Here is a 43,669-nt window from a genome sequence, read left to right as displayed (position 1 = left end):
TTGTGAAGCACCTCAAATTTCAGCGCAGTCTGGTGAATAAAACATCCGCTTTATTCTTATATATATGATTTCCTTATATTTAATTTAGCTAAAGGCCTTTCCTATAAACAGAAGTTAAACGGGTCATTTTTTCTTGTGATCGCCAAAAGCCATCCAGATGGCTAAGAAATTGATTGTTTTTTGTGCTATTACGTAAGAATTGCTTTAAGCGCAATAAGAATGGGGTTATTTTTTTGTCGCCAGATGTTTCGTGGAAACAAAACGTAACAGGTAGAGGTTATTGCGGGGTTGTGGTTTAAAGATGCTTACTTTTGACTGACGAAAACTGACGTTGCAGGATAAAATAATGGCCAGCAAGTGCTGGCCATTATTGATGTGGACGGTTAGAAGCTTGCGTTACGCGGCGTGCGTGGGAATGGAATCACATCACGTACGTTCTGAACGCCTGTCACGTAGGCAATCAGACGCTCGAAGCCCAGGCCAAAGCCGGAGTGCGGCACGGTGCCGTAGCGGCGCAGGTCGCGATACCAGCTGTAGTCCGCCGGGTTCAGACCCATCTCCTGCATACGCGCGTCCAGCACGTCCAGACGCTCTTCACGCTGGGAACCACCGATGATTTCGCCGATGCCCGGTGCCAGTACGTCCATCGCAGCAACGGTTTTACCGTCTTCGTTAAGGCGCATATAGAACGCCTTAATGTCTTTCGGATAGTTTTTCACCACAACCGGTGCTTTGAAGTGCTTCTCTGCCAGATAACGTTCGTGCTCCGAGGAGAGATCCACGCCCCAGTAAACCGGGTTCTCGAATTTCTCACCGCATTTTTCCAGGATAGCGACCGCATCGGTGTAGTCCACCTGCGCGAAGTCTGCGGAAACGAAGCGCTCAAGACGGGCGATGGCGTCGTTATCGACACGCTCAGCGAAGAATTTCATGTCGTCTGCGCGCTCTTCGAGAACCGCTTTGAACACGTATTTCAGCATCGCTTCTGCCAGGCCTGCCACGTCATTCAGATCGGCAAAGGCCACTTCCGGCTCCAGCATCCAGAATTCCGCCAGGTGACGGCTGGTGTTGGAGTTTTCCGCACGGAAGGTTGGGCCGAAGGTGTAGATCTTAGACAGCGCACAGGCGTAGGTTTCGCCGTTCAGCTGGCCGGAAACCGTCAGGAAGGCTTCTTTACCAAAGAAGTCTTTGTCGTAATCGACTTTACCTTCCGGCGTACGCGGCAGGTTTTCCATATCCAGCGTTGAAACGCGGAACATTTCACCTGCACCTTCGGTATCAGAGGCCGTGATCAGCGGGGTAGAAACCCAGAAATAACCCTGCTCGTCAAAGAAGCGATGCAGCGCCTGCGCCAGCGTATGACGCACGCGCGCAACCGCACCAATCAGGTTGGTGCGCGGACGCAGGTGCGCGACTTCACGCAGATATTCAATGCTGTGACGCTTTGCAGCCATCGGATAGGTGTCCGGATCTTCAACCCAGCCGGTCACTTCCACCGAGGTCGCCTGAATTTCGTAGCTCTGACCCTGGCCCGGAGAGGCCACCACAACACCGGTGACGATCACGGAACAGCCTGTTGTCAGGTGCAGAACGTCATCATTGTAATTGGGCAGAGAATTATTAATGACGGCCTGTACAGGATCAAAGCAGGAACCGTCATAGACGGCGAGGAAGGAGATGCCAGCTTTAGAATCTCGGCGAGTACGCACCCATCCGCGCACGGTGACCTCCTGGTCAACGGCGACACGGCCCTGGAGTACGTCGGCTACAGGCACAACGCTCATAATATTCTCTCTGTTAATAGTCGGAAAAAATAAACACTTGTCCGCCCTTATTGGGGGGATATCTATGTTACCTGCCATCCGCTATCAGACAAGTAAATTTCACCGTCTTGAGGGAAGAAATAAGAAATAAATAAGAGAAGGGGAGCCATGAAGGCTCCCCGAAGCGGTTAACTGGCTTTTTTGACCTGAGGTAGATCGAAGGCTTTGCGTAATGCGCGAACAAACGCTTTGTCATGGCAGATGGTTTTGCCCGGGCTGTCGGAGAGCTTCGCGACCGGCTTACCGTTACATTCCACCAGTTTTATAACGATGTTCAGCGGTTTCACCTGAGGAATATCGCAGGTTAACCGCGTACCAATCCCAAAACTCAGGTTCACCCGGGAAGAGAAGTGACGATAAAGGTCGATGGCTTTCGCCAGGTCAAGGTTATCGGAGAAGACCAGCACCTTACTCATTGGGTCGATACCCAGCTTTTCGTAATGGGCAATGGCTTTCTCACCCCATTCAACCGGATCCCCGGAATCATGGCGTAACCCCTGGTAGCGTTCGGCAAACTCAGGACCAAAGTCGCGCAGGAACGCGTCCATGGTAATGCAGTCGGTAAGGGCAATACCCAGCCGATCCGGGTATTCATCAAGCCACGCGGCGAGGGCGGCGCGCTGGCTGTTGGCGAGGTCTGGGCTGATCTGCTGGTGCGCCTGGAACCATTCGTGCGCCTGGGTGCCCATCGGCGTTAAATCAAGACGACGCGCCAGATCGTAGTTACTGGTGCCAACGAACCACGGCTCCTGTTGCAGGCGTCTGACGATGGCTTCCTGGACCTCGCGAGAGAAGCGGCGGCGCGTGCCAAAGTCCATCAGACGGAAGCGGGACATATCCAGCCCTTCGGTCAGCTGGTTAAACTCAACGAGTTTATTTTCCAGAGCGGCAACGGCCTGCGTCACACCGGTTTCAGGGGAGCGATAGCGGTGGGCCAGCTCGCTGATCACTGCCAGAAGCGGCACTTCCCACATGATCACTTCGCGCCACGGACCGGTCAGGCGAATGTCGAGCTTGCCGTTATCATTCGTGACGGTGACCTGTTCCGGCTTATAGCGGAAGTCGCGCAGCCAGTTCAGATAGTCCGCTTTAAAGAAAGGCAGGCCAGAAAGCCATTGATATTCGTCATCGGTGAGCGCCAGATGCTGCATGGCATCGACCTGTTCACGAATGGAATCTGCGTAGATACCCAGCAAGTCGTCACCCCGGCAGCGAAATTCCGCCGCAACATGAACATCATGATAGTGGTGAAACACGGCTTGCTGCATATGCAGCTTGTACGCATCGGTATCCAGCAACGTATGCAGAACCGGAGAAGCGAATTGAGTCATAGGTGCGCTGTAGCATCCTCTCACGGGAGCGTTTAGTACAATAAACAACTCCGGAGTATACCCTGTTTAGTGATTTATTGAACCCCGATCACAACATAAGCACACTTTATGGTCGAGAGCATTTCGTGCCCTGTGTTACAAAAATGTAGCTAAAAAGGGCGTTGTGCCTGAAAAGATGAACATTCTGCATAGCGCGTTTTACACAACAGGAATATATTGAATCGTTACTCGACAAACGATGCATAAGGTTTTCTATGACACAACAGCCACAAGCTAAATACCGCCACGACTACCGTGCGCCGGAATACCTGATAAGCGATATCGATCTGACCTTCGACCTGGATGCCACAAAAACCGTCGTGACGGCGGTAAGCCAGGTGACGCGCCAGAGCGCGACAGCCGTGCCGCTGCGTCTGGATGGTGAAGACCTGACGCTGGTTTCCCTGCATATTAATGATGAAGCCTGGTCAGACTATAAAGAAGAAGGCAACCAGCTGGTCATCGACAACCTGCCGGAACGCTTTACGCTGCGCATCGTGAATGAAATCAGCCCCGCCGCCAATACCGCGCTGGAAGGGCTTTACCAGTCAGGCGTGGCCCTGTGCACCCAGTGTGAAGCCGAAGGTTTCCGCCACATTACCTGGTATCTGGATCGTCCGGACGTGCTGGCGCGTTTTACCACTAAAATTATTGCCGACAAAACGCTGTACCCGTACCTGCTCTCCAACGGCAACCGTATTGGCGAAGGGGAACTTGAGAACGGCCGTCACTGGGTGCAGTGGCAGGATCCGTTCCCGAAACCATGCTATCTGTTTGCGCTGGTGGCGGGAGATTTCGATGTTCTGCGCGACACCTTCAAAACGCGTTCTGGCCGTGAAGTCGCGCTGGAGCTGTTCGTCGATCGTGGCAATCTCGACCGCGCGCCATGGGCAATGACCTCCCTCATCAACTCCATGAAGTGGGATGAAACGCGCTTTGGCCTCGAATATGACCTCGACATTTATATGATCGTGGCTGTCGATTTCTTCAACATGGGCGCGATGGAGAATAAAGGTCTTAACATCTTTAACTCCAAATACGTGCTGGCGCGCACCGATACCGCAACGGATAAAGATTACCTCGATATTGAACGCGTTATCGGCCACGAGTATTTCCACAACTGGACCGGAAACCGCGTCACCTGCCGCGACTGGTTCCAGCTGAGTCTGAAAGAGGGCTTAACCGTTTTCCGCGATCAGGAGTTCAGCTCCGATCTGGGATCGCGGGCGGTGAACCGCATCAATAACGTGCGTACCATGCGTGGCCTCCAGTTCGCAGAAGACGCCAGCCCAATGGCGCACCCGATCCGCCCGGATAAAGTCATCGAGATGAATAACTTCTACACCCTGACGGTGTATGAAAAAGGCGCTGAAATTATCCGCATGATCCACACCCTGCTGGGTGAAGAGAACTTCCAGAAAGGGATGCAGCTCTACTTTGAACGCCACGACGGCAGTGCGGCCACCTGCGATGATTTCGTCCAGGCGATGGAAGACGCGTCCAACGTGGATCTCTCGCACTTCCGCCGCTGGTACAGCCAGGCCGGCACGCCGATTGTGACCGTCAAAGACGACTATAATCCGGAAACCGAGCAGTACACGCTGACCATCAGCCAGCGCACGCCGCCTACGGCCGAGCAGGAAGAGAAATACCCGCTTCACATTCCGTTCAGCGTGGAGCTGTACGACAACGAAGGCAACGTGATCCCGTTACAGAAGGGCGGTCATCCGGTACACAACGTACTGAATGTGACCCAGGCAGAGCAGACCTTTATCTTCGATAACGTCTACTTCCAGCCCGTGCCTGCACTGCTGTGCGAGTTTTCCGCGCCGGTTAAACTCGAGTACAAGTGGAGCGATCAGCAGCTGACGTTCCTGATGCGTCACGCGCGCAACGATTTCTCGCGCTGGGATGCGGCACAAAGCCTGCTGGCGACCTACATCAAGCTGAACGTGAACCGTTACCAGCAGGGCCAGCCGTTGACGCTGCCGGTTCATGTGGCAGACGCCTTCCGTGCCATCCTGCTGGATGAGAAAATTGACCCGGCGCTGGCGGCTGAAATTTTGACGCTGCCGTCCGCGACTGAAATCGCCGAGCTGTTTGACATCATCGATCCGATTGCGATCGTGGCGGTGCGCGAAGCGCTGACCCGCACGCTGGCGACCGAGCTGGCGGACGAGTTCCTGGCGATTTACAACGCCAACAAGCTGGACGCGTACCGCGTGGAGCATGCGGATATTGGCAAGCGTACCCTGCGCAATACCTGCCTGCGCTATCTGGCGTTTGGTGAGGCAGAGCTGGCGAACACGCTGGTGAGCAAGCAGTACCACGAGGCCGATAACATGACGGATGCGCTGGCCGCACTGGCTGCAAGCGTTGCCGCCGAGCTGCCGTGCCGCGATGCGCTGATGCAGGAGTACGACGACAGGTGGCATCAGGATGGTCTGGTAATGGACAAGTGGTTCATCCTTCAGGCCACCAGCCCGGCAGCCGATGTGCTCAGCAACGTACGCAGCCTGCTGAAGCACCGTTCGTTCACCATGAGCAACCCGAACCGCGTCCGCTCGCTGATTGGCGCGTTTGCCAGCAGCAACCCGGCCGCGTTCCACGCCGAAGACGGCAGCGGATATCAGTTCATGGTTGAAATGCTGACCGAGCTGAACAGCCGTAATCCGCAGGTGGCGTCTCGTCTGATTGAGCCTCTGATCCGCCTGAAACGCTACGATGCACAGCGCCAGGCGAAAATGCGCGCCGCGCTTGAGCAGCTGAAAGGGCTGGAAAACCTGTCTGGCGATCTGTACGAGAAGATTGCGAAGGCGCTGGCCTGATGTAAAAAAAGCCCGGTGGCGCTACGCTTACCGGGCCTGCGTGGAGTAGCGGGGCATCGGTTTTCTCCCTCTCCCTGTGGGCTGAGGGAGCCCCAGTAATTTCAAAGCAGAAGCGATAACGCTAACTTCAGAATAACTGAGGGCTTTCAGCGATGCTCTGGTCCGGCTGTAAATCGCTGAGGCGTTTCCTGAAGGCCGGGGCGAGGCGCAGGGATGCGCCGAGAGGGCGGGCTTTACAGGGACGTTACCTCCGCCCGTACCCGATAAGCCGGAAGGAATAAGCCGAAGGGACCGCGAAGCGGCGATTTACCGCCGGGAGCCCGGGTCGCCAGGGTGGTGGCGACTGAGCCACCCTGGCACGTTCACCGGTCATGTCGCTACAGAGTAGCAGGGAACATAAAGTGAACGGAATGACCACCCCAGCCGTATGTTCCCCTCACCCTACCCCTCTCCCCAAGGGGCGAGGGGACTGTTCAGTGCATACATTATTTTGTGGGGAACCCTCAGCCCTGTGGGAGAGGGCCGGGGAGAGGGCATCAGGCATTAGCCTTAATCAATGCCCGTTCACTCACTCCACGTTTCATCACTCTATCCAGCACTTCCGCCTCCAGCTCCGCCAGTCTCGCTGACCCCACCCGGCGAGGGCGTGGAATATCCACCATCAGATCCAGCCCGATTTTTCCCTCTTCTATTAACAGCACCCGGTCGGCCATCGCCACGGCTTCGCTGACGTCATGCGTCACCAGCAGCACCGTAAAGCCGTGCGCCTTCCACAGCGATTCAATCAAATCCTGCATCTCGATCCGCGTCAGGGCGTCGAGGGCGCCGAGCGGTTCATCAAGCAGCAGCAGGCCCGGACGATGAATCAGCGCGCGCGCCAGCGCCACGCGCTGCTTCTGTCCTCCCGACAGTGCGGCGGGCCACTCTCCCGCACGATTCTCCAGCCCGACCGCGGCGAGTGCCTGTCGGGCTTCCTCCTGCCAGCTGCCCTTCAGGCCCAGTCCGACGTTATCCATCACCTTTTTCCACGGCAGCAGACGCGCGTCCTGAAACATCATGCGCGTATCATCCTGAATAGTGGCCAGCGGCGTGGTGCCCGCCAGAATGTCGCCGCCGTTGGGGGCTTCCAGCCCGGCTAAAAGACGCAGCAAGGTACTTTTACCGCCACCGCTGCGTCCGACAACGGCCACAAACTGTCCGGCAGGAATATGCAGATCCAGTGCATTCAGTATGGTATTTTCGCCGTAGCGTTTGGTCACGCCGTTCAGCAGTAACGGTGTCCCCTGGTTCAGTCGTGCAGTATTCATGCTTTCGCCTCCTGAGCGGTATAGGCCGGGTTCCAGCGCAGCCAGCTACGTTCCAGCCACTGGGCGCTGACGTCCGCCAGCTTGCCGAGCAGGGCATAAAGGATAATGGCAACCACCACCACGTCCGTTTGCAGGAACTCGCGGGCGTTCATCGCCAGATAACCAATGCCGGAGTTTGCCGAAATGGTTTCCGCCACGATCAGGGTGAGCCACATCAGGCCGAGCGCAAAACGTACGCCGACCATAATGGAGGGCAGGGCGCCCGGCAGGATCACATGGATAAACAGAGCAAAACCCGACAGGCCATAGCTGCGGGCCATCTCAACCAGCCCGCGATCGATATTGCGGATCCCATGCCAGGTATTGATATAAATCGGGAACAACGTCCCCAGCGCCACGAGGAAGATTTTGGCGCTCTCATCAATGCCAAACCACAGGATAACCAGCGGGATCAGCGCCAGATGCGGCACGTTACGCAGCATCTGAACGGAGGTATCCAGCAGCCGCTCGCCCCAGCGGGACAGGCCGCTGATGAGCCCCAGGGTCAGGCCGATGCTGCCGCCAATCGAAAAGCCGATTACGGCGCGCCAGGAGCTGATAGCCAGATGCTGCCACAGCTCACCGCTGGCGCTGAGCGACCAGAACGCTTCCACAACGCCTTCCGGCGAGGGCAAAATGCGGCTCGACAGCCAGCCGGTTGACGACGCCAGCTGCCAGACGAGGACAATGCCGACGGGCAGAAACCACGGCGCGGCGCGCAGCAGCCATTTTTGTGCGATTGCAGACATGGCGGCTCCTTAGCTTTGCGCAACTTTTCTCGGGATAAACGCGTTTGCCACGGCTTCACCCTGCAACTGAAGCTGACGCGGCTGCGGAATTTCCGGGATAGCGACATCCAGATGCGGGAACAGCAGTTCACCCACCTTATACGCCTCTTCCAGATGCGGATAGCCGGAGAGGATAAAGCTGTCGATTCCCAGCTCCGCATATTCATTAATGCGTGCCGCCACGGTTGGACCGTCGCCCACCAGCGCCGTACCGGCGCCGCCGCGCACCAGTCCCACACCGGCCCACAGGTTTGGGCTAATCTCCAGATTCTCGCGCTTGCCGTTGTGCAGGGAGGCCATTCGGTGCTGGCCTACGGAGTCGGTTTTGGCAAAGGCGGCCTGTGCTTTGGCGATGGTGTCGTCGTCCAGATGAGCGATCAGACGGTCTGCGGCTTGCCAGGCCTCGTCGTTGGTTTCGCGTACAATCACATGCAGGCGAATACCGAAGCGTACCTTACGACCGTGTTCTGCGGCTTTAGCGCGTACCTGGGCAATTTTCTCTTTGACCAGCTCCGGCGGCTCGCCCCAGGTCAGATAGAGATCGACCTGCTCGGCCGCCAGCGCCTGCGCCACGTCAGACGATCCGCCGAAATAGAGGGGAGGGCGCGGCTGCTGTACCGGCGGGAAGTAGAGCTTCGCATCGCGAACGTGGATATGTTTTCCTTCGAAGGTAACGGTTTCCCCTTCCAGCAGACGCCGCCAGACGCGGGTGAACTCTGCGGAAGCTTCATAACGCTCGGTATGATCGAGGAAGACGCCGTCGCCCGCCAGCTCCTGCGGATCGCTGCCCGTCACCAGGTTGAACAGCGCGCGTCCGTTAGATAGCCTGTCCAGCGTTGCCGCCTGGCGCGCCGCGACGGTGGGAGACACTACGCTCGGGCGCAAGGCTACCAGGAACTTCAGGCGCTGGGTGACGGGGATCATGGATGCGGCAACCAGCCACGCATCCTCACATGAACGGCCCGTCGGGATCAGCACCCCGGTAAAACCGATGCGATCTGCCGCCTGGGCGATCTGCTGTAGATAGCCGTGTTCGACCGGGCGGGCGCCTTCTTCTGTACCAAGATAGTGTCCATCACCGTGGGTGGGTAAAAACCAGAAAAGATTCAGACTCATGATTTTTTTCCTTCAATGCCAGCGGGTTGCCAGATGCGTTCGCGAATATTCACCTGCTTTGGAACCAGGCGGTTTTGATAAAAGAGATCGGCCGTTTGCTGCTGAAGCGCGGCAACGTGGGCGTTAACCGGCGCAATGGTGGTGGGTGGACGATGGTCAAGATACGTGGCGATCACCGGTTCAGGTAAGCCCATGGTTTTTGCCAGCAACGTGATGCTCTGCTGACGCTGGCTCTGGGTCAGCGCATCGGCCTGGGTAAAGGTATCCAGCACCTGCTGAATAAAGGCGCCATTTTTTTCTGCGTACGGACGTGCCGCCAGGTAGAACGAACCGGTCTGCTTCAGGGTAGTGCCGTCTTTCAGCACCCTTACCCCGCCCTGCAACAGCGCGGCGGAGTAGTAGGGATCCCAGATTGCCCAGGCATCGACGTTCTTTTGCTGAAACGCCGCGCGCGCATCGGCAGGCGTCAGGTATACGGGCTGGATATCGGTGAATTTAAGGCCGGCTTCCTGCAACGCGCGCAGCAGCAGGTTGTGCGAGCTGGAACCTTTCTGGAAAGCAACCTTATGGCCTTTAAGATCGGCGACGCTTTTAATATCGCTGTTTTCCGGTACCAGGATCACCTCTGCCTTCGGCTTGGCGGGCTCAACGCCAACGTAAACCAGATCCGCCCCGGCAGCCTGAGCAAAGATAGGCGGGATATCGCCGGTGCTGCCTAAATCAATACTCCCGACGTTCAGCGCCTCCAGCATCTGTGGTCCGGCAGGAAACTCGACCCAGGAAAAGGTGGTTTCCGGAAAGCGCGTCTCCAGCAGCGCATGGCTTTTCGCCAGCACCATGCTGACGCTGCCTTTCTGATAACCGATACGCAGGCTCTCCGGCGCGGTCTCCGCCGCCTGAGCCAGTGATGCCACTGCCAGTAGTCCTGCCAGCCCGATACGGGTAACGGTTTTAAACATGGGCCACTCCTTGTGATTGATGACTTGCCGCTGCGTGACGATCCCGGCGGTTCAGGGCATGCCAGAAGGTTTCAAGCGCGCCGTCGAGGCGGGTTTGCAGGTTCGGCGTAAAATGCGGTTTATGCTGGTAATCAATCACCTGTGAGTCGTCAGCGAACACGCCATGCAGGATCTCCTGGGCTTTCAGCGCGTTCAGAACCGGCTTAAGGGCATAATCTACCGCCAGCAAATGGGCGACCGTGCCGCCCGTGGCCAGCGGCAGGACGACCTTGCCGTCCAGCGCGCGTTCGGGCAGCAGATCGAGCAGCGTTTTCAGCGCGCCGGAAAAAGAGGCTTTATAAATCGGTGTCGCGACGATCAGCCCGTCAGCACTCTTAAACTGTTCGATCAGGGTTTTCAGCGCCGGGCTGTCGAAACGGGCGTAGAGCAGATCTTCAGGCGCGAAATTGTGTAAATTCCAGTGACACACTTCCACATCCAGAGCATTAAGCTTTTCGCGAGCGTATTCCAGCAGAGCGCTGGAGCGTGAGGGGAAGCGTGGGCTTCCGGCCAGAGTAATGACGCGCATGGTTGCTCCTTATAACTAATTGTTTGCTTTTATCTGACATTCATAACAATTTTCAGGAGTGTGACATTGCGTGGTTATTCCACTAAATGATTTATCCTCAGGATGAATGCTGAAAAATGCATAAGAAGCGTGCCGATAAGTAAACGATTGCGTTTTAAACGGCTTTTTTTGCCACAGGTCAATTCCCTTTCCGGGCGGGATCGCACATAATCCCCTCCCGGTTTGCACACCGGGAATCCAGGAGAGTTCATGTACTACCCCTTCGTTCGTAAAGCCCTTTTCCAGCTCGATCCTGAGCGCGCTCATGAATTTACATTTCAGCAGTTACGCCGTATTACAGGAACGCCTCTGGCCGCGCTGGTGCGTCAAAACGTGCCGGAAAAACCCGTTCAGTGCATGGGCCTGACGTTCAAAAATCCACTGGGCCTGGCGGCCGGTCTGGATAAAAATGGCGAATGCATTGATGCACTCGGTGCGATGGGCTTTGGCTCGATCGAAATCGGGACGGTGACGCCGCGCCCGCAGCCGGGAAATGACAAGCCGCGTCTGTTCCGCCTGGTTGAAGCCGAGGGGCTGATCAACCGCATGGGCTTTAATAACCTTGGCGTCGATCGTCTGGTTGAGAACGTAAAAAAAGCCCATTTTGATGGCGTGCTGGGTATTAATATCGGCAAAAATAAAGACACCCCAGTCGAGCAGGGTAAAGATGACTATCTGATTTGTATGGAAAAAGTCTATGCCTATGCGGGTTATATCGCGGTGAATATATCATCGCCTAACACCCCAGGGCTGCGTTCATTACAATATGGCGAAGCGCTCGACGATCTTCTTAGCGCCATTAAAAATAAACAAACGGCGCTACAGGCGATCCACCATAAATATGTCCCGGTCGCGGTTAAGATCGCCCCGGATCTTTCGGTTGAAGAATTGATCCAGGTTGCCGACAGTTTAGTTCGCCATAATATTGACGGTGTGATTGCGACCAATACAACCCTCGACCGTTCCCTCGTTCAGGGAATGAAAAACTGTGACGAAGCGGGTGGATTAAGCGGACGTCCGGTTCAATTAAAGAGCACTGAAATTATTCGCGCACTGTCTGCGGAATTAAAAGGCCAGCTGCCGATTATTGGCGTGGGCGGCATTGATTCCGTCATTGCTGCACGTGAGAAGATGGCGGCTGGTGCATCACTGGTGCAAATTTATTCCGGCTTTATTTTCAAAGGGCCGCCGTTGATTAAAGAAATCGTCACGCATATCTAATCTTTTCTCTTAATCAGACAACCAGGGCTTTATTTCCAGCCCTGGTTGTTTTATATTCCGTCATTGTTGCTTATTTAGACATTATAGTCTTTTATTACTAGTGTTATAAGCGAAGCGGCAAACAGGACATTTTTAGTACAGGACGTTTTGGGGACGGGAGAGAAACATGCGAATTAAACCTGACGATAACTGGCGCTGGTATTTTTGTGAAGAGCATGACCGCATGATGCTCGACTTAGCCAATGGCATGTTGTTTCGTTCTCGTTTTGCGCGCCGAATGTTAACCCCTGACGCGTTTGCTCCTTCAGGCTTTTGCGTTGACGACGCTGCGCTCTATTTCTCTTTCGAAGAAAAATGCCGAGACTTCGATCTCTCCAAAGAACAGCGCGCTGAACTGGTTTTAAATGCGCTGGTGGCGATCCGTTTCCTGAAACCACAAATGCCGAAAAGCTGGCATTTCCTCGCGCACGGCATGAGCTGGACCCCGGCTACCGGCGATGCGGCAAGCGTCAATCTGAGCGATACCGAAGAAGAGGTGAATTTGCTGGTGGTTGAACCCGGTGAAAACGCCGCGCTCTGCCTGCTGGCCCAACCCGGCGTGACCATTGCCGGGCGAGTGATGCAGTTAGGCGACGCCATAAAAGTAATGAATGACAGGCTGAAGCCACAGCTGCGCGTGGATGCCTTCAGCCTCGAGCAGGCGGTTTAAGCTTCGAGCTGTACGCTCGTTTTTGGCACACAGCTACAGCACAGGATCGTGCCGTCATTGCCAATCGCAGATTTCTTCAGGGCACTCACTTCACCATCGACCAGTTTAATGCGACAGCACCCGCAGATCCCCGCGCGACAGGAATACGGTACGCGGATCCCGGCCTGCTCCAGCTGCTCCAGTAGCACCTGCTGATTATTGCCACGAATGACCTTGCCTTCCCAGTGAATATCCACCGCAGCGGCGACGTTTGTCTCAGGGGCGGCCATTTCATCTTGCTGGCCTGCGCCGTACACTCGTGCAGGCCCGCGAGTCAGAATTTCGACCTCGTCGCCCACGCGGATCACGCCGCTGGAGCGGGGGATCAGGTTCTGGCCGAAGTCGACATCACCGTTATCCTGCGCGGTACGAAATGACTGCAACGTTTTCAGCGGTTCGCCGGAAGGGTGTTTCTGGCCTTTCTCCGGGCTGACGGTGGTGAAAATACAGCGGCTGCACGGCTTCACGACATCAAAAATAACGCTGCCGATGCGGATGACTTTCCAGGTATCTTCATCCCAGGCGTCCGCGCCGGTCACCACCAGATTTGGGCGGAACTGCTCCATCTGCACGCTGGCTTTGCAGCGGCGCTGTAAGTCGCGCAGCGAGGCCTCGCTGGTCAGCAGGAAGGGAAATCCATCCGCGAAGGAGAGGGGAACCGCGTCGTGGCGTTTTACGCGACGGGTCAGCGCGGGTCCAACCCAGCGCAGCTGAACGTCGCGGGAGAAAAAGCCGCTCAGCCACTGGTTTATAGCGTCCGGCGCGATGCGCGCGGTAAAATGATTCCCCCACACTTCCGTTGGCGCATCGACGGGCGCAAAATCAGCAAAGCGGACAACCACGCTTGAGCCGTCCGGCGCGGTCAAATGCAAACCGTCATGAAGCGGGGAAGGGGTAAAGCGAACCATCTGCGGGAACTGGCGCGCGGTGATGAACGTACCGTCAGGCTCGGTGACCATAAAAATGCGATCGAAGGCGAAGCCGCTCATATCGGCCAGCGCGTGGGTCACGCCGATGCCGCGCATGGATTTCACCGGATGAATAAAAAGCCTGGATAACGTCGCCACTGCACACTCCCGCTAAAGAAATAAGCCTTCAACTTTATGACATACACGCCATATTAGCTATAATGCGCGACAATTTTCTATGAGTAAAAGTGACGATATGAATTCTCTGTTTGCCAGTACGGCCCGTGGGCTGGAAGAGCTGTTAAAAACTGAACTGGAAGGCCTGGGCGCGAAAGAGTGCCAGGTGGTTCAGGGTGGTGTCCATTTTGAGGGCGACACGCGGCTTATTTACCAGAGCCTGATGTGGAGCCGTCTGGCGTCGCGCATCATGCTGCCGATGAAAGAGTGCAAGGTCTACAGCGATCTTGATCTCTACACCGGCGTACAGATGATCGACTGGACAGAGATCTTCACGCCGGATGCCACCTTTGCGGTGCATTTCAACGGCGTCAACGACGAGATCCGCAACAGCCAGTACGGTGCCCTGCGCGTCAAAGACGCCATTGTGGACTGCTTCACGCGTCGTAATAAAGAACGTCCGAACGTTGACCGTGAAAACCCGGATCTGCGCATCAACGTCTGGCTTAACGGCGACACGGCGAGCATCTCCCTGGATCTGAGCGGGGCGGGCCTGCATCTGCGAGGCTACCGCGATCGCACCGGCATGGCGCCAATCAAAGAGACCCTGGCCGCCGCGATCGTGATGCGCTCCGGCTGGCAGCCAGGTACGCCGCTGCTCGATCCGATGTGCGGTTCCGGTACGCTGCTGATTGAGGCCGCGATGCTGGCCACCGATCGTGCGCCAGGGCTGCATCGTGGACAGTGGGGCTTCAAAGGCTGGGCGCAGCACGATGAAGCCATCTGGAAAGAGGTTAAAGACGACGCGCAGACCCGCGCGCGTAAGGGGCTGGCGGAGTACACGTCTCGCTTTTACGGTTCGGACAGCGACGCGCGGGTAATTGAGCGCGCGCGCAGCAACGCCCGTCGTGCGGGTATCGGTGAGCTGGTGACCTTTGACGTTAAGGATGTGGCGAACCTGACCAATCCGCTGCCAAAAGGCCCGTACGGTACCGTTATCAGCAACCCGCCGTACGGTGAGCGTCTGGGCAGCGAGCCGGCGCTGATTGCCCTGCACAGCCTGCTGGGGCGCAACATGAAGGCGCATTTCGGCGGCTGGAATCTTTCTCTGTTTAGCGCCTCGCCGGAACTGCTGAGCTGCCTGCAACTGCGTGCAGATCGCCAGTTCAAGGCGAAAAACGGCCCGCTGGACTGCGTGCAGAAAAACTACCATCTGGCAGAGATTGCGGCGGACAGCAAACCGTCCGGCGTGGCGGAAGACTACGCCAACCGCCTGCGCAAGAATCTGAAGAAATTTGAGAAGTGGGCGAAGCAGGAAGGCATTGAATGTTATCGCCTGTACGACGCTGATCTGCCGGAATACAATGTGGCAGTTGACCGCTATGCGGACTGGGTGGTGGTTCAGGAATACGCTCCGCCGAAAACCATCGATGCGCAAAAAGCGCGTCAGCGTATGCTGGACGTGATTGCGGCCACCATCGCCGTGCTCGGCATTTCGCCAAACAAGCTGGTGCTGAAAACCCGCGAGCGTCAGAAAGGCAAAAACCAGTATCAGAAGATGGGCGAGAAGGGCGACTTCATCGAAGTGGGCGAATATAACGCTCGCCTGTGGGTAAACCTGACCGACTACCTCGATACCGGCCTGTTCCTTGACCACCGTATTGCCCGCCGTATGCTGGGCCAGATGAGCAAGGGCAAAGACTTCCTGAACCTGTTCTCCTACACCGGCAGCGCCAGCGTTCATGCGGGGCTTGGCGGGGCGCGTAGCACCACCACGGTAGATATGTCCCGTACCTATCTGGAGTGGGCAGAGCGCAACCTGCGACTTAACGGCTTAACCGGTCGGCAGCATCGTCTGCTACAGGCCGACGTGCTGGGCTGGCTGCGTGACACCGATGAGCAGTTCGATCTGATCTTCATCGATCCGCCAACCTTCTCTAACTCCAAGCGTATGGAGGATAGCTTTGATGTTCAACGCGATCACCTGCGCCTGATGACCGACCTGAAACGTCTGCTGCGTAAAGGCGGCACCATTATGTTCTCGAACAACAAGCGCGGATTCCGCATGGATCACGACGGCCTGGCCGAACTGGGACTGAAAGCACAAGAAATCAGCCAAAAAACGCTGTCTCAGGACTTTGCCCGTAACCGTCAAATTCATAACTGCTGGCTGATCTCCGCGGTCTGAAAGGAAAAATAAATGTCTTTAATTAGTATGCATGGCGCGTGGCTCTCGTTCAGCGACGCACCGCTTCTCGATAATGCAGAGCTGCATATCGAAGATAACGAGCGCGTCTGTCTGGTGGGCCGTAACGGCGCGGGTAAATCGACGCTGATGAAAATCCTCAACCGTGAGCAGGGGCTGGATGATGGCCGTATTGTTTACGAGCAGGATCTGATCGTCTCTCGCCTGCAACAGGATCCGCCGCGTAACGTTACCGGCAGCGTGTACGATTTCGTGGCCGAAGGGATTTCAGAGCAGGCGGAATACCTCAAGCGCTACCACGAGATTTCGCATCTGGTGATGACCGATCCAAGCGACAAGAATCTCAACGAGCTGGCAAAAGTGCAGGAGATGCTCGATCACCACGGCCTGTGGCAGCTGGAAAACCGCATTAACGAAGTGCTGGCTCAGCTTGGCCTGGAAGCGGATATGGAGCTGTCGGCGCTCTCCGGCGGCTGGCTGCGTAAAGCCGCGCTGGGACGTGCCCTGGTGAGCGGGCCTAAGGTGCTGCTGCTGGACGAGCCGACGAACCACCTGGATATCGAAGCGATTGACTGGCTGGAAGGGTTCCTGAAAACCTTTAACGGCACCATTATCTTCATCTCCCACGACCGTTCGTTCATCCGCAACATGGCCACGCGCATTGTCGACCTCGACCGCGGCAAGCTGGTGACCTATCCGGGCGATTACGATACCTATCTGCTGGAAAAAGAAGAGAACCTGCGCGTTGAAGAGCTGCAAAACGCCGAATTCGACCGCAAGCTGGCGCAGGAAGAGGTCTGGATCCGTCAGGGCATCAAGGCGCGTCGTACGCGTAACGAAGGCCGCGTTCGTGCCCTGAAGGCGATGCGCCGCGAACGTAGCGAACGCCGCGAAGTCATGGGCAGCGCCAAAATGCAGGTGGAAGAGGCGTCCCGCTCGGGCAAGATTGTCTTCGAAATGGAGAACGTCAACTATTCGGTTGACGGCAAAGTGCTGGTGAACGATTTCTCCGCTCAGGTTCAGCGCGGCGACAAAATTGCGCTTATCGGTCCAAACGGCTGCGGCAAAACCACGCTGTTGAAGCTGATGCTGGGCCAGTTGCAGGCCGACAGCGGTCGCATTCACTGCGGTACCAAACTGGAAGTGGCGTACTTCGACCAGCACCGCGCAGAGCTGGATCCGGACCGTACGGTGATGGATAACCTCGCAGAAGGGAAACAGGAGGTGATGGTTAACGGCAAGCCGCGTCACGTGCTGGGCTACCTTCAGGACTTCCTGTTCCATCCGAAACGCGCCCTGACGCCTGTGCGCGCGCTGTCCGGCGGTGAGCGTAACCGTCTTTTGCTGGCGCGCCTGTTCCTGAAACCCAGTAACTTACTGATTCTCGATGAACCGACGAACGATCTGGATGTCGAAACGCTGGAACTGCTGGAAGAGTTGATTGATGGTTATCAGGGAACCGTAATGCTGGTCAGCCACGATCGTCAGTTTGTCGATAACACCGTCACCGAGTGCTGGATCTTCGAAGGTGAAGGACGCATCGGACAATATGTGGGCGGCTATCATGACGCGCGTGGTCAGCAAGCGCAGTCGCTGGTGCAAAAACAGGCGAAGACTAAAAATGTCGCCGAACCTGCTGTTGCAAAAGCAGAAAGTGCCAAAAAATCTCCAGCTAAAATGAGCTATAACTTGCAGCGCGAGCTGGAAGGGCTGCCGCAGCGTCTGGAAGAACTGGAAGCGGCGCTGGAAGCACTGCAAATTCAGGTCGCGGATGCGTCATTCTTTACGCAGCCTCACGACTATACTCAGAAAGTATTGGCTGAACTCTCCCAGGCCGAGCAGGCGCTGGAAGAAGCTTTTGAGCGCTGGGAGTACCTTGAGTCTCTGAAAAACGGCGCATAACAGGGATAATCTATGTGTGACCAGCACCGTGCCGATCGGCATATATTATGCTCGCAATGCGATATGCTCGTGGCGTTGCCAGAGCTTGGTCACGGACATAAGGCTGCCTGCCCGCGCTGCGGAGCTACGCTGACGACCGAATGGGACGCGCCAAGGCAGCGTCCTACGGCTTACGCGCTGGCAGCCCTGTTCATGTTACTGCTCTCCAATCTCTTCCCTTTCATCTCTATGAAAGTGGGCGGGATGACAAGCCAGGTGGATTTACTGGAAATTCCAGGCGTGATGTTCTCGGAAGATTACGCCAGCCTTGGCACCTTCTTTCTTCTGTTCGTTCAGATAGTCCCGGCTTTTTGCCTGGTCGTCATTCTTTTGCTGGTCAACCGCGTCAGGATGCCTACCGCCCTTAAAATTAAACTCGCGCGGATCCTGTTCCAGCTGAAAAGCTGGGGGATGGCAGAAATTTTTCTGGCAGGTATCCTCGTCAGCTTCGTGAAACTGATGGCCTACGGCGACGTGGGGATTGGCAGCAGCTTTATTCCGTGGTGTCTGTATTGCGTGCTGCAACTGCGCGCGTTCCAGTGCGTGGACCGACGCTGGGCCTGGGACGATATCGCCCCGGCCCCGACGCTCTCGCGGACGGTAAAGGTGGGCGTACCGGGTATTCGTCAGGGGCTTCGCTCCTGCTCCTGCTGCACCGCCGTGCTGCCAGCGGAGGTCGAGGTGTGCCCGCGCTGTGAAACAAAAGGTCACGTCCGGCGTAAAAATAGCCTGCAATGGACCATGGCGCTGCTGGTGACCTCCATCATGCTCTATCTGCCCGCCAATATATTGCCAATCATGATCACCGATCTGCTTGGCGACAGAATGCCCTCGACCATCCTTGCCGGGGTCATTTTGCTGTGGAGCGAGGGATCATACCCTGTTGCAGGGGTCATATTTCTCGCCAGTATTATGGTCCCGACCTTGAAGATGATTGCTATTGCCTGGCTTTGCTGGGATGCGAAAGGGCACGGTAAGCGTGACAGTGAGCGTATGCATCTGATTTATGAGGTCGTGGAATTTGTTGGTCGCTGGTCGATGATTGACGTGTTCGTGATTGCGGTTCTCTCTGCGCTGGTGCGTATGGGAGGGCTGATGAGTATTTATCCCGCTATGGGAGCGCTGATGTTTGCGTTGGTCGTCATTATGACCATGTTTGCGGCCATGACCTTCGACCCTCGTTTATCGTGGGATCGTGAGCCCGATTCAAGCCATGAGGAAGAGTAAGAGCATGGAAAATAAGAGTGGAGAGGCTAAAGTGCAGAAGGTCAGAAATTGGTCGCCGGTGTGGATTTTCCCCATCGTGACCGCGCTGATCGGTGCATGGATCCTGTTTTATCATTACAGCCATCAGGGACCGGAAGTGACGCTCATCACCACCAATGCAGAGGGGATTGAGGGCGGGAAAACCACCATCAAGAGCCGCAGCGTGGATGTGGGCGTCGTCGAAAGCGCGACCCTGACGGATGATTTAACCCATGTTGAAATCAAGGCCCGCCTGAATGCCGGCATGGAAAAACTGCTTCATGAAGATTCCGTTTTTTGGGTGGTGAAACCTCAGGTCGGAAGAGAAGGCATCAGCGGTTTAGGGACGTTGCTTTCAGGGGCTTACATTGAACTCCAGCCCGGCAGCAAAGGTACCCAGCCAGCAGACTATCAGCTGCTGGATTCACCGCCGCTTGCGCCGCCGGATGCAAAAGGGATCCGCGTTATTCTGGACAGCAAAAAAGCGGGTCAGCTCTCGCCGGGCGATCCGGTGCTGTTCCGTGGGTATCGCGTCGGTTCGGTTGAAACAAGCACCTTCGATCCACAAAAACGGACCATCAGCTATCAGCTTTTTATCAATGCGCCTAATGACCGCCTGGTGACCAGCAACGTTCGCTTCTGGAAAGACAGCGGGATCGCGGTGGATCTGACCTCTGCGGGGATGCGCGTTGAAATGGGCTCGCTCACCACGCTGTTTGGCGGGGGCGTCAGTTTCGACGTGCCGGAAGGCATGGATCTCGGACAACCGGTGGCGGAGAAAACCGCCTTCAGGCTGTTTGACGATCAAAAAAGTATCCAGGATGCGCTCTATACCGATCACATTGACTACCTGATGTTCTTTAAGGACTCCGTACGCGGCTTGCAGCCAGGGGCGCCAGTCGAGTTCCGCGGTATCCGTCTGGGGACTGTCGGACAAGTGCCTTACTTTGTTCCGGGTCTTAAGCAGATGCTTGATGATGATTATCGTATTCCGGTGCTGATCCGCATTGAACCTGAGCGTTTGATTAACCAGATAGGTGAGGATCAGGATATCGGGGAGCATATCAGCGACCTGCTGAACCGCGGGCTGCGCGGCTCGCTGAAAACCGGCAACCTGGTGACAGGGGCGCTGTATGTGGATATGGACTTCTATCCTAAAGCGCCTGCTATGACGGGTATCCGTGAATTTGGCGGCTACAAAATCATTCCTACGGTCAGCAGTGGTCTGGCGCAGATCCAACAGCGTCTGATGGAAACGCTGGATAAGATTAATAATCTGCCGTTGAATCCTATGCTTGAAGCCGCGACGGGTTCACTGCATCAGAGCCAGGCGACGATGCAACGTCTGCAAACCACGCTGGATAATATCAACAAGATTACTGCTAACCAGTCCATGCAGCAGCTGCCGCAGGATATGCAGAAAACCTTGCGCGAGCTGAACCGCAGCATGCAGGGCTTCCAGCCGGGCTCGGCGGCCTACAACAAGATGGTGGCGGATATGCAACGTCTTGATCAGGTTTTACGCGAGCTACAGCCCGTTCTGAAAACGCTCAATGAAAAGAGCAACGCGCTGGTGTTTGAAGCGAAAGATAAAAAGGATCCTGAGCCTAAGAGGGCGAAACAATGAAAAAATGGCTAATCGTCGTGGGCGCACTGGTATTAACGGCCTGTAGCTCCGGAAGCGACAACAAAAGCTACTACCAGCTGCCGCTAAGCGCGCAGCCGGGTGCGCAGAGCAGCACCTCGCAGGGCAGTCGTCTGCTGTGGGTTGAACAGGTTGCCGTGCCGGATTATCTGGCGGGCAACGGGGTGGTCTACCAGACCAGCGATGTGCAGTACGTTATCGCCAACAATAACCTGTGGGCCAGCCCGCTGGATCAGCAGCTTCGCAATACGCTGGTGGCGAACCTGAGCAGCCAGCTTCCTGGTTGGGTAGTCGCCTCACAGCCTCTGGGAAGCGATCAGGACACGCTGAATGTTAACGTGACGGGGTTCCACGGCCGCTATGACGGCGCCGTGGTTATCAGCGGAGAGTGGCTGTTGAATCACCAGGGCCAGCTGATTAAGCGTCCTTTCCATCTGGAGCTTAAGCAGCAGAAAGATGGCTATGACGAAATGGTGAAAGTGCTGGCACAGGGATGGGCACAGGAGTCGGCGGCCATTGCCAGAGAGATTTCCCGTCTGCCATAAGTAAAATTCATCGACAAAAGCCGCACTCAGCGACGCGCTGATGGCGGCTTTTTTTTCGTTTTGCGTTCAGGCTGTTACTTGTGCCGCATCACATTTTTTGTACAAACGATCTTCCATGTAGCTCACAAATATGACACCCGTATGAATTTTGAACGTTGACGCTGAAGCTGATTCGGGGTATTCGTTAACTGTGCTTGCACATATTGCAACCACTGTTTTCTTTCCACCAGACAAAAGAATGAGGGAAACGAGGCATGAAGAGACAGAAACGAGATCGCCTGGAAAGGGCTCATCAACGTGGTTATCAGGCTGGCATCGCCGGACGTTCTAAAGAAATGTGTCCCTATCAGGCCCTGAATCAAAGGTCCCAATGGCTAGGGGGCTGGCGAGAAGCCATCGGAGACAGGGCAGTACTTGCCTGATACCGTCTCTTTAAAAAGAAACCTCCGCAATGCGGAGGTTTCGCCTTTCTGGGAGGCGCTAAAAGCCGTTATCAGAAAGCAGAGGTATCCTGGAACAGACCCACTTTCAGGTCGTTTGCGGTATAGATCAGACGACCATCTACCAGCACTTCGCCATCCGCCAGGCCCATGATCAGACGGCGGTTAACGATACGTTTGAAGTGGATGCGGTAGGTGACTTTCTTCGCGGTAGGCAGAACCTGACCGGTAAATTTCACTTCGCCTACGCCCAGCGCGCGGCCTTTGCCTTCACCGCCAAGCCAGCCCAGATAAAAGCCTACCAGCTGCCACATAGCATCGAGGCCGAGGCAGCCAGGCATTACCGGATCGCCAATAAAGTGGCAACCGAAGAACCACAGGTCCGGGTTGATATCGAGTTCTGCTTCTACGTAACCCTTATCAAAGTTGCCGCCGGTTTCGGTCATTTTCACGACACGGTCCATCATCAGCATATTTGGGGCTGGTAACTGCGGGCCTTTCGCGCCAAACAGTTCACCGCGACCAGAGGCAAGAAGGTCTTCTTTCGTATAGGATTCGCGTTTATCTACCATGTTCTCAGTAAGCCTTATTTTAGTGAAGCACGCAGGATAGCTAACACGTGTACGCTGAACAAGTCCGATCAGTTTGAACTAAACCAACTTAACCAGCGCAACGGCCATGGATAACGATGACGAGCATCCTGCTGTGTCGCCTGAGCTATACGTTCCTGAATGGTCTGCATCAGGGTTGTCTGGCCTTCGCCGTCCCAGACCAGGTTCGTCAGTAAGGGTAGTGCATCCTCAACGCCTTCGATGGCCCAGACGGTGAATTGTTCCTGCTCTACCGCATCCAGAATCGCCTGGCTCAGGCTCAAATGGCGAGCGTTAGGTGCCGGAATAATCACGCCCTGTTTGCCGTTTAAACCGCGCTGCTGGCAGATAGCAAAGAACCCTTCGATTTTCTCATTCAGTCCGCCCACCGGTTGGGCACGACCAAACTGATCCACGGATCCGGTAATCGCAATGTTCTGGTTAATCGGCACGTCTGCAAGCGCGCTGATCACGGCGCACAGCTCCGCCATGGAGGCGCTGTCGCCGTCGACTTCGCTGTAGGACTGCTCAAAGGTCAACGAGGCAGAGAAGGGGAGCTGCTGCTCGAGCTGGAGTTCAGACATCAGGAATGCCTGCATGATCATCATGCCTTTAGCATGAATATTTCCGCCCAGTTCCGCCTTGCGTTCAATATCGGTAAATTCGCCGTCACCAATGTGCACCACACAGCTGATGCGGGAAGGCTCGCCGAAGGCGCGCGGGTGTCCTGGGAACTCGATGACGGATAAGGCGTTAATTTGCCCGATACGTTCGCCCTCGGTCTCCACCAGAATCTGTTCCAGCAGAATTTCATCCTGCATACGGTCAGCAAGATAGCCTTCGCGCCATTCGCGCTGGGCAAGCATCTGGCTAAGCTGCTCACCGGTAAACGTACCGTTGCCGCTGATTACGCCAACTTCACGCAGCTGTTTACCGATCCAGAGCGGGCAGAGCGGCAGGGTTTCCTGATCGCCAGTGTAGCGTACGGCCTCGCGGATTAAGCCAGGCCACGCATCGCTGGCAGGCGAGGGCAGCGCAAAACGTTCCGCCACGGCCATCACCCACTGGCACCACTGCGCCATGTCATCGGCATCAGCAATCTGAATATTGTCTTCAAATTCGCTGTAGACAGCCTGCTCCGCAAGTTCTGGCTCCATTTCCTGGAAGTCCGCCAGCGATTCGCGATCGCCCGTCAGCACGACGGTCAGCGACAGCGGCATAGACGGGATGGAGACCGGCAGAGGACGTGAATCGTCGTAGCCTACCCAGTCAAAACGTTGCTGCGTCACTACCGTTTTCAGGCGCATCCACAGCAGCGGCTGCGCAAGCAGCGTACGCAGGGAAATGAGCAGCACGCCGCCGTTCGCGCGGTGTACCAGCCCGGGTTGCAGTGACACCTCGCCATTGAATTGACGAAGGCAGCCGAACAGCTGTTCGGCTTCCGCCCAGCTGGCAGTAATCACTTCGCCTTTGGCAGCGAACAGCCCGTCGGCCTGTGCGGCGGGTTCGAACGTCACGTCACGCCCGGCAATATGATACTGACCACCAAAAACGGCGTTCGTTTTTGGCTGCAACTGGCGCATGGCATCACCGAGAAGCGTCAAATACTCGGCTTCTTCCGGGGCTTTGAGCAGCATGAAGGGAGATGTGGCCCATGGGGATGACATCTGCTCCAGCGCATAATGCAAACGCGGTTGTGTCTCGCTAAGTATGTATTCGTGTTCTTTTGTGAGGTCTGGCTGTGTAAACAGTTCCTGATAGCTTTCGGTATCCGGAACAAGGTCACGCCATGCAAGTTTCGTAATGGTCAAAGTTGATGTTTTTTAGTCAGAAGTAAAACCGTGGAGTATACCGTAAGCGGCGCACTCTGCCCAATCAGGATTGGGGTTTTCATCATGCGGTTTGCCGCAGCGTTTCACAGGATATGATTTCTTTTCAGCAGATTGCCAAAAAACTGATATTCTGAACTGAGTTACACGGTAACACTGAGATCGCAATGAAATATCAACAACTGGAAAACCTCGAAAGCGGCTGGAAATGGAAGTACCTGGTCAAAAAGCACCGTGAAGGGGAGCTGATCACCTGCTACATCGAAGCCAGCGCGGCACAAGAAGCTGTGGATATGTTGCTGACCCTCGAAAACGAACCGGTACAGGTCAACGGCTGGATCGAGAAACATATTAATCCGGCCTTGTTGAACCGGATGAAGCAAACTATCCGCGCTCGTCGTAAACGGCATTTCAATGCCGAGCATCAGCACACCCGTAAGAAATCTATCGACCTGGAGTTTATGGTCTGGCAGCGTCTGGCCGGGCTTGCGCAACGGCGCGGGAAAACTTTGTCGGAAACGGTGGTGCAGCTGATTGAAGATGCCGAGCATAAAGAGAAGTATGCCAGCCAGATGTCGACGCTGAAGAACGATTTGCAGGCACTACTGGGTAAAAAATAACGTTTTTGCTTTTGTTCAGATAATAAAAAACCCCGCATGGCGGGGTTTTTTTATAAGACGATAACTTATGCCGCAGGCTGAGTTACAACGTCTTTGATACCTTTAACTTCGATCTCTACGCGACGATCTGGTGCCAGGCAGTCGATCAGTGCAGCGCGTGGTTTCACGTTGTCACAGGTAGAACCGGTAACTGGGTTAGATTCGCCCATACCACGTGGGGAGATCTTGTTAGCTGGGATACCTTTAGATACCAGGTAATCAACTACAGACTGAGCACGTTTCTCAGACAGACCCTGGTTGTAAGCGTCAGAACCGATACGGTCGGTGAAGCCCAGAACCACTACAGAACCGTCTTTAGGATCCAGGTTGCTCAGCTGGGTGTACAGCTGATCCAGTGCCTGCTGACCTTCTGGTTTCAGGGTAGCTTTGTTGAAGTTGAACAGAACGTCAGACTTCAGAGTGAAGTGCTTGGTCTGTACTTCTGGAGCTGGAGCCGGCGCTGGAGCTACGACTGGCGCATCTTCCTGCTGACCGAAACGGTAAGAAACACCAACGCTCAGCATGCCGTTGTCTGGACGAACGCCAACGGTAGCACCGTCACCGATGTTGTTAACCCACTGGTATTCCAGACGGGTAGCGATGTCGCGGGTCATTGCCCACTCAACGCCGCCAGCGAATACTGGGGAAACGCCAGTGTCGTGGTCGTCACCAGCGATGCTGTTGCTGGAGTCTGCACGCCATACCATGCCGCCCAGACGGGTGTACACGTCCAGATCGTCAGTCACTGGGTAACCCAGTTTAGCGGTCAGCTGAACGCCTTGAGCTTTGAAAGCGCCATTTACGTTGTCGCCTTTGTACGGCATACGACCTAACCAGTCGTAACCCATTTCAAAGCCAACATACGGGTTAACCTGATAGCCACCGAACGCACCTGCACCCAGCTGGCTCTCGTGAGTAGGGCCATCGTTGTTCAGGCTGCTGTTGTACCAACCGGTGTCATGGAACTGAGACCAGCCCAGTTTACCACCTGCATACCAGGTATTATCTTTCGGAGCGGCCTGCGCTACGGTAGCGAAGCCAGCCAGTGCCACTGCAATCGCGATAGCTGTCTTTTTCATTTTTTGCGCCTCGTTATCATCCAAAATTTGCCATGAATATCTCCATCGGAGAAATCACGGTTAAATCCTTCACCGGGGGGCGTGGTCAAATATAAACCTACCGATATCTTCGGCTTAGGCCGAGCACCCCTGGCGATGTAAAGTCTACAACGTAGCTGAAAACTTACAAGTGTGAAGTCCGTCAGGCATATGAAAAAAAAAGTTCCGTATACCTAATATTTAACATTTTTTGAACGATTTTTGTGCAGTAAAATTAACGAGAACCGCGTCAGACAAGCCTTGCCGCAGTTTTGGCGCATTGAACTTTTTTTGCATACTGCGGTCGAAAAAAATTCCAGGAAAACTCTTAAAATGACTCAATGGTACACATTTGAGTGAATTTTTAGCCCGGGATGTTGTCCTCTGCGATAGGAATCTTCACGAACCGGCCGCATGATGAACCCCATCGCGTTACCTTCTTCAGCAGCTTCAGTCAGACGCAAATGTTCCTCTTGCGACAGATCTTCAGGTAACCATCCAATCACGACGCTATAGTTCCCGGTACGTAATGCCCGAACCATCGACTCAACCGTATCGCAAGGGGAGAGTTGGTTGATCTGCATTACCTTCGCCAACGGCAGACCCGCCGACTGAACCCATTCACGACTTAGTTTCTGCTGTGGCGTCAGCCAGAGCTGCCAGCGAGACTGTTGGCCGAGCTGCTGCAAAAGCGGCAAGAGTAACAGTTGTGTTAACAGCGGCTGGTCTTCACGGTAAACCACTTCACTGATAAGCCCTGTCGATACACGCCCGATAGAATTCTGCGCAACATTGCCTGCGGCAGAAGTAGAAGGTGTTAAGTGATTTGCATAGCCTGAAGTGTACATGTTCATTCCAGCCCTGTAGTTACTGTATGGATATACAGTAACCCCTGTGTGCATAAAGATCAACCTCATTTTCGGAAAGCGACTCGCAAATTTCATCCATTCCCGGTGAACCTGAAAAAATCATCTTGCCCAACGGCAATAAGTTGCCTATTTTCCTGCTAACGGATCCGTTAGTAAGAAATATCGTGTTTACTGTATGATTTTAAATGGAATTATCATGAAAAAGATATCCTATGAGCGGATTTATCAATCGCAGGAATACCTCTCTCCGCTGGGTGAAATTCACCATCGAGCCCTGTTTGGCGGTTATACCCTGGCCGTGGATGAAGCGGTGTTTGCAATGGTGTCTGACGGTGAGCTTTATCTTCGCGCCTGTGAGCAGAGTGCAAAATACTGTGTAAAAAATGCCTCCTCTTTTCTGACGCTGATGAAACGAGGACGTCCTGTTCTGCTTAATTACTATCGTGTGGATGAGGGGCTTTGGCAAAACAGGGAAAAGTTGCTTCAGCTCTCCTCGTTTGCGCTCGATGCTGCCAGGAAAGAGCGCTACCAGCGCCATCAGCGTAACCGGCTAAAAGACCTGCCAAACCTGACTTTTCAGATTGAGGTCCTGCTGATGGAAGCGGGTATCACCAATGAAGAGACGCTACGACAGCTGGGTGCGAAGACGAGCTGGCTGAAAATGCGCTCCAGAAATAAGGCGCTGAGCATCCGGGTTTTGTTCGCGCTTGAAGGCGCCATCGAAGGGCTTCACGAAGCGGCACTCCCGGCGGATATTCGCCGGGAGCTTACGGAGTGGTTTAATGCGCTGCCTGAGTCGCAGGGGCATCATTCCGCCAGGTAGCAATCTGCTGTCGCAGTCGACAAATTTCCGGCAGCAAAGCGATAAGCAGGCCAATTTGCTGTAGGACCAGCGGAGCTTTGTTGTCGGTGCCCGGATCCAGGTGTGCAATACGCTGCACCAGTTCATCCAGTGCCTGGTGCACCCGCGGCTCATCCGCAGGTTGATGATGAAGCGCATCATCAACGTAGCAAACGGCATCGTCCAGCAGCGCCAGGATCCCCGGATTGGTCAGTTTCTCACGGTGGGCGCCCAGGGTAGAGATATAGCTCGTAAACGTGTGGTTCAGGCACAGCAGCCGGAAGGCCGTTTCGCGAATTTCTGCCGTGGCGCGCGGCTCTGTTGACATATTAGAGACGACTGAAGCCAGCTCTGCGTCAGTATTATGCGCATCGCGGCGGGCAATGCGATAGGCCAGACGGTTATCGCGACCCTGATGGTACTGCTCAAGAATGGCGTCCAGATAGCGGCAGTTAGCATTCATTGCTCTGTCGGAGACGCGCGGTAAATTTCGAAAACGCCAGTCAGGCCAGATGAAGCTCACCGCTGCCCAGGCAATGGCGCAGCCGATTAGCGTGTCGATCACGCGGGGGAGGGCCACTTCAAACCCTTCCCCCAGCAAATTGAAGCAGAGCAGCACCAGCAACGTGATGAACATTGTGGCGTGAGCGTACTGCACATTGCGGAAGGCGAAGAACAACACGCCGGTGATCACAATAAGGATAAGCTGTCCTTCTACGGAAGGCACAAAATAGAGCACCGGCAGCCCGATGGCGACCCCGACTAACGTCCCGACAATACGCAGCGCGAGTCGATGGCGGGTAGCGTTATAGTTCGGCTGGCAGACGAACAGGCTGGTCAGCAGGATCCAGTATCCGTGATGCAGCCCTGTTATCTGGATAAACGCATAGCCCACGCACAGCACCAGCGACATCCTCACCGCATGGCGAAAGAGTGCGGAATCCGGCGTAAAATGACGGCTCAGGCGCAGCCAGATATCGCTGAAGCCGTTCAGACTGTCATCCGCAAGCCGGTTGTCAGCATCGTTGGCCGGCATCGCCATCGCCTGTTCAGACTCAATGGTGGCCAGCTGGGCATCAATGGCTCGCAGGTTGTTGAGCAGGAATCCCAGGGCTTTGAACTGTTCCGGCGAGGTTCCGCTGGCTTGAACGCGATCGAGCGCCGCATCCAGGTGACTGAACGCGCGCTCAAAGCGAGGATCATGCTGATAGGGCGTGCGCAGCAGTATTGAGCGCGCAAGCTGCTGGCAGGCCTGAGACTGCATCGACAGCAGGCGCTGGAAGCGAAACATCACGTCGCTGTAGCGGAATTTCTCGCGCAGATCAGCGTACTGCACATGCGAGGAGCTGGCGCGCTCGTGAATATCCTGAGCGACAAAGTAGTAGTGGAGGGTGCGTCGGGTACCGCGCTGACCGCGATCGCCGCGCAGACGGGTGAGCAGAGACGCTTTGGTCTGGTTCAGCGTAGCGACCAGTTGGCCATTTGCCAGCGCCAGATCGTACAGCGGCGCCTGGCTATCCTCTTCGATATCCGGATCGAACAGCCGCGACTTCAGCTCCAGATAGTGGGCCAGCTGTTCATAGCTGCGGGCAAGGTTGTCCTGCAAGGCACGGACCGGAAAAATAAGATGCCCGGTTAAGGTCAGCAGGTTATACCAGATAGCACCCAACAGCAGCAGGAGTGGCTGCTGATACCACTGATCGTAAAGGGAAACCCCCAGCATGGTGTAAATGGCAATCAGCAGGGCGCCGAACGCGATAGTGGCGTAGCGTTGTCCAAGGCCGCCGAGCAAAATGAAGCCGCTGGTCGACACCGTCAGCCCTAAGGCAAACAGCCAGGGCCAGGGGAAAAGCAGCTCCACGGAGGCGGAGGCAATAAAGAAGCAGACCAGGGTGATGACCAGGTTACGCAAACGTCCGGCCAGGCGGTCGTCGAGATCGGCCAGCGCGCCGGCCACCACCCCAAGCGTGAGGGGAATGGTGAGCTTAACGTCATTCAGCCACCACGGCAGCGCCACGGTGCCGCAGAGAGCGATAAAGATCCTGACGTTATACAGCCAGTTACTGTTCCACGTATAGCGACGAATCAGGGGGCTTAGCATGAGAGCGGCCAGTCCTTATTACTGAAAACGACGACGGGCATTGGCTTCACGCGCGGCTTGCGCCACTTCGACCGGGACAACGCGGCGTCCAACCGGCCACAGGGCGATGGTGGCAATCTTGAAATTAGCGATGCCAACCGGAATGCCAATAATCGTAATGCACTGGGCGATACCGGCGAAGATATGCATCAGACACAGCCACCAGCCAAAGAAGATCAGCCACAGAATATTCAGCAGCGTGCCGCCGGTATTCATCAGGGCATTTTTTCTTTCCGGCTCCAGCTCATCCACGTGTACGGCTTCATTTCCATAAGGAACGAGGGACAGTTTGGTGATTTCCCAGCAGGAGCGCGTCAGCGGAAGCGTAAAGATGAGCACAATGCTCACCAGGGTGGCGAAAAGCCAGGAAAGGGTGGTGGCAAAACCGCCAAGGACAAAATTCAACACATTCAGAACGGTACGCATAAACCCTCATTTCCTTCGATATGATTAACGCCTGGTGATTGTAACGTTTTTTTGGGCTGGAGCACCTTAAAACTGGCAGTTAAACTGTCTGACAAATTATTACCTCGTGGATCCGGCAGGATATGGAACTGAAAGCTACTTCAATGGGCAAACGCCTGGCGCAGCACCCTTACGACAAGGTTGTCCTCCTCAATGCGGGAGTGAAAGTCTCCGGTGAACGCCACGAATACCTTATTCCGTTTAATCAGCTGCTCGCCATCCACTGCAAGCGTGGGCTGGTGTGGGGCGAGCTGGAGTTCGTCCTGCCGGCAGAGAAAGTGGTGCGACTCCATGGGACGGAGTGGGCTGAAACCCAGCGCTTCCATCATCATCTGAACGCGCGCTGGCAGCAGTGGAGCCAGGAGATGAGCGTGATTGCCGCACAGGTACTGCACCAGGTGCTGGACGATATCGCGTTAAGCAATACCCAGCAGAAGTGGCTGACGCGTCAGCAAACCGCCGGGCTTCAGCAAAAAATCACCCAGGCGCTGACGGCGTTGCCTTTACCCGTGGCGCGGCTGGAGGAATTTGATAACTGCCGTGACGCGTGGCGGCAGTGTCAGGCATGGCTCAGCGATATTGAGAAAAGCCGTCTGGCGCACAACCAGGCCTGGACCGATGCGATGCTTACGCAATATGCCGATTTCTTCAGCACGGTGGAATCATCGCCCCTCAATCCTGCCCAGGCGCGCGCCGTGGTGAATGGCGAGCAGTCTTTGCTGGTGCTGGCAGGGGCCGGTAGCGGCAAAACATCGGTGCTGGTGGCGCGCGCGGGCTGGCTTCTGACGACGGGCGAGGCGGTTGCCGACCAGATTTTGCTGCTGGCCTTTGGCCGCAAAGCGGCGCAGGAAATGGACGAACGCATTCAGGCGCGTTTGCATACCCAGGATATCTCGGCGCGCACGTTCCACTCTCTCGCGTTACATATCATTCAACAGGGCAGCAAAAAAGTTCCTGTGGTCAGCAAGCTGGAGAGTGATGCTCAGGCTCGCCAGGCGCTGTTTATCAAGACATGGCGTCAGCAGTGCAGCGAGAAAAAGGCGCAGGCGAAAGGCTGGCGTCAGTGGCTTGAAGAGGAGCTGAACTGGGCGGTGCCGGAGGGCAGCTTCTGGCAGGATGAAAAGCTGGCGCGCCGGCTGGGTTCCCGTCTCGACCGGTGGGTAAGCCTGATGCGGATGCACGGCGGCTCTCAGGCCGAGATGATAGAAAGCGCACCGGAAGCGATCCGCGCCGTCTTCTCTAAGCGGGTTAAGCTGATGGCGCCGATGCTCAAAGCGTGGAAAACCGCGCTGAAAGAGGAAAACGCGGTCGATTTTTCCGGGCTGATCCATCAGGCCATTATCATTCTGGAAAAAGGGCGCTTCGTCAGTCCGTGGAAACACATTCTGGTGGATGAGTTTCAGGATATCTCGCCGCAGCGCGCTGCGCTGCTTTCGGCGCTGCGGGCGCAGAATAAACACACGTCGCTGTTTGCCGTGGGCGATGACTGGCAGGCAATCTACCGTTTCAGCGGGGCGCAGCTTTCCCTCACCACGGCTTTCCACCACTATTTTGGTGAAGGCGACCGCAGCGATCTCGACACCACCTACCGCTTTAACGCGCGGATTGGTGAAATTGCCAACCGCTTTATTCAGCAGAACCCGCATCAGCTGTCGAAGCCCCTTAACAGCCTGACGCCGGGAGATAAAAAGGCCGTCACCCTGCTGGCGGAGGATCAGCTGGAGCCGTTGCTGGACAAACTGAGCGGCTATGCGAAACCCGATGAGCGGATCCTGGTGCTGGCGCGTTACCACCACCTCAAACCCGCGGCGCTGGAAAAAGCGGCGACGCGCTGGCCAAAACTACAGCTCGATTTTATGACCATTCACGCCAGTAAAGGGCAGCAGGCTGATTACGTGATTGTGGTAGGTCTAAAAGAGGGGAGCGACGGTTTCCCGGCACCCGCGCGGGAATCCGTGATGGAAGAGGCGTTACTGCCGGTTCCCGAAGATTTCCCGGATGCCGAAGAGCGGCGTTTGTTGTACGTGGCGATAACCCGCGCGCGGCATCGCGTGTGGCTATTGTTCAACAAAGAGGAGCCGTCGGTGTTTGTCGATATTTTGAAGAGTATTGATGTGCCGGTAGCGAGAAAGCCGTAACATGTCGGCCCGGTAAGCGCAGCGCCACCGGGCAAAAAACTACTTCAGCCTTTCCGCAAGATAGCGCGGGTAATCCGGGATCAAAATCTCTACCGGATCGTTAAACTGCGGTGATTCAATGATGAAATCGGCCGTTGAAAGATTTGTCGCCACCGGAATGTTCCACACTGTCGCCAGACGCAGCAGCGCCTTTACGTCCGGGTCATGCGGCACCGCGTTCAGCGGGTCCCAGAAGAAAATCAGTACGTCGATTTTGCCTTCCGAAATCTGAGCGCCGACCTGCTGGTCACCCCCCATCGGGCCGCTCAGCATGGCATTCACTTCCAGACCGGTTTCGCGGTGGATCAGATTACCGGTTGTCCCGGTGGCGGAAAGGGCATGATGCTGGAGAAGAGGCTGATGGCGACGAACCCAGTTAAGCAGCATTTGTTTACAGTGATCGTGCGCAACCAGAGCAATGTGCTTGCGCGCCGGAAGTGTGCGTGTTGTCAGTTCCATAATCTTATCCGTGAAGTTACCTCGCTACACGATGACGGGAACTGACTGATGCTGCAAGAGAAAGGACGAAAAAATGTGGCTTACGACGACGGTTGTCGTTTCACCCATTGCAGAAAACGGGCCCGCGTATCCGTATCGGCATTCTGGAACCAGAACCTGAGGCGTTGCTCGGTGAGCGTCTGCGACTGAGGGGGAAGCACATTTAGTTCCGATACGCCCGAAAGCAGGGTGCTGCCGTCTGCCATCATGGTAGCGAACTGAGGCAGGGAGGCGGGCCGGCTGGCTCTGTTATAGATCGCCGTGTCTGCTTCGTAATCCGTTCCTTTGGGCCTGTTTGTCAGCGCCAGGATATCCAGCTTTACCGGGATGGGCATGGAATCCCCGTCCACCAGTTCAATGCGTGGCGAAGCGTCAAAGGCCTGTGACTCTTTCTCTGTATCGAGACGCGGAAGCCTGAAGTTGACTTTACTGATACGCTGCGTGTTAAAGCTGACGACCAGCGGCGGAGAAATGTACATATGCTGTTCGTTGTCGGCGAGGCGAATCGTCTTTTCCACCCGAAAAACGACCTGATGCGGACCGTTATCCAGCTCGATGCTGTCTGCGCCTCGCAGCAGAGAGCTGGAGACTTTTTTCCCGTCCAGCACCAGCAAGTCAACGTCCGGTGAGAGTCTGAGGGTGGTTGCGAAAACACACACCGGCATGATTAACACAACCACAGCCGAGGCAATGCCGGTTTTCATAGCAGACTCCTGTAGACAAACTACCCATGTAAGAATGTATCAAAATTTTTCGATAATCACGTTTACTAACATATAGACATATTCTGCCGTTTTGCCCTCATACTTCTGTAGGGACAGCGTGGTTGAGATAGCTGCTTTGACGTACACTTTGAAAAAAACCAGGAGGAAGAGCATGAAAGAAAACGACATTGTCGAGATCCTGACGTCCACGCGCACTATCGCGCTGGTTGGCGCGAGCGACAAACCGGATCGCCCAAGCTATCGGGTAATGAAATACCTTCTGGATCAGGGTTATCACGTGATCCCGGTCTCGCCGAAGGTGGCGGGAAAAACGCTGCTGGGGCAGCAGGGCTATGCGACGCTCGCGGATGTGCCGGAAAAGGTGGATATGGTGGACGTGTTCCGCAATTCAGAGGCGGCCTGGGGCGTGGCGCAGGAGGCGATCGCCATTGGTGCGAAAACGCTGTGGATGCAGCTGGGCGTGATCAATGAGCAGGCGGCCGTGCTGGCACGCGATGCCGGGCTTAAGGTGGTAATGGATCGCTGTCCGGCAATCGACATCCCCCGTCTGGGGCTCGCAAAATAAAAAAAGCCCGCTTGACGGGCTTTTTTACACCTTTAATTTCGCAGTCTTGGTGCCTGTAACTGTTTGCGGATGGTCTGAGCAAGCTCGTCCATAGTGGGTTGTTCCGGATGCTCATCCTGTAATTCACCACTCAACTGCGCTTCGGCAAGATAGGTATGGACAGGCTGACCATCGTCGCCCTCCATGACCACATGATACCAGGGCGCGGCGCGAAGCTCTGCGTCAACCGCCAGCTCGTCTGCTGACGGTTCATCAAGGGAATACTCCGGGTCGATATCCACGACCACACCCAAATATCCAAGCAAGGTGTGGCGGACCTGCTGGCCGATACCGAATTTGCTGGCAATCATAGTCACCTCCCGGGAAACATCACATACACACTATGTGCGGGCAATATTTCTCTTTTCAAGTTACATGACGCGACAGGCAAACCCTTTCAGATACAGCCCTTCCGGGTAGGTGGCGATCACCGGGTGATCGGCGGCCTGACGGAACTGCTCTATAAATTGTACATCACGACCCGCATCTATTGCGGCATCGGCGATGATTTTTTGGAATAAATCTGTCGTCATCAGGCCAGAGCAGGAGAATGTCAGCAGTACGCCGCCCGGGTTCAGCAGCTGGATCGCCAGCATGTTAATGTCTTTATAGCCACGGCAGGCGCCCATCAGCTGGCTTTTGTTTTCCACAAATTTCGGCGGATCCATCACGATGACGTCAAATTTCTCGCCCTGGTCGCGGTATTTACGCAGCAGCTTAAATACGTCGTCGCGCACAAACTCCGCTTTGCTCAGATCCAGCTTGTTCAGCTCGACGTTCTGCTTTGCCACGTCCAGCGCTTCCTGGGAGGTGTCGACGCTGACAACCTGGGCACAGCCGCCCATCAGAGCAGAGACCGCAAAGCCGCCGGTATAGGAGAAGCAGTTCAGCACGCGCTTATCGGCAACGTACTGGCGCGTTGCCAGACGGCTGTCACGCTGGTCGAGGTAATAACCGGTCTTATGGCCGCCCTGGATGTCCACCAGCAGCTTCATGCCGTGCTCCTCGATAGGCAGCAGGGCAGGCGGCAATTCGCCGGTGACCGGGCCTTGCGTCAGCTCCATGCCCTCTTTTTTACGTACCGCCACGTCGCTGCGGTCGTAAATGGCGCATGACGGGAACAGCGCTTGCAGGGCGCTGATCAGCGCAGCACGCTGGTATTCCGCCCCGGCGCTCAGCAGCTGCAACACCAGGAAATTGCCGAAGCGGTCGATGGTCACGCCCGGCAGGCCGTCAGACTCACCGGCAATCAGACGATAGCTGTCGAGTCCGTCGCGCTTTGCCAGCCACTCGCGCCACTGCTGCGCCTGTTGCAGACGGCGGACAAAGAAATCGATATCGATGGTTTCATCTTTATCGAACGTCCAGACGCGCGCGCGGATCTGAGAGGCGGGCGAGTATGCGCCGCGTGCTAACCATTTCCCCTGATGGTCAACAATATCGATGGTTTCGCCGAGGCTGGCTTTGCCTTCCATGCGGGCAACCGCGCCGGAGAAGACCCAGGGATGGCGGCGCAGTAATGACTTCTCGCGCCCTTTGGCTAACACTAAACGTACGCTCATAATTTGCTATTCTGTCGATTCCAGTAAAATGGCCGCCATTTTCCCGACTTCAGTGAGGAAATGCAACGCGCCAGTCGGATAAGGAGAAGGATGATGTCAAATGTTTGCACCATTGCCTGGGTCCACGGCCTCGTACAGGGCGTCGGTTTCCGCTACAGCACCCAGCGCGAAGCCCTACAGCTCGGGCTGACCGGGTATGCGCGTAACATGGATGATGGCAGCGTGGAGGTAGTCGCCTGCGGTGATGCGGATAAGGTTGAGAAGCTGGTGGCGTGGCTAAAAGCGGGCGGACCGCGAAGCGCGCGGGTTGATAAGGTTTTAACGGAACCGCATCAACCCGGCCGGGAATACGCTGACTTCAGTATTCGCTATTAAATGCATTTTACCGGTTTTGGCAGGCCGGCAATTTTTGTCGCCTGTTTTGCCGGGCCTTTCGGAAACAGGCGATACAGATAACGGCTGTTGCCTTTCTCTTCGCCAAACTTATTCGCCATGGCTTTGACCAGCATGCGGATCGCCGGCGACGTGTTGAATTCAAGGTAAAACTCGCGCACAAAGCGCACCACTTCCCAGTGCTCCGGGGAGAGGCTAATCCCTTCGTTTTCCGCAATTTTCTCCGCCAGCGCTTCGCTCCACTGGCTGCTCTCTTTCAGATAACCGTCGTTATCGGTTTCGATCTCTTTGCCTTCAAAACTCAACATAATCATTCACGCGTTTGTCAAAAACCGCATCAGTTTACCAAAAAAACAAAGCCCCGCATAAGCGGGGCCATGTTCACAGCACGGTGGGTTAATCGCGGCTGGCGAAGCCCAGGATGCTCAGCAGGCTGACGAAGATGTTGTACAGCGACACGTACAGGCTCACGGTGGCGCGAATGTAGTTGGTCTCACCGCCGTGAATGATGTTGCTGGTTTCATACAGGATTGCGCCGGATGAAATCAGGATGAACACCGCGCTGATTGCCAGATGCAGAGCAGGCAATTGCAGGAAGATGTTCGCCAGCATACCGACCAGCACAATCACGATACCCGCCATCAGCATACCGCCGAGGAAGGACATGTCCTTACGGGTGGTCAGCACGTAGGCCGAGCAGCAGAAGAACACCAGCGCGGTGCCGCCCAGCGCCATACCGATCACGTCGCCCATTCCGGCAGACAGATAGGCGTTCAGGATTGGCCCCAGGATGTAGCCCAGGAAGCCCGTAAAGGCGAACGCGGAGAGAATACCCACCGGCTTATCCGCGGTTTTATAGGTCAGGAACATCAGACCATACATACCCACCAGCGTCAGGATCAGGCCCGGAGAAGGCAGCATCAGCACGGTGCTGGCCGTCGCGGTGATGGCTGAAAACGCCAGCGTCAGGCTGAGCATGAAATAGGTATTGCGCAGCACCTTATGCGTGCTGAGTAGCGATGTGCGGTCGCGTGAAGAAGAAATTATACGATCCATGAGTCACTCTCTTATGACAGATGTAATTAGCGCAAAGAATAAGAAACGGCGCGGCAGACGCAAAGTGGTTTTACCCATCTTTACTCAACCCCTTAGGGATTATGCTGGTTTTTTCTTCTGAAAAATCGCTAGTCCTCAGAATGAAGTGCGGTTTGCAAAGCGGATGCAGATCAACCTCTTATAGGTTACTGAAAAATATTGCGTTATTTCCCTAAGGCCGCTAAGAGTTATTTCCGGATCGTCATAAAAACAGACAATAAGGCGAAGGAAATGAAACCACAAACACGCACGCACTTTACGCTCTCTTTGTTAACCGCGGGGATCCTGTGCGCCAGCACGGCAACCTGGGCGGCTAACGTGCCGGCAGGAACCCAGCTGGCAGAGAAGCAGGAATTGGTCAGGAACAACGGCAGTGAACCCGCCTCGCTCGACCCGCATAAAGTCGAAAGCGATGTCGAATTTAATATAATCAGCGATTTATTCGACGGGCTGGTCAGCGTCTCTCCAACAGATGAAATCCAGCCGCGCCTGGCGGAGAAATGGGAAAATAAAGATAACACCGTCTGGACCTTTCATTTGCGTCCGGGCATCACCTGGAGCGATGGAACCCCCATCACCGCAGAAGATATCGTCTGGAGCTGGCAGCGACTGGTCGACCCGAAAACCGTTTCACCGTATGCCAGCTATCCCGGCAGCATGCGTATCGTTAACGGCACCGATATCGCAGAAGGCAAAAAAGCCCCCGAGTCGCTGGGCGTGAAAGCCATCAATGACGCCACGCTGGAAGTTACGCTCACGCAGCCAAATGCCGCTTTCCTGGCGATGCTGGCTCACCCGTCTCTGGTGCCGATAGATAAAGTCCTGGTCGGTCGTTTCGGTGAGAAGTGGACCAAGCCGGAGCACTTCGTCAGCAGCGGGGCCTATACGCTGTCACAGTGGGTGGTTAACGAACGCATCGTGGCGGTGCGGAACCCACATTACTGGGATAACGCACATACCGTCATCAACAAGGTGACCTATCTGCCCATCTCCTCTGAAGCCGCAGACGTTAACCGCTACAAAGCGGGGGAAATTGACATTGTTTACACGGTACCGATCAACCAGTTTGCTCAGCTGAAGAAAACGCTGGGGAGCGAGCTGGACGTTTCACCGCAGCTTGCCACCTATTATTATCAGTTCAATACCACCCGGCCGCCGTTCAACGACGCCCGCGTGCGCAGGGCGCTGAACCTGGCGCTGGATAAAGACATTATCGCCGGGAAAGTGTTAGGGCAGGGGCAGCGGCCGGCATGGCTGATCAGCCAGCCGGACATTGGCGGCGTCAAGCTACAGACCCCGGATTACGCCAGCTGGCCGATGGATAAACGCATTGCCGAGGCGAAAAAGCTGCTGGCCGAAGCCGGATTTAACGATAGCCATCCGCTCAGCTTTAATCTCCTCTATAACACCTCGGAATCGCACCAGCGCATTGCGATTGCCGCCAGCTCAATGTGGAAGAAGAACCTCGGCGTGGAGGCGAAGCTGCAAAATCAGGAGTGGAAAACCATGCTTGATACCATGCACACCCACAACTTTGACGCGGTGCGCTACGCCTGGATTGCCGATTACGACGATGCGGCAACCTTCCTGAATACCTTCCGTACCGGGGACAGCCAAAACACCACTCAGTACAGCAATCCGGACTACGATCGAGCGTTAGTGAATGCGGCGAAATCGAAAACGGCTCAGGAGCGCGGTAAGTTCTACCAGCAGGCAGAAGATCTGCTGGGACGTGACGTACCGGCGATCCCTGTCTATCACTACGTGCGCACGCACCTGGTGAAACCGTGGGTAGGGGGATTCACGCCGGACAAGCTTGGGTACTACTACACCAAAGATATGTACATCAAAAAGCACTCGGGCTAAGCCGGGGATAGTATGCTGCCAAAATGGCCAATCTGTCGTCAATTCAACCGATTAAACGCATTTTGGCTATTTTTAAAGCGAACGAATGCCCGCACTCTTTACAGCGCGCGGTGAGGTGTTTATAGTTCGCCTCACTTAGGAAGCGTGGCCGAGCGGTTGAAGGCACCGGTCTTGAAAACCGGCGACCCGAAAGGGTTCTAGAGTTCGAATCTCTACGCTTCCGCCAAATTCGAAAACCCTGCGATAGCGATATCGCAGGGTTTTTTGCTTTTGCGCCTGGTCTTTGCCATGCCACCCATGCTGTAGCTGATCGTTATCCCGTCGTCGGTCTTGTAGACCTGAGCTTTTACGCACCAGGTGTTCTCGATGTTCGCTGGGGTCAACACCTCTTCGGGCACGCCCGTGGCTGATATCTGTCCGGCTTTCAGGAGGATCAGCCGCTGGCAGAAATTGGCCGCAAGACTGAGATCGTGCAGCGCAACCACGACGGTAAGCGGCAGGCGCGAAATCAGCCCCATCAGCTCCAGCTGGTGCTGTATGTCCAGGTGGTTTGTCGGCTCATCGAGCAGCAGCACCTGCGGCTGCTGTGCCAGCGCGCGGGCAATCTGGCTTCGCTGACGTTCCCCGCCGGACAAATGCTGCCAGCACCGCTGGCGTAATCCGCCCAGCTGCATCAGGCTTATCGCCTCTTCAACCGCCTCATCATCATCGCGTGTATTTCTTTGAAACGCCTTTCGATAAGGGGTACGTCCCAGCCGTACGATTTCTTCGACGGTCAGTTCCCCATCGACTTCAGCATGTTGCGGGACAAACGCCATGTGCTGCGCACGTTTTTTCAGCGGCATCATGTCAAGCGTCGTGCCATTAAGCGCAACACATTCGCTCAGTCGCGGAAACAGCCCGGCAAGACAGCGCAGCAGCGTAGACTTGCCCGAGCCGTTTGGTCCTAGCAGGCCGACAATCTGCCCGGATGACAGTTTGAGATCGATCTCCTTAAGCACCGTCTGCGCTTGTCGGGTTACGGTTAACCCGGCCACGGTAATATTCATCTATGCTCCTTCCGGTTCTGATAAAGCAACGCCATAAAAACGGGGGCACCCACCAGCGCAGTCACCACGCCGATGGGCAGCACCTGGTGCACAATCAGCGTGCGCGACACGATATCGGCCAGGATCATAAAGTGTGCGCCGATAAGAAACGTCAGCGGGAGCGTGCGCCGATGGCCCGGACCGCTCAGCATGCGCGTCACATGGGGAATGACCAGCCCCACAAAGCCGACTGCACCAATAGCGCTCACCAGCGTTGCGGTAACGACGGCACAGGTCAGCAACAAAAGAATACGCACGGCGGTGACCGGTATGCCCAGCGTTGTAGAGACCTCATCCCCGAAGGTAAAGGTGTCCAGCGCACGCGAAAAGAGAAGAACCACCAGTAAACCCGCAAGCGTCACGGTCAGGGCCAGCAGCGCGTCCGGCCAGCGCACGCCGCTCAGGCTACCCATTAACCAGAACATAACGCTACGGGATTGCTCGGCATTCGCGGAGGTGCTGACGATATAAGCGGTCATAGCGTTGAAGAGCTGGGTGCCCGCTATGCCGGCCAGCAAAATGCGCGACGGGCTTTCACTCATGCCGTTGGTAATCAGCATGATGAGCGCAAAGGCGGCGCAGGCGCCCACAAACGCACCGCTGCTCACGCCAATCACGCTTCCTCCGATGCCGAGAAGCATCACGCAGACGGCCCCCAGCGAGGCACCCGCGGAAATGCCCAGCAGATAGGGTTCCGCCAGGGGATTACGCAGGATCGACTGTAACACCAGCCCGCACAGCGCCAGGCCGCCGCCGCTGCACGCAGCCATCAGCGCCCGGCTCATGCGGTACTGCCAGACGATGCCTTCCTCTGGCTGCGGCAGATCGTATGACGTCAATCCCAGGCCGTTGAGTATCGCTTTTCCAGTAATGGCATACGATACCGGCATATCACCGATACTCGCGGCAAAAACCAGCATCAGCGGCAGCGCCAGGAGGCCTGCCGCCAGTAACCCCTGCTGGCGGCGGTCAGTGAAGAAATGACGCATTATTCGTCCTGAAATGAAGCCAGCCGATCGCTGATAAGTTCAACCGCATCGACGTTACGCATTGAAGGGTTTAACGACATTGCCGGCACCACAATAATGTGGTTGTTCCTGACCGCAGGCAGGTTCTTTGTCACCGGGTCACTTCGCAGGAACGCCTGTTTTACCGCAACGTCATCGGCAGGGTAGAGCCTGCGGGACATCTCTGCGATGACAATCACGTCCGGCTGCGATTGGGCAATATGTTCCCACGTTACGGCAGGCCATTCGTCGTGGGAGTCAATAATGTTCTTCAACCCCAGCGTACGGCTGATCCAGCCCGGCGCGCCATAATTTCCCGCCACCCAGGGATCGCCATTCAGACGGCTGCTGGAGAACCAGAAAACGACGCTAAGCGGTTTCGCAAAGACGCGCGCCCGGGCCTTTTCGATACGTGCCGTCAGGGCGCGGTTGAGCTGTTCACCCCGTGCGGAAACATCAAAAATCGTCGCCAGCTCTGTCACTTCCCGCGTGATTTCCGCCAGCGAAAACGGCGCGCTTCGTGCTCCGTCTGCGTTTGACGTTTCCGTCACCGCTTTATCCGTGCAGTCGGCAGGGGAGATCCACGTATTAATCCCCAGCGACGCAAACTGCTCACGTGTCCCCACTTCGCCCTGCGGACCAATGTGCCAGTGATACTGCGCGAGAACGAGCTCAGGCTTCTGTCCCACTACGGCTTCAAAGGATGGCGAGTTATCCGCAAGCCGGGGAAGGTGTTTCCCGGCCTCCGCCAGCGGAGCCGGAAGTTTGCCAAACCAGACCGACGTCGCGGCTATCTTTTTCTCCAGCCCCAGAGCGAGCAGTAATTCTGTTTCATGCTGGCCTACGGTCACGACGCGCTGAGGAGCCTTCGCAAAGGTCTGCTTTATGCCGCAATTTTCAACCGTAAGGGGCCAGGAGGTCACTGCAAAAGCGGCAGGCGCAGTGGAAAGCAGCGACGCCAGTAATAACCCTTTTTTGAGGAACATAGAACGTAATCCAGTAATTGTTATGTTATAACATAATACAGGTATTATGATTGAGAGCAACCGCAGTTGCCCGCAATGAACTGCATAGCCGGATACAGGGGGCGTTTAAGGAATTTTACGGGCAGATCGGGTCACAGCTTCTGATCGACAATCGCCGATTTAACCCGGGACATCGCCAGAATGTTTTTAGCGCGCATATTTAATTTTTCGAGGATCTTCACGCGGTAAGTGCTGGTCGTTTTTTGTGACAGTTGCAGCTTTTTCGCAATTTCATGGTTTTCCAGATGAAAAAGCTTCAGCACGTCGTACTCGCGTCGCGTAAACGAGTGCGTTCTGAGCGCCCGATAAAATCGCATCAGCTGTTGAAAAGGATGAACGCTAAAATGCATTGATGAATAGATAATATTGTCGATTCTCACCGCGCGATTCGCTTCTATCTCATGCATCAGGACAATGTAATCACGCCTGATTTTTTTGACCTGCTGGATAGTGCTATTGCGTAACGTATCCTGTTCAATTGCAATGATAAAATCCAGCGTCGGATCGACCTCATCAAGATCGCGAATATCCTTCTTATCGCGTATTAAATGGGTCGATGTCATGGCGCTTGAGACCCCGCGGCACAGGTAATAGTTATCACTGATAAAAATAAAATTCATAATTGCCGTTGAATAAAGTCATGGGGACTCACTTATCGCAGTGAGGCTGGGTTAACGGGTGTTGTACGAAAAAAAGTCTAAATCACACCCGGTAAAACTGATAAAAGTAATGAATGTAAAAATAAATGTTTACATTTTAGCCAGTCGATGATGAAGAAATCATCTGGGCGGAAGGGAACGACGCAAGATGCTCAAGGTAATGCAATTTCCTGCTTTACATCATGCTCAGAGATGTTTATAGTGCGCCTCACTTTGGAAGCGTGGCCGAGCGGTTGAAGGCACCGGTCTTGAAAACCGGCGACCCGAAAGGGTTCTAGAGTTCGAATCTCTACGCTTCCGCCAAATTCAGAAACCCTGCGATAGCAATATCGCAGGGTTTTTTCGTTATTCCAGCCCCAGCGTATACTGCGCGATTTTGAAGTAGATAATCAGCCCGGTACCGTCGATCAGCGTGGCGATAAACGGCGCGGAGACGACCGCCGGGTCGATTTTGCAGCGTTTCAGTACCATCGGGATCACCGACGAGACGATGGCGCTCCACAGCGTAATGCAGACCAGCGTCAGGCTGACGATAAGCGTGATTTCCATCCCGATACCCATCATCCA

At 55.4% G+C, this 43,669-nt stretch carries 40 protein-coding genes and 2 tRNA genes (1 of these 42 cut by a window edge); 17 read left to right on the top strand and 25 right to left on the bottom strand.

What is annotated here, in order from left to right; all coding sequences use genetic code 11:
• Positions 1–383: 383 nt before the first annotated feature.
• Both asnS and pncB read right to left on the bottom strand, forming a co-directional pair.
• On the bottom strand, positions 384–1,784 hold the full coding sequence (gene asnS, locus IM267_RS05595; protein WP_003858191.1) for an asparagine--tRNA ligase: 1,401 nt from the start codon (positions 1,782–1,784) through the stop codon (positions 384–386).
• Positions 1,785–1,951: 167 nt separating this feature from the next.
• On the bottom strand, positions 1,952–3,154 hold the full coding sequence (gene pncB, locus IM267_RS05590; RefSeq protein ID WP_063449151.1) for a nicotinate phosphoribosyltransferase: 1,203 nt from the start codon (positions 3,152–3,154) through the stop codon (positions 1,952–1,954).
• A gap of 254 nt (positions 3,155–3,408) precedes the next feature.
• On the opposite strand from pncB, the gene pepN reads away from it, so the two are divergent.
• Positions 3,409–6,021 carry an aminopeptidase N gene (pepN, locus tag IM267_RS05585; protein ID WP_107535065.1) on the top strand — a complete coding sequence of 871 codons (2,613 nt, stop codon included), beginning with the start codon at positions 3,409–3,411 and terminating at the stop codon, positions 6,019–6,021.
• A gap of 536 nt (positions 6,022–6,557) precedes the next feature.
• Here the strand turns inward: pepN and ssuB are convergent.
• From ssuB to ssuE, 5 genes are read right to left on the bottom strand one after another with little or no spacing between them, the layout of a single operon-like run.
• Positions 6,558–7,328: an aliphatic sulfonates ABC transporter ATP-binding protein gene (ssuB, locus tag IM267_RS05580; RefSeq protein ID WP_193032971.1), complete on the bottom strand. Its 771-nt coding sequence runs from the start codon at positions 7,326–7,328 to the stop codon at positions 6,558–6,560.
• The gene (gene ssuC / locus IM267_RS05575; RefSeq protein ID WP_193032970.1) at positions 7,325–8,116 is read right to left on the bottom strand and encodes an aliphatic sulfonate ABC transporter permease SsuC; all 792 of its coding nucleotides are present in this window, start codon (positions 8,114–8,116) and stop codon (positions 7,325–7,327) included. The genes ssuB and ssuC overlap by 4 nt, the downstream gene beginning before the upstream one ends.
• Positions 8,117–8,125: 9 nt before the next feature.
• Entirely contained in the window at positions 8,126–9,271 is a 1,146-nt protein-coding gene (ssuD, locus tag IM267_RS05570) for an FMNH2-dependent alkanesulfonate monooxygenase (RefSeq protein ID WP_193032969.1), read from the bottom strand.
• Entirely contained in the window at positions 9,268–10,230 is a 963-nt protein-coding gene (locus IM267_RS05565; protein WP_063866294.1) for a sulfonate ABC transporter substrate-binding protein, read from the bottom strand. The genes ssuD and IM267_RS05565 overlap by 4 nt, the downstream gene beginning before the upstream one ends.
• Entirely contained in the window at positions 10,223–10,798 is a 576-nt protein-coding gene (gene ssuE, locus IM267_RS05560; protein WP_063449145.1) for an NADPH-dependent FMN reductase, read from the bottom strand. The genes IM267_RS05565 and ssuE overlap by 8 nt, the downstream gene beginning before the upstream one ends.
• Before the next feature lie 249 nt (positions 10,799–11,047).
• Between ssuE and pyrD the strand changes: the two genes are divergently transcribed.
• Entirely contained in the window at positions 11,048–12,058 is a 1,011-nt protein-coding gene (gene pyrD / locus IM267_RS05555; protein ID WP_063866295.1) for a quinone-dependent dihydroorotate dehydrogenase, read from the top strand.
• Positions 12,059–12,224: 166 nt separating this feature from the next.
• Positions 12,225–12,767, top strand: coding sequence for a cell division protein ZapC (gene zapC, locus IM267_RS05550; protein ID WP_063866297.1), 543 nt, complete (start codon positions 12,225–12,227; stop codon positions 12,765–12,767).
• Here the strand turns inward: zapC and IM267_RS05545 are convergent.
• Entirely contained in the window at positions 12,764–13,873 is a 1,110-nt protein-coding gene (locus IM267_RS05545; protein WP_112792839.1) for a YcbX family protein, read from the bottom strand. The genes zapC and IM267_RS05545 overlap by 4 nt on opposite strands.
• A gap of 97 nt (positions 13,874–13,970) precedes the next feature.
• On the opposite strand from IM267_RS05545, the gene rlmKL reads away from it, so the two are divergent.
• The 6 genes from rlmKL to rmf all read left to right on the top strand — a co-directional run bounded on the left by rlmKL (position 13,971) and on the right by rmf (position 21,895).
• Positions 13,971–16,079, top strand: coding sequence for a bifunctional 23S rRNA (guanine(2069)-N(7))-methyltransferase RlmK/23S rRNA (guanine(2445)-N(2))-methyltransferase RlmL (gene rlmKL / locus IM267_RS05540; protein WP_063449458.1), 2,109 nt, complete (start codon positions 13,971–13,973; stop codon positions 16,077–16,079).
• 12 nt (positions 16,080–16,091) lie between these two features.
• Positions 16,092–17,999 carry an ABC transporter ATP-binding protein gene (locus tag IM267_RS05535; protein ID WP_193032968.1) on the top strand — a complete coding sequence of 636 codons (1,908 nt, stop codon included), beginning with the start codon at positions 16,092–16,094 and terminating at the stop codon, positions 17,997–17,999.
• Positions 18,000–18,011: 12 nt separating this feature from the next.
• Entirely contained in the window at positions 18,012–19,265 is a 1,254-nt protein-coding gene (gene pqiA, locus IM267_RS05530; protein WP_063866300.1) for a membrane integrity-associated transporter subunit PqiA, read from the top strand.
• 4 nt (positions 19,266–19,269) lie between these two features.
• Positions 19,270–20,910, top strand: coding sequence for an intermembrane transport protein PqiB (gene pqiB, locus IM267_RS05525; protein WP_063866301.1), 1,641 nt, complete (start codon positions 19,270–19,272; stop codon positions 20,908–20,910).
• Complete coding sequence (gene pqiC / locus IM267_RS05520) at positions 20,907–21,473, top strand: membrane integrity-associated transporter subunit PqiC (protein ID WP_193032967.1); 567 nt, start codon at positions 20,907–20,909, stop codon at positions 21,471–21,473. The genes pqiB and pqiC overlap by 4 nt, the downstream gene beginning before the upstream one ends.
• Positions 21,474–21,727: 254 nt before the next feature.
• A complete protein-coding gene (rmf, locus tag IM267_RS05515; RefSeq protein ID WP_003858162.1) occupies positions 21,728–21,895 on the top strand; it encodes a ribosome modulation factor in 168 nt (55 codons plus the stop codon).
• A 71-nt stretch (positions 21,896–21,966) separates the two neighbouring features.
• On the opposite strand, the gene fabA is transcribed toward rmf, so the two are convergent.
• Positions 21,967–22,485 carry a bifunctional 3-hydroxydecanoyl-ACP dehydratase/trans-2-decenoyl-ACP isomerase gene (fabA, locus tag IM267_RS05510; RefSeq protein ID WP_000227926.1) on the bottom strand — a complete coding sequence of 173 codons (519 nt, stop codon included), beginning with the start codon at positions 22,483–22,485 and terminating at the stop codon, positions 21,967–21,969.
• Positions 22,486–22,553: 68 nt separating this feature from the next.
• On the bottom strand, positions 22,554–24,314 hold the full coding sequence (locus IM267_RS05505; RefSeq protein WP_193032966.1) for a Lon protease family protein: 1,761 nt from the start codon (positions 24,312–24,314) through the stop codon (positions 22,554–22,556).
• Between the two features lie 185 nt (positions 24,315–24,499).
• Here IM267_RS05505 and matP point away from each other — a divergent pair, with 185 nt between their 5' ends.
• Positions 24,500–24,952: a macrodomain Ter protein MatP gene (matP, locus tag IM267_RS05500; RefSeq protein WP_006809347.1), complete on the top strand. Its 453-nt coding sequence runs from the start codon at positions 24,500–24,502 to the stop codon at positions 24,950–24,952.
• Between the two features lie 65 nt (positions 24,953–25,017).
• Here matP and ompA read toward each other — a convergent pair whose 3' ends face one another.
• Together ompA and sulA are read right to left on the bottom strand one after the other, a co-directional pair.
• Positions 25,018–26,070, bottom strand: a complete 1,053-nt coding sequence (ompA, locus tag IM267_RS05495) for a porin OmpA (protein WP_017694761.1) — start codon at positions 26,068–26,070, stop codon at positions 25,018–25,020.
• Between the two features lie 356 nt (positions 26,071–26,426).
• Positions 26,427–26,936 (bottom strand): SOS-induced cell division inhibitor SulA, encoded by a 510-nt coding sequence (gene sulA / locus IM267_RS05490; protein ID WP_063449135.1) that lies wholly within the window; start codon positions 26,934–26,936, stop codon positions 26,427–26,429.
• 217 nt (positions 26,937–27,153) lie between these two features.
• On the opposite strand from sulA, the gene IM267_RS05485 reads away from it, so the two are divergent.
• Positions 27,154–27,780 carry a TfoX/Sxy family DNA transformation protein gene (locus tag IM267_RS05485; RefSeq protein WP_063449134.1) on the top strand — a complete coding sequence of 209 codons (627 nt, stop codon included), beginning with the start codon at positions 27,154–27,156 and terminating at the stop codon, positions 27,778–27,780.
• On the opposite strand, the gene yccS is transcribed toward IM267_RS05485, so the two are convergent.
• The gene (gene yccS, locus IM267_RS05480) at positions 27,737–29,899 is read right to left on the bottom strand and encodes a YccS family putative transporter (protein WP_063866303.1); all 2,163 of its coding nucleotides are present in this window, start codon (positions 29,897–29,899) and stop codon (positions 27,737–27,739) included. The genes IM267_RS05485 and yccS overlap by 44 nt on opposite strands.
• A gap of 18 nt (positions 29,900–29,917) precedes the next feature.
• Positions 29,918–30,364 carry a YccF domain-containing protein gene (locus IM267_RS05475; RefSeq protein WP_003858149.1) on the bottom strand — a complete coding sequence of 149 codons (447 nt, stop codon included), beginning with the start codon at positions 30,362–30,364 and terminating at the stop codon, positions 29,918–29,920.
• A gap of 122 nt (positions 30,365–30,486) precedes the next feature.
• On the opposite strand from IM267_RS05475, the gene helD reads away from it, so the two are divergent.
• Complete coding sequence (gene helD, locus IM267_RS05470; RefSeq protein ID WP_112792844.1) at positions 30,487–32,541, top strand: DNA helicase IV; 2,055 nt, start codon at positions 30,487–30,489, stop codon at positions 32,539–32,541.
• Positions 32,542–32,580: 39 nt separating this feature from the next.
• Here the strand turns inward: helD and mgsA are convergent, their stop codons facing one another.
• Both mgsA and IM267_RS05460 read right to left on the bottom strand, forming a co-directional pair.
• Positions 32,581–33,039: a methylglyoxal synthase gene (mgsA, locus tag IM267_RS05465; protein WP_006809340.1), complete on the bottom strand. Its 459-nt coding sequence runs from the start codon at positions 33,037–33,039 to the stop codon at positions 32,581–32,583.
• Positions 33,040–33,119: 80 nt separating this feature from the next.
• Positions 33,120–33,782 (bottom strand): DUF2057 family protein, encoded by a 663-nt coding sequence (locus tag IM267_RS05460; RefSeq protein WP_193032965.1) that lies wholly within the window; start codon positions 33,780–33,782, stop codon positions 33,120–33,122.
• Positions 33,783–33,954: 172 nt separating this feature from the next.
• On the opposite strand from IM267_RS05460, the gene IM267_RS05455 reads away from it, so the two are divergent.
• The gene (locus tag IM267_RS05455; protein ID WP_006809337.1) at positions 33,955–34,368 is read left to right on the top strand and encodes a CoA-binding protein; all 414 of its coding nucleotides are present in this window, start codon (positions 33,955–33,957) and stop codon (positions 34,366–34,368) included.
• A gap of 32 nt (positions 34,369–34,400) precedes the next feature.
• Here the strand turns inward: IM267_RS05455 and hspQ are convergent, their stop codons facing one another.
• Both hspQ and rlmI read right to left on the bottom strand, forming a co-directional pair.
• Positions 34,401–34,718, bottom strand: coding sequence for a heat shock protein HspQ (gene hspQ, locus IM267_RS05450; protein ID WP_006809336.1), 318 nt, complete (start codon positions 34,716–34,718; stop codon positions 34,401–34,403).
• A gap of 60 nt (positions 34,719–34,778) precedes the next feature.
• Positions 34,779–35,969 carry a 23S rRNA (cytosine(1962)-C(5))-methyltransferase RlmI gene (gene rlmI / locus IM267_RS05445; protein ID WP_063866307.1) on the bottom strand — a complete coding sequence of 397 codons (1,191 nt, stop codon included), beginning with the start codon at positions 35,967–35,969 and terminating at the stop codon, positions 34,779–34,781.
• A gap of 93 nt (positions 35,970–36,062) precedes the next feature.
• On the opposite strand from rlmI, the gene yccX reads away from it, so the two are divergent.
• The gene (yccX, locus tag IM267_RS05440) at positions 36,063–36,344 is read left to right on the top strand and encodes an acylphosphatase (RefSeq protein WP_173937209.1); all 282 of its coding nucleotides are present in this window, start codon (positions 36,063–36,065) and stop codon (positions 36,342–36,344) included.
• Here the strand turns inward: yccX and tusE are convergent.
• Together tusE and yccA are read right to left on the bottom strand one after the other, a co-directional pair.
• Positions 36,341–36,670 (bottom strand): sulfurtransferase TusE, encoded by a 330-nt coding sequence (gene tusE, locus IM267_RS05435; RefSeq protein ID WP_193032964.1) that lies wholly within the window; start codon positions 36,668–36,670, stop codon positions 36,341–36,343. The genes yccX and tusE overlap by 4 nt on opposite strands.
• 88 nt (positions 36,671–36,758) lie before the next feature.
• Positions 36,759–37,418: an FtsH protease modulator YccA gene (gene yccA, locus IM267_RS05430; protein WP_047726838.1), complete on the bottom strand. Its 660-nt coding sequence runs from the start codon at positions 37,416–37,418 to the stop codon at positions 36,759–36,761.
• Positions 37,419–37,688: 270 nt separating this feature from the next.
• Here yccA and IM267_RS05425 point away from each other — a divergent pair, with 270 nt between their 5' ends.
• On the top strand, positions 37,689–39,323 hold the full coding sequence (locus IM267_RS05425) for an ABC transporter substrate-binding protein (protein WP_193032963.1): 1,635 nt from the start codon (positions 37,689–37,691) through the stop codon (positions 39,321–39,323).
• Positions 39,324–39,461: 138 nt separating this feature from the next.
• Positions 39,462–39,549, top strand: a tRNA-Ser gene (locus tag IM267_RS05420).
• Here the strand turns inward: IM267_RS05420 and IM267_RS05415 are convergent.
• From IM267_RS05415 to IM267_RS05400, 4 genes are all read right to left on the bottom strand, one after another.
• Positions 39,536–40,372, bottom strand: coding sequence for an ABC transporter ATP-binding protein (locus tag IM267_RS05415; protein WP_193032962.1), 837 nt, complete (start codon positions 40,370–40,372; stop codon positions 39,536–39,538). The genes IM267_RS05420 and IM267_RS05415 overlap by 14 nt on opposite strands.
• Positions 40,369–41,400 (bottom strand): iron ABC transporter permease, encoded by a 1,032-nt coding sequence (locus IM267_RS05410; RefSeq protein WP_193032961.1) that lies wholly within the window; start codon positions 41,398–41,400, stop codon positions 40,369–40,371. Before IM267_RS05410 ends, IM267_RS05415 begins: the two co-directional genes overlap by 4 nt.
• Positions 41,400–42,404: an ABC transporter substrate-binding protein gene (locus IM267_RS05405; RefSeq protein WP_193032960.1), complete on the bottom strand. Its 1,005-nt coding sequence runs from the start codon at positions 42,402–42,404 to the stop codon at positions 41,400–41,402. The genes IM267_RS05410 and IM267_RS05405 overlap by 1 nt, the downstream gene beginning before the upstream one ends.
• A gap of 131 nt (positions 42,405–42,535) precedes the next feature.
• On the bottom strand, positions 42,536–43,006 hold the full coding sequence (locus tag IM267_RS05400) for a LuxR C-terminal-related transcriptional regulator (RefSeq protein WP_226847918.1): 471 nt from the start codon (positions 43,004–43,006) through the stop codon (positions 42,536–42,538).
• A gap of 311 nt (positions 43,007–43,317) precedes the next feature.
• On the opposite strand from IM267_RS05400, the gene IM267_RS05395 reads away from it, so the two are divergent.
• Positions 43,318–43,405 (top strand) — tRNA-Ser (locus IM267_RS05395).
• A 42-nt stretch (positions 43,406–43,447) separates the two neighbouring features.
• Here the strand turns inward: IM267_RS05395 and IM267_RS05390 are convergent.
• Positions 43,448–43,669 carry the 3' portion of a magnesium transporter gene (locus IM267_RS05390; RefSeq protein ID WP_107535081.1) on the bottom strand. It continues 780 nt past the right edge of the window, so the window shows 222 of its 1,002 coding nt (coding positions 781–1,002); its start codon lies beyond the right edge, outside the window; it ends in the stop codon at positions 43,448–43,450.

It is taken from the genome of Enterobacter cloacae complex sp. P15RS, from assembly GCF_014895905.1.
Lineage (GTDB): Bacteria > Pseudomonadota > Gammaproteobacteria > Enterobacterales > Enterobacteriaceae > Enterobacter > Enterobacter quasihormaechei.
Note: the sequence above shows the minus strand (reverse complement) of the source record. Positions and strands in the feature narration are given on the sequence as shown.

Bases quoted from the DNA above. Each gene is read 5' to 3' on its own strand.
- asnS (WP_003858191.1), bottom strand. From the start codon at position 1,784: ATGAGCGTTGTGCCTGTAGCCGACGTACTCCAGGGCCGTGTCGCCGTT.
- pncB (WP_063449151.1), bottom strand. From the start codon at position 3,154: ATGACTCAATTCGCTTCTCCGGTTCTGCATACGTTGCTGGATACCGAT.
- pepN (WP_107535065.1), top strand. From the start codon at position 3,409: ATGACACAACAGCCACAAGCTAAATACCGCCACGACTACCGTGCGCCG.
- ssuB (WP_193032971.1), bottom strand. From the start codon at position 7,328: ATGAATACTGCACGACTGAACCAGGGGACACCGTTACTGCTGAACGGC.
- ssuC (WP_193032970.1), bottom strand. From the start codon at position 8,116: ATGTCTGCAATCGCACAAAAATGGCTGCTGCGCGCCGCGCCGTGGTTT.
- ssuD (WP_193032969.1), bottom strand. From the start codon at position 9,271: ATGAGTCTGAATCTTTTCTGGTTTTTACCCACCCACGGTGATGGACAC.
- IM267_RS05565 (WP_063866294.1), bottom strand. From the start codon at position 10,230: ATGTTTAAAACCGTTACCCGTATCGGGCTGGCAGGACTACTGGCAGTG.
- ssuE (WP_063449145.1), bottom strand. From the start codon at position 10,798: ATGCGCGTCATTACTCTGGCCGGAAGCCCACGCTTCCCCTCACGCTCC.
- pyrD (WP_063866295.1), top strand. From the start codon at position 11,048: ATGTACTACCCCTTCGTTCGTAAAGCCCTTTTCCAGCTCGATCCTGAG.
- zapC (WP_063866297.1), top strand. From the start codon at position 12,225: ATGCGAATTAAACCTGACGATAACTGGCGCTGGTATTTTTGTGAAGAG.
- rlmKL (WP_063449458.1), top strand. From the start codon at position 13,971: ATGAATTCTCTGTTTGCCAGTACGGCCCGTGGGCTGGAAGAGCTGTTA.
- IM267_RS05535 (WP_193032968.1), top strand. From the start codon at position 16,092: ATGTCTTTAATTAGTATGCATGGCGCGTGGCTCTCGTTCAGCGACGCA.
- pqiA (WP_063866300.1), top strand. From the start codon at position 18,012: ATGTGTGACCAGCACCGTGCCGATCGGCATATATTATGCTCGCAATGC.
- pqiB (WP_063866301.1), top strand. From the start codon at position 19,270: ATGGAAAATAAGAGTGGAGAGGCTAAAGTGCAGAAGGTCAGAAATTGG.
- pqiC (WP_193032967.1), top strand. From the start codon at position 20,907: ATGAAAAAATGGCTAATCGTCGTGGGCGCACTGGTATTAACGGCCTGT.
- rmf (WP_003858162.1), top strand. From the start codon at position 21,728: ATGAAGAGACAGAAACGAGATCGCCTGGAAAGGGCTCATCAACGTGGT.
- fabA (WP_000227926.1), bottom strand. From the start codon at position 22,485: ATGGTAGATAAACGCGAATCCTATACGAAAGAAGACCTTCTTGCCTCT.
- matP (WP_006809347.1), top strand. From the start codon at position 24,500: ATGAAATATCAACAACTGGAAAACCTCGAAAGCGGCTGGAAATGGAAG.
- ompA (WP_017694761.1), bottom strand. From the start codon at position 26,070: ATGAAAAAGACAGCTATCGCGATTGCAGTGGCACTGGCTGGCTTCGCT.
- sulA (WP_063449135.1), bottom strand. From the start codon at position 26,936: ATGTACACTTCAGGCTATGCAAATCACTTAACACCTTCTACTTCTGCC.
- IM267_RS05485 (WP_063449134.1), top strand. From the start codon at position 27,154: ATGAAAAAGATATCCTATGAGCGGATTTATCAATCGCAGGAATACCTC.
- yccS (WP_063866303.1), bottom strand. From the start codon at position 29,899: ATGCTAAGCCCCCTGATTCGTCGCTATACGTGGAACAGTAACTGGCTG.
- IM267_RS05475 (WP_003858149.1), bottom strand. From the start codon at position 30,364: ATGCGTACCGTTCTGAATGTGTTGAATTTTGTCCTTGGCGGTTTTGCC.
- helD (WP_112792844.1), top strand. From the start codon at position 30,487: ATGGAACTGAAAGCTACTTCAATGGGCAAACGCCTGGCGCAGCACCCT.
- mgsA (WP_006809340.1), bottom strand. From the start codon at position 33,039: ATGGAACTGACAACACGCACACTTCCGGCGCGCAAGCACATTGCTCTG.
- IM267_RS05460 (WP_193032965.1), bottom strand. From the start codon at position 33,782: ATGAAAACCGGCATTGCCTCGGCTGTGGTTGTGTTAATCATGCCGGTG.
- IM267_RS05455 (WP_006809337.1), top strand. From the start codon at position 33,955: ATGAAAGAAAACGACATTGTCGAGATCCTGACGTCCACGCGCACTATC.
- hspQ (WP_006809336.1), bottom strand. From the start codon at position 34,718: ATGATTGCCAGCAAATTCGGTATCGGCCAGCAGGTCCGCCACACCTTG.
- rlmI (WP_063866307.1), bottom strand. From the start codon at position 35,969: ATGAGCGTACGTTTAGTGTTAGCCAAAGGGCGCGAGAAGTCATTACTG.
- yccX (WP_173937209.1), top strand. From the start codon at position 36,063: ATGTCAAATGTTTGCACCATTGCCTGGGTCCACGGCCTCGTACAGGGC.
- tusE (WP_193032964.1), bottom strand. From the start codon at position 36,670: ATGTTGAGTTTTGAAGGCAAAGAGATCGAAACCGATAACGACGGTTAT.
- yccA (WP_047726838.1), bottom strand. From the start codon at position 37,418: ATGGATCGTATAATTTCTTCTTCACGCGACCGCACATCGCTACTCAGC.
- IM267_RS05425 (WP_193032963.1), top strand. From the start codon at position 37,689: ATGAAACCACAAACACGCACGCACTTTACGCTCTCTTTGTTAACCGCG.
- IM267_RS05415 (WP_193032962.1), bottom strand. From the start codon at position 40,372: ATGAATATTACCGTGGCCGGGTTAACCGTAACCCGACAAGCGCAGACG.
- IM267_RS05410 (WP_193032961.1), bottom strand. From the start codon at position 41,400: ATGCGTCATTTCTTCACTGACCGCCGCCAGCAGGGGTTACTGGCGGCA.
- IM267_RS05405 (WP_193032960.1), bottom strand. From the start codon at position 42,404: ATGTTCCTCAAAAAAGGGTTATTACTGGCGTCGCTGCTTTCCACTGCG.
- IM267_RS05400 (WP_226847918.1), bottom strand. From the start codon at position 43,006: ATGACATCGACCCATTTAATACGCGATAAGAAGGATATTCGCGATCTT.